42 protein-coding genes and 3 pseudogenes are annotated in these 45,664 nt (G+C 60.1%); 20 read left to right on the plus strand and 25 right to left on the minus strand.

Annotated features, from left to right (window positions below):
* Positions 1 to 176: 176 nt before the first annotated feature.
* Both AC07W0_RS23310 and AC07W0_RS23315 read right to left on the minus strand, forming a co-directional pair.
* Complete coding sequence (locus AC07W0_RS23310) at positions 177 to 1,514, minus strand: lysine N(6)-hydroxylase/L-ornithine N(5)-oxygenase family protein (RefSeq protein WP_046382797.1); 1,338 nt, start codon at positions 1,512 to 1,514, stop codon at positions 177 to 179.
* Between the two features lie 119 nt (positions 1,515 to 1,633).
* Positions 1,634 to 2,116, minus strand: coding sequence for a sigma-70 family RNA polymerase sigma factor (locus tag AC07W0_RS23315; RefSeq protein WP_017847509.1), 483 nt, complete (start codon positions 2,114 to 2,116; stop codon positions 1,634 to 1,636).
* Positions 2,117 to 2,370: 254 nt separating this feature from the next.
* Here AC07W0_RS23315 and AC07W0_RS23320 point away from each other — a divergent pair, with 254 nt between their 5' ends.
* From AC07W0_RS23320 to AC07W0_RS23380, 13 genes are all read left to right on the plus strand, one after another.
* Positions 2,371 to 3,546 carry an efflux RND transporter periplasmic adaptor subunit gene (locus tag AC07W0_RS23320; RefSeq protein WP_102618600.1) on the plus strand — a complete coding sequence of 392 codons (1,176 nt, stop codon included), beginning with the start codon at positions 2,371 to 2,373 and terminating at the stop codon, positions 3,544 to 3,546.
* Positions 3,543 to 5,513, plus strand: a complete 1,971-nt coding sequence (locus AC07W0_RS23325) for a MacB family efflux pump subunit (protein WP_046490563.1) — start codon at positions 3,543 to 3,545, stop codon at positions 5,511 to 5,513. Before AC07W0_RS23320 ends, AC07W0_RS23325 begins: the two co-directional genes overlap by 4 nt.
* Positions 5,506 to 6,921 carry an efflux transporter outer membrane subunit gene (locus AC07W0_RS23330; RefSeq protein WP_102618601.1) on the plus strand — a complete coding sequence of 472 codons (1,416 nt, stop codon included), beginning with the start codon at positions 5,506 to 5,508 and terminating at the stop codon, positions 6,919 to 6,921. Before AC07W0_RS23325 ends, AC07W0_RS23330 begins: the two co-directional genes overlap by 8 nt.
* Before the next feature lie 136 nt (positions 6,922 to 7,057).
* Positions 7,058 to 8,677, plus strand: coding sequence for an alpha/beta fold hydrolase (locus AC07W0_RS23335; RefSeq protein ID WP_017847513.1), 1,620 nt, complete (start codon positions 7,058 to 7,060; stop codon positions 8,675 to 8,677).
* 107 nt (positions 8,678 to 8,784) lie between these two features.
* Positions 8,785 to 9,552: a FadR/GntR family transcriptional regulator gene (locus AC07W0_RS23340; RefSeq protein ID WP_046382795.1), complete on the plus strand. Its 768-nt coding sequence runs from the start codon at positions 8,785 to 8,787 to the stop codon at positions 9,550 to 9,552.
* Positions 9,553 to 9,793: 241 nt separating this feature from the next.
* Entirely contained in the window at positions 9,794 to 10,996 is a 1,203-nt protein-coding gene (locus AC07W0_RS23345) for an ABC transporter substrate-binding protein (protein WP_046382794.1), read from the plus strand.
* Between the two features lie 58 nt (positions 10,997 to 11,054).
* A complete protein-coding gene (locus AC07W0_RS23350; protein WP_102618602.1) occupies positions 11,055 to 11,915 on the plus strand; it encodes a branched-chain amino acid ABC transporter permease in 861 nt (286 codons plus the stop codon).
* 1 nt (position 11,916) lies between these two features.
* Entirely contained in the window at positions 11,917 to 12,927 is a 1,011-nt protein-coding gene (locus tag AC07W0_RS23355; protein ID WP_017847517.1) for a branched-chain amino acid ABC transporter permease, read from the plus strand.
* Positions 12,924 to 13,673, plus strand: a complete 750-nt coding sequence (locus AC07W0_RS23360; protein WP_017847518.1) for an ABC transporter ATP-binding protein — start codon at positions 12,924 to 12,926, stop codon at positions 13,671 to 13,673. Before AC07W0_RS23355 ends, AC07W0_RS23360 begins: the two co-directional genes overlap by 4 nt.
* The gene (locus AC07W0_RS23365) at positions 13,673 to 14,368 is read left to right on the plus strand and encodes an ABC transporter ATP-binding protein (protein ID WP_017847519.1); all 696 of its coding nucleotides are present in this window, start codon (positions 13,673 to 13,675) and stop codon (positions 14,366 to 14,368) included. The genes AC07W0_RS23360 and AC07W0_RS23365 overlap by 1 nt, the downstream gene beginning before the upstream one ends.
* A 13-nt stretch (positions 14,369 to 14,381) precedes the next feature.
* The gene (locus AC07W0_RS23370; RefSeq protein ID WP_102618603.1) at positions 14,382 to 15,650 is read left to right on the plus strand and encodes a Zn-dependent hydrolase; all 1,269 of its coding nucleotides are present in this window, start codon (positions 14,382 to 14,384) and stop codon (positions 15,648 to 15,650) included.
* Positions 15,647 to 17,053, plus strand: a complete 1,407-nt coding sequence (locus AC07W0_RS23375) for an amidase (protein ID WP_102618604.1) — start codon at positions 15,647 to 15,649, stop codon at positions 17,051 to 17,053. The genes AC07W0_RS23370 and AC07W0_RS23375 overlap by 4 nt, the downstream gene beginning before the upstream one ends.
* Before the next feature lie 153 nt (positions 17,054 to 17,206).
* Positions 17,207 to 18,070 (plus strand): LysR family transcriptional regulator, encoded by an 864-nt coding sequence (locus AC07W0_RS23380; RefSeq protein WP_017847522.1) that lies wholly within the window; start codon positions 17,207 to 17,209, stop codon positions 18,068 to 18,070.
* A 176-nt stretch (positions 18,071 to 18,246) separates the two neighbouring features.
* Here the strand turns inward: AC07W0_RS23380 and AC07W0_RS23385 are convergent, their stop codons facing one another.
* The 11 genes and pseudogenes from AC07W0_RS23385 to AC07W0_RS23435 form a co-directional block, all read right to left on the minus strand.
* Positions 18,247 to 19,758, minus strand: coding sequence for a hypothetical protein (locus tag AC07W0_RS23385; protein WP_102618605.1), 1,512 nt, complete (start codon positions 19,756 to 19,758; stop codon positions 18,247 to 18,249).
* A 116-nt stretch (positions 19,759 to 19,874) separates the two neighbouring features.
* The gene (locus AC07W0_RS23390; RefSeq protein WP_102651113.1) at positions 19,875 to 20,252 is read right to left on the minus strand and encodes a hypothetical protein; all 378 of its coding nucleotides are present in this window, start codon (positions 20,250 to 20,252) and stop codon (positions 19,875 to 19,877) included.
* Between the two features lie 247 nt (positions 20,253 to 20,499).
* Positions 20,500 to 20,862, minus strand: coding sequence for a hypothetical protein (locus tag AC07W0_RS23395; RefSeq protein WP_046490578.1), 363 nt, complete (start codon positions 20,860 to 20,862; stop codon positions 20,500 to 20,502).
* A 30-nt stretch (positions 20,863 to 20,892) separates the two neighbouring features.
* Positions 20,893 to 21,104: pseudogene (locus AC07W0_RS23400) on the minus strand (hypothetical protein); the annotation flags it as partial.
* Positions 21,105 to 21,130: 26 nt separating this feature from the next.
* Positions 21,131 to 21,487: a hypothetical protein gene (locus tag AC07W0_RS23405; protein WP_026140096.1), complete on the minus strand. Its 357-nt coding sequence runs from the start codon at positions 21,485 to 21,487 to the stop codon at positions 21,131 to 21,133.
* 20 nt (positions 21,488 to 21,507) lie between these two features.
* Complete coding sequence (locus AC07W0_RS23410) at positions 21,508 to 21,885, minus strand: hypothetical protein (RefSeq protein ID WP_102651114.1); 378 nt, start codon at positions 21,883 to 21,885, stop codon at positions 21,508 to 21,510.
* A 248-nt stretch (positions 21,886 to 22,133) separates the two neighbouring features.
* The gene (locus tag AC07W0_RS23415) at positions 22,134 to 22,496 is read right to left on the minus strand and encodes a hypothetical protein (protein WP_102618812.1); all 363 of its coding nucleotides are present in this window, start codon (positions 22,494 to 22,496) and stop codon (positions 22,134 to 22,136) included.
* 2 nt (positions 22,497 to 22,498) lie between these two features.
* Positions 22,499 to 23,494 carry a hypothetical protein gene (locus tag AC07W0_RS23420; RefSeq protein WP_102618813.1) on the minus strand — a complete coding sequence of 332 codons (996 nt, stop codon included), beginning with the start codon at positions 23,492 to 23,494 and terminating at the stop codon, positions 22,499 to 22,501.
* 136 nt (positions 23,495 to 23,630) lie between these two features.
* Positions 23,631 to 24,695, minus strand: coding sequence for a lipocalin-like domain-containing protein (locus AC07W0_RS23425; protein WP_046382781.1), 1,065 nt, complete (start codon positions 24,693 to 24,695; stop codon positions 23,631 to 23,633).
* Entirely contained in the window at positions 24,685 to 27,147 is a 2,463-nt protein-coding gene (locus AC07W0_RS23430) for an ABC transporter permease (RefSeq protein ID WP_102618814.1), read from the minus strand. The genes AC07W0_RS23425 and AC07W0_RS23430 overlap by 11 nt, the downstream gene beginning before the upstream one ends.
* A gap of 1 nt (position 27,148) precedes the next feature.
* Positions 27,149 to 27,817, minus strand: coding sequence for an ABC transporter ATP-binding protein (locus AC07W0_RS23435; protein WP_046382779.1), 669 nt, complete (start codon positions 27,815 to 27,817; stop codon positions 27,149 to 27,151).
* 279 nt (positions 27,818 to 28,096) lie between these two features.
* Here AC07W0_RS23435 and pmrG point away from each other — a divergent pair, with 279 nt between their 5' ends.
* The 3 genes from pmrG to AC07W0_RS23450 all read left to right on the plus strand — a co-directional run bounded on the left by pmrG (position 28,097) and on the right by AC07W0_RS23450 (position 32,146).
* Positions 28,097 to 28,777, plus strand: coding sequence for a lipopolysaccharide core heptose(II)-phosphate phosphatase PmrG (pmrG, locus tag AC07W0_RS23440; protein ID WP_026140097.1), 681 nt, complete (start codon positions 28,097 to 28,099; stop codon positions 28,775 to 28,777).
* Between the two features lie 186 nt (positions 28,778 to 28,963).
* Positions 28,964 to 30,619 carry a lipid IV(A) 4-amino-4-deoxy-L-arabinosyltransferase gene (gene arnT, locus AC07W0_RS23445; protein WP_017847535.1) on the plus strand — a complete coding sequence of 552 codons (1,656 nt, stop codon included), beginning with the start codon at positions 28,964 to 28,966 and terminating at the stop codon, positions 30,617 to 30,619.
* Between the two features lie 9 nt (positions 30,620 to 30,628).
* The gene (locus tag AC07W0_RS23450; protein ID WP_046490594.1) at positions 30,629 to 32,146 is read left to right on the plus strand and encodes an ArnT family glycosyltransferase; all 1,518 of its coding nucleotides are present in this window, start codon (positions 30,629 to 30,631) and stop codon (positions 32,144 to 32,146) included.
* 23 nt (positions 32,147 to 32,169) lie between these two features.
* Here the strand turns inward: AC07W0_RS23450 and AC07W0_RS23455 are convergent, their stop codons facing one another.
* The 12 genes from AC07W0_RS23455 to AC07W0_RS23510 all read right to left on the minus strand — a co-directional run bounded on the left by AC07W0_RS23455 (position 32,170) and on the right by AC07W0_RS23510 (position 42,589).
* Positions 32,170 to 32,883, minus strand: coding sequence for an AAA family ATPase (locus tag AC07W0_RS23455; RefSeq protein ID WP_017847537.1), 714 nt, complete (start codon positions 32,881 to 32,883; stop codon positions 32,170 to 32,172).
* Positions 32,883 to 33,626 carry a hypothetical protein gene (locus AC07W0_RS23460; protein WP_046490596.1) on the minus strand — a complete coding sequence of 248 codons (744 nt, stop codon included), beginning with the start codon at positions 33,624 to 33,626 and terminating at the stop codon, positions 32,883 to 32,885. The genes AC07W0_RS23455 and AC07W0_RS23460 overlap by 1 nt, the downstream gene beginning before the upstream one ends.
* Positions 33,627 to 33,634: 8 nt before the next feature.
* Positions 33,635 to 34,837: a YcaO-like family protein gene (locus AC07W0_RS23465; RefSeq protein ID WP_173677845.1), complete on the minus strand. Its 1,203-nt coding sequence runs from the start codon at positions 34,835 to 34,837 to the stop codon at positions 33,635 to 33,637.
* Positions 34,824 to 35,630 carry a SagB/ThcOx family dehydrogenase gene (locus AC07W0_RS23470; RefSeq protein WP_046490599.1) on the minus strand — a complete coding sequence of 269 codons (807 nt, stop codon included), beginning with the start codon at positions 35,628 to 35,630 and terminating at the stop codon, positions 34,824 to 34,826. The genes AC07W0_RS23465 and AC07W0_RS23470 overlap by 14 nt, the downstream gene beginning before the upstream one ends.
* On the minus strand, positions 35,627 to 36,487 hold the full coding sequence (locus AC07W0_RS23475) for an McbB family protein (RefSeq protein ID WP_256351057.1): 861 nt from the start codon (positions 36,485 to 36,487) through the stop codon (positions 35,627 to 35,629). Before AC07W0_RS23475 ends, AC07W0_RS23470 begins: the two co-directional genes overlap by 4 nt.
* A 65-nt stretch (positions 36,488 to 36,552) precedes the next feature.
* Complete coding sequence (locus AC07W0_RS23480) at positions 36,553 to 36,756, minus strand: hypothetical protein (protein ID WP_155678151.1); 204 nt, start codon at positions 36,754 to 36,756, stop codon at positions 36,553 to 36,555.
* A gap of 767 nt (positions 36,757 to 37,523) precedes the next feature.
* Entirely contained in the window at positions 37,524 to 38,456 is a 933-nt protein-coding gene (locus tag AC07W0_RS23485; protein WP_102618815.1) for a pyridoxamine 5'-phosphate oxidase family protein, read from the minus strand.
* Between the two features lie 79 nt (positions 38,457 to 38,535).
* On the minus strand, positions 38,536 to 39,420 hold the full coding sequence (locus AC07W0_RS23490) for a LysR substrate-binding domain-containing protein (RefSeq protein WP_046490603.1): 885 nt from the start codon (positions 39,418 to 39,420) through the stop codon (positions 38,536 to 38,538).
* A complete protein-coding gene (locus tag AC07W0_RS23495; RefSeq protein ID WP_102618816.1) occupies positions 39,420 to 40,340 on the minus strand; it encodes a LysR family transcriptional regulator in 921 nt (306 codons plus the stop codon). Before AC07W0_RS23495 ends, AC07W0_RS23490 begins: the two co-directional genes overlap by 1 nt.
* Before the next feature lie 18 nt (positions 40,341 to 40,358).
* Positions 40,359 to 40,991 carry a glutathione S-transferase family protein gene (locus AC07W0_RS23500; protein ID WP_102618817.1) on the minus strand — a complete coding sequence of 211 codons (633 nt, stop codon included), beginning with the start codon at positions 40,989 to 40,991 and terminating at the stop codon, positions 40,359 to 40,361.
* Between the two features lie 132 nt (positions 40,992 to 41,123).
* Complete coding sequence (locus AC07W0_RS23505) at positions 41,124 to 41,915, minus strand: ABC transporter permease (RefSeq protein WP_017847549.1); 792 nt, start codon at positions 41,913 to 41,915, stop codon at positions 41,124 to 41,126.
* Positions 41,912 to 42,589 (minus strand): ABC transporter ATP-binding protein, encoded by a 678-nt coding sequence (locus AC07W0_RS23510; protein ID WP_046490630.1) that lies wholly within the window; start codon positions 42,587 to 42,589, stop codon positions 41,912 to 41,914. Before AC07W0_RS23510 ends, AC07W0_RS23505 begins: the two co-directional genes overlap by 4 nt.
* Positions 42,590 to 42,845: 256 nt before the next feature.
* On the opposite strand from AC07W0_RS23510, the gene AC07W0_RS23515 reads away from it, so the two are divergent.
* From AC07W0_RS23515 to AC07W0_RS23530, 4 genes and pseudogenes are all read left to right on the plus strand, one after another.
* Entirely contained in the window at positions 42,846 to 44,051 is a 1,206-nt protein-coding gene (locus tag AC07W0_RS23515; RefSeq protein ID WP_102618818.1) for a DUF1835 domain-containing protein, read from the plus strand.
* A 188-nt stretch (positions 44,052 to 44,239) separates the two neighbouring features.
* Positions 44,240 to 44,440 (plus strand): annotated as a pseudogene (locus AC07W0_RS23520) (IS5/IS1182 family transposase); the annotation flags it as partial.
* Positions 44,441 to 44,793: 353 nt separating this feature from the next.
* Positions 44,794 to 45,123 (plus strand): hypothetical protein, encoded by a 330-nt coding sequence (locus AC07W0_RS23525; protein ID WP_102618819.1) that lies wholly within the window; start codon positions 44,794 to 44,796, stop codon positions 45,121 to 45,123.
* Between the two features lie 51 nt (positions 45,124 to 45,174).
* Positions 45,175 to 45,664: pseudogene (locus tag AC07W0_RS23530) on the plus strand (transposase); the annotation flags it as partial.

Raw genomic sequence — 45,664 nt, forward strand, 5'->3', positions numbered from 1 at the left:
AGCCGACCACATCCTGGAAGCCGAACGCGGTCAAGAGTGTGGGAGGGGGCTTGCCCCCGATTGCAATCTGTCAGCTACAAATTAGTTGACTGATACACCGCCATCGGGGGCAAGCCCCCTCCCACATTTTCTACCCCGGTACGGCAGATGCCTCCAAAAGTCGCTACAAGCGTTCATCAGCTCGCCGTTGCAAGCAGCAAATCCTGCACCGAACGCCCCTGCCCACGGTGGCGATCATGCGCGTACAACGATGCGGCAATTTCATCCGCCCGGATCGGCAGCACCGACAGCAAGGTATCGCTCAACCCATGGCTGGCCTGGCTGAAACCCTGGATGTAGATGCCGGCCTTGCACCGCTCATCCGTCACGATGCGGTAGTCGCGGCTGACTTCGAAATCGCTCATATAGGCCTGCAGCGGCGCCAGCAACTCGCGGTGCATCTGGCGCTCGTAGCCGGTGGCCAGGATCACCGCGTCGTAATGGCTGACGCTGGTTTCGCCACTGGCGTTATTGCGCAGGGTCAACTCGATGCCCAACGGACCGGCGCTGACGTTCTCGACCACGGTCATGGTGCGGAAGGCCTGGCGCGCGGTGCCGGAGACTTTCTGGCGATAGAAGATGCCATAGATGCGCTCGATCAACTCCAGGTCAACCACCGAATAGTTGGTGTTCTGGTACTCGGCGATCAGCCGCTCACGCTCGGCGCCGACCTGCTGGAACACCAGGTCGGTAAAGGCCGGCGAAAACACTTCGTTGACGAACGGGCTGTCATCCGCCGGTTTCAGCGCCGAGCCGCGGAGGATCATATCGACTTGTACCGCCGGGAAGCCGTCGTTCAAATCGATGAACGCTTCGGCCGCGCTCTGGCCGCCGCCGATCACCGCGATACGCATCGCCTTGCCCTGCACGCAAGGCTGCTGGGCCATGCGCGCCAGGTACTGGGAATGGTGGAACACGCGGGGGTCATCCCTGAACGCCTTGAACACGTCGGGCACGCGCGGCGTGCCGCCGGCGCTGACCACCACCGAACGGGTGGTGCGGACATGCTGTTCACCCAACGCATCGCGGGAAATCACGCGCAGTGCTTCAACCTGCTGCTGATGCAGGATCGGTTCGATGGCCAGCACTTCCTCGCCGTAGCGGCTCTGGGCCTGGAACTGCCCGGCGACCCAGCGCAGGTAGTCGTTGAACTCCATGCGGCACGGATAGAACGTGCCGAGGTTGATGAAATCGACCAGACGGTTGTGGGCTTTCAGGTAGTTGACGAAGGAATACGGGCTGGTGGGGTTGCGCAGGGTCACCAAGTCCTTGAGGAACGAAATCTGCAGTTCGCTCTGGGTCACCAGGGTATTGCCGTGCCAACGGTAGTCGGCCTGCTTGTCGAGAAACAGCACGTCCAGTTTGCCCTGGGTCTTTTCGCGCTCCTGCAGGGCGATGGCCAGCGCCAGGTTCGAAGGGCCGAAACCGATACCGATCAAGTCGTGAACCGCGGGCGAAGCAATTGCCTGTGTCATTCCAGTGTCCTCTGGATAAGCCCCTTGGCGGTGGGGCGGGAATACCTTCACGACCTGCACAACAGGTCATGTGTTGATAGGAAACGAGGACAATGAATTAAAATTTAACCACTTGACGCTCAGGGTGCGTCCCACTCGCGCATCCGCACCCGGCAGTGCTTCATCGCATTGACGATGTGTTTTTCCACCAGGCTGCGGGAAATCCCCAGGCGCTCGGCAATCTGCGCGTGGGACAGGCCGTCGAGCTTGCGCAGCAGGAAGCTGTCGCGGCAGACCGCCGGCAACTCGGCCAAGGCGCGTTCGAGCATCTGCAGGCGCTGAGTGTGATCGTGGGTAGCGTGGGGCGAAGCGTTGGCGAAGCGCTCTTCGGCGTCCAGCACCTCCAGCGGCTCGACCTGACGCAAGGCGTTGCGTCGATGGCCGTCGATCACCAGGTTCAGCGCGGTACGGTACAAAAAGGCGCGGGGCTGGTCGATGGGGGTGTCACTGGCGCGTTCCAGCACCCGCACATAAGCGTCATGCACCACATCTTCGGCCACCTGGCGGTTGCCCAGCTTGGCGTTGAGGAAACACACCAGCTCGCGATAGTAGTTTTCCAACATGACTCCCGACCACCTGACGGCGGTATTAGGTCCTTGAATGCTTAAAAAGACAGCCATGAGTGATGGCAGTTTGGGCAAGTGCAATTTATAGTAATTCTCATCTACTTTTAAAGAAGACTTGCTTCAGCGGGCAATTTTTTTACTCGCCAGCACTGTAACTACTTGTGAAACAGCCTAAATCTTCGGGCCATGCTCTCGTTTAACTGTCAGCCCCCCGCAACTGCGGTCCGAACTTTCCTGGCTGGAACCAACCCATGAAACGCCCTCGACCTGCCCGACACGCCCTGCTGGTTGTGGCGTGCCTGATCCCTGTTATCGGCATCGCCGCCTGGCAATTGCAGCCGCCGGGGCGCGACAACCTGGCCACCGTTACCGTGACCCGCGGCAACATTGAAAACAGCGTCACCGCCCTGGGCACCCTGCAACCGCGACGCTATGTGGATGTGGGCGCCCAGGCGTCCGGGCAGATCCGCAAGATCCATGTCGAAGCCGGCGATCAGGTGCAGGAAGGCCAGTTGCTGGTAGAGATCGACCCCTCAACGCAAAAAGCCAAGCTCGACGCCAGCCGCTACGCCATCGAAAACCTCAAGGCCCAATTGCAGGAGCAGAAAGCCCAGCACGCACTGGCGCGCCAGAAGTACCAGCGCCAGCAGCGCCTGGCCGCCGGCAACGCGACCCGCGAAGAGGACGTGCAAACCGCCAAGTCCGAACTGAGCGCCACCCAGGCGCGGGTCGACATGTTCCAGGCGCAGATTCTCCAGGCCCAGGCCAGCCTGCGCAGGGACGAGGCGGAATTGGGCTATACGCGCATCTATGCGCCGATGACCGGCACCGTGGTGGCGGTGGACGCACGGGTCGGCCAGACCCTCAATGCCCAGCAGCAAACGCCGCTGATCCTGCGCATCGCCAAGTTGTCACCGATGACCGTGTGGGCCGAGGTCTCGGAAGCCGATATCGGCCACGTCAAACCCGGTATGAACGCCTATTTCACCACCCTCAGCGGCGGCAACCGCCGCTGGACCAGCAGCGTGCGGCAGATCCTGCCGATCCCGCCCAAGCCGCTGAACGAAACCCAGGGCAGCGGCAGCCCCAGCAGTTCGAACAAAAGCGGCAGCGGCCGCGTGGTGCTGTACACCGTGCTGCTGGACGTGGACAACAGCGACAACGCCTTGATGGCCGAAATGACCACCCAAGTGTTTTTCGTCGCCGGCCAGGTCAAGGATGCGCTCACCGCGCCGGTCGCCGCCCTGCAAGACAGCACCAGCGCCGACCGGCAGACCGCCCGCGTGGTCGCGGAGAACGGCCGCATCGAAGAGCGCGTCGTGCGCCTCGGCATCAGCGACCGCCTGCGCGTCGAAGTGTTGGAAGGCCTCAGCGAAGGCGATCACCTGCTGATCGGGCCGGGCGACGGCAGCGGGGGATTGAATTGAGCACGCCCCTGATCGAACTCAAGCACATCCGCAAATCCTACGGCGGCGGCGACAGCCCGCAGGTCGACGTATTGCGCGGCGTCGACCTGTCGATCCATGCCGGGGAATTCGTCGCCATCGTCGGCGCCTCGGGTTCCGGCAAATCCACGCTGATGAACATCCTCGGCTGCCTCGACCGCCCCACCGCTGGCGACTACCTGTTCGCCGGCGAAAACGTCGCGCACCTGGACAGCGACGCGCTGGCCTGGCTACGCCGCGAAGCCTTCGGCTTTGTGTTCCAGGGCTACCACTTGATCCCGTCGGCGTCGGCCCAGGAAAACGTCGAAATGCCAGCGATCTACGCCGGCATCAGCGCCGCCGAACGCCACGCCCGCGCCAGGGCCCTGCTCACGCGCCTGGGCCTGGCCGACCGCACTGGCAACCGTCCGCATCAACTGTCCGGCGGCCAGCAGCAACGGGTCTCCATCGCCCGCGCGCTGATGAACGGCGGGCATATCATCCTCGCCGACGAGCCCACCGGCGCCCTCGACAGCCACAGCGGCGCCGAGGTGATGCGCCTGCTCGACGAACTGGCCAGCCAGGGCCACGTGGTGATCCTGATCACCCACGACCGCGACGTGGCGGCGCGGGCCAACCGCATCATCGAAATTCGCGACGGCCTGATCATCAGCGACTCGGCCGACAGCACCCGCCACCGCCCGGCCAGCGCCGACAGCGCGACGCTGCAAGCCGTCGACCTGCGCCAGCGCCTGGCCGAAGGCACCGAGCACAACGGCGCGTGGAAGGCCGAACTGCTCGACGCCGTGCAGGCCGCCTGGCGCGTGATGTGGATCAACCGCTTCCGCACCGCCCTGACCCTGCTCGGGATCATCATCGGCGTGGCCTCGGTGGTGGTGATGCTGGCGGTGGGTGAAGGCAGCAAGCGCCAGGTCATGGCTCAGATGGGCGCATTCGGCTCCAACATCCTCTACCTCAGCGGCTCCTCGCCCAACCCGCGCACGCCGCTGGGCATCGTGACCCTCAACGATGTCGCGGCATTGGCGACGCTGCCGCAGATCAAGCGGATCATGCCGGTCAACGGCAGCGACGCTGGCATCCGCTACGGCAACCTGGATTACCTGGCCTATGTGGGCGGCAACGACGTCAACTTTCCGCAGATCTTCAACTGGCCGGTGGTCGAGGGCAGCTATTTCACCGAAGCCGACGAGCGCGCCGGTGCCACGGTCGCGGTGATCGGCCACCGCATCCGCGAGAAACTGTTCAAGCAGGTCAGCCCGATCGGCCAATACATCCTCATCGAAAACGTGCCTTTCCAGGTGATCGGCGTGCTTGCGGAAAAGGGCTCCAGCTCCGGCAACAAAGACAGCGACGACCGCGTGGCCATTCCCTACACCGCCGCCAGCGTGCGCCTGTTCGGCACGTACAACCCCGAATACGTGGTGATTGCCGCCGCCGATGCGCGCAAGGTGCGCGAAGCCGAACACGCCATCGACCAACTGATGCTGCGCCTGCATAACGGCAAGCGTGACTACCAACTGACCAACAACGCGGCAATGATCCAGGCCGAGGCGCGCACGCAAAACACGCTGTCGCTGATGCTCGGTTCGATCGCCGCGATTTCGCTGCTGGTGGGCGGCATCGGGGTGATGAACATCATGTTGATGACCGTGCGCGAACGCACCCGCGAAATCGGTATCCGCATGGCCACCGGCGCGCGCCAGCGCGACATCCTGCGCCAGTTCCTGACCGAGGCGCTGATGCTCTCGGTGGTTGGCGGCCTGTGCGGTATCGGCCTGGCGCTGCTGGTCGGCGGCGTGCTGATGCTGGCCAAGGTCGCAGTGCAGTTTTCCCTGGTGGCGGTGCTCGGCGCGTTTGGCTGCGCACTGGTCACCGGCGTCGTATTCGGCTTTATGCCGGCCCGTAAAGCTGCCCGGCTCGATCCGGTTAAGGCGTTGACCAGTGAATAAACGATCTCCCGCCTCCCCCGTGTGCGTACTCGGCCTGTGCCTGCTGCTCAATGCCTGTGCCGCCAGCCTGCCCGCCGTCGACAGCGGCGTGGCAGCACCGACCGCCTGGCAGTACGCCGAGCGTGACGCCACCCAACTCAACAACCAGCGCTGGTGGACGCAATTCGGCAGCCCGCAACTGAACCGCCTGATCGAACAGGCGCGCCGTGACAGTTTTGACGTGGCGGCCGCCGTCGCACGGGTGCGCCAGGCCCAAGCCACGGCAGTGATCGCCGGCGCGCCGCTGTTGCCGGAAGTGAAGTTCAACCTGTCCACCAGCCATCAGAAGTTACTGCGCGGCCAGGGCGGGCCGGACCTGGACGCGACGCAAAGCAATGACACGGTCAACAGCTTCGGCGCCAACCTCAGCGCCAGTTATGAAGTGGATTTCTGGGGCGGCCGCGCGGCCGCGCGAGACAGCGCCCTGCACAGCCTGCGGGCCAGCGCGTCGGACCAGGCCACCGTGGAACTGACCCTGCTCAGCAACGTCGCCGACCGCTACGCGCAAACCCTCGCCGCACGCCAGCGCGAGCAGATCGCCGAGTTGAACCTGGCGAATGCACGCAATGTGCTGGAATTGGTGCAGACCCGCTACGACGCCGGTTCCGCCACGGCCCTGGAACTGGCCCAGCAGCAAAGCCTGGTCGCCAGCCAGCAACGGCAATTGCCGCTGATTCAACAACTGGCGCAAGAGTCGCGGATCACCCTCGCCGCCCTCCTCGGCCAGCCGGTCCAGGCGCTGGACCTGGGCACCGAGCCCTTCCAGGCCCTCACCTGGCCGCGCATCGGCCCGGGCGTGCCCAGCCAACTGCTGAGCCGGCGCCCCGACCTGGCCAAGGCCGAAGCCGAACTGGCGGCGGCGCAAGCGGATGTTCGCGTCGCCCGCGCGGCCATGCTGCCTGCGGTGACGCTCGGCGCGACCTTCGGCTCCGACGCCGGCAAAGCCGTGGAGATCCTGCGCAGCCCGTATTACACGCTGACGGGCGGCCTGGTCGCACCGATCTTCAACAACGGCCGTTTAACCGCCGAACGGGACAAGGCCCGCGCGCGCCAGGACGAACTGCTGCAGACCTATCGCGGGGCGATCATCAACGGTTTCGCCGATGTGGAAAAAGCCCTCAGCAACATCACGCGCCTGGACCAGCAGCGCCAATGGCAAACGCAAGAGCTGCAGGCGGCGCAGAACGCCTTGCGCATCGCCGAAAGCCGCTACCAGGCGGGCGCCGAAGACTGGCTGAGCGTGCTGGACAGCCAGCGCACCCTGTACACGGCCCAGGACCTGAATGTGCAACTGCGCTTGTCGCGCCTGCAAGCCAGTATCGCCTTGTACAAAGCCTTGGGCGGCGGCTGGGAATCCGACATCCGATAAACGAAAGTCGCATTTCGTACACTCGCCGTTTTGTCCTCCTACATTTTTCCCCCCACGGTCCTTGGTAAAAAAGTCGTCCCGAATGAGCAGCCACAACAGTGGCTTCTTTTTCTCACACGACAGGCCAGGATCGCTGATGAAACCCCTTCCAGCTGCAAGCGCAATCACCTACCGTTGCCTGGTGCTGGTCGCAGCCCTGGCGCCCACCGGCGCTTACGCTGAAACACCGCGCTCGCCGTTCGGCATCGAATGGTTCCTGGACTGCCCGCAGCCGACGCTCGAACGCCTGGACCCGGAAGTCATCGAACGCACCCAATGCGGCATCGTCACCGCGCCCCTGGACCATGGGGCGCCGGAGCGCGGTCGCATCAGCTTCGACATCACCCGTGTCGGCGCCAAACTGCCGCTGTCACGCCAGGGCGCGATATTCGCCAACCCGGGGGGCCCCGGGCTCGACGCCGGCGGCGCCTTCGCCGTACACCTGGCCACCGTCTGGAAGCACTACGCCCGACAACCCGACTGGGGAGATACTTACCGCCAGTTGGCCGATACCTATGATGTGATCGAAGTCACCCCGCGGGGCCTGGGCCGGCTGCCGGGCTCACGCCTGGAGTGCCGCTCCGACGCGCGGATCGTGCCGCAAGCGGACGTCAGCGAAGACCGCAGCGCGGCCAACCTCGCCGCCGCGCGCCAGAATGCACGGTTGATCGCCCAAGCCTGCGCCAGCCACCCGCTGACGCCTTACATCACCACCGAGCAAACCGCCCGCGACCTGGAATTTGTGCGCAAGCAATTGGGCGAGTTGCAGTTCAACTACCTGGGCAACGCCTACGGCACCTGGCTCGGCGCCTGGTACGGCGGCCTGTTTCCGGCGAACGTGGGGCGCATGGTGCTCGACTCGAACATCAACTGGACCTCAACGTTCGAGCACGCCAGCGTGATCGTCGCCAGCGAAAAGGAGAAGATTTTCGAGCGCTTCGTGGCCCAGGCCGCCGCCCTCGACCCTGGCGTGTATCAGCTGGGCGACACGCCGGCCGCCGTGCGCCGTGTGTTCATGGAACTGCTGCCCAGCGTGCGTACCGCACTGCGTTCCAGCAACCGTTTCTACAGCGACCCCGCCGGCCTGATGGGCGCCCATGTGCTCAGCCGCTGGCTGCGGGACACTCCCGACGGCGACGACCTGGCGCTTGAAACGCGTGCCCGCGCACACCGCTTCAGCCCCGACCCGGTGATCGAAGAGCGCGCCAAATCGATGTTCAGCCTGCTGCTGCAACGCGTGCGCGAACCCTTGCAGGCCAACGTGCCCAAGCCCGGGCCGTTGCGCATGTCGGCCGCCGACTCGGTCAAAACCGCGATCCTGTGCAATGACTCGACCTACTCCAACGAAGACCTCTGGCAGCAGAAAGAAACCGAATCGCTCGCCAAGTACCCGGTCGCCGGCAGCGCCCTCGAGGCGCGCCAATGCACCACCTGGCCACAAAAACACAGCCGGGGCTTGCCGTACAAGGAACTCGCCCGGCTCGACAGTCTGCTGATGGTCCAGGCTGAGTTCGACGACCAAACCCCGTCCACCGGCGCCGCCTGGGCCTTCGAGCGCACCTTCCCGGCGAGCCGCGTACAACTGAAGAACGCCTATGCCCACGGGGTTTCGTTCAGCGGCGTGAGTGCCTGTGTGAACCAGTGGGTGGGCGATTATCTGATGCATGGGAACAAACCGCCGCGCTCGACGGTGTGTACGGACGCCACTGTGCAATGAGTCTCCGTTTGCGACCTTTCCACACCAGAAACGACACCCTGCGTTGACGCTACGGCCCAATCGTTATTAAGTGCTATTTATCCGCATTAATACGATAAATAGACCCCATGCTCACTCGCCCGCTACGACGCAAACGCCAGAAGCTGTCCGACGTGATTGTCGAGTCGGTCAAGCGCTCCATCGTCACCGACGCCTTGAAGCCCGGCGACCGCCTGCCCACCGAGCGCGAGCTGATGGAAAGCTTCCAGTGCTCCAAGGGCTCGGCCCGCGAAGCGCTCAAGGCCCTGGAAGTCGAAGGCCTGGTCAGCACGCGCACCGGCCCGAGTGGCGGGGCCTACCTGAACCAGGCCGGCACCGAACCGGCCAGCCGCGCACTGCGCAACTACCTGCACTTCCAGCACCTGGATGGCGAGCAGGTGTACCAGTTGCGCAAGGTCATCGAAGTGGAACTGGCGGTGTCGGTGCTCGGGCGCCTGAGCGAAGACGACTACCAGGCCCTGCAGGCCAACGTGGATTTTTGCAGCGCGCCGGAAGACAGCGAGGCCGGCCAGCGCGAACAACGCCTGGCGGAACTGGAGTTCCACAACCTGCTCGCCAAGGCCTGCCCCAACCCGCTGCTGAGCTTTACGGCGCAATTTCTCAACGACCTGCTGCGCGACCTGGTGGTGCTGAAAAAAGCCTACAAGCCCAAGCGCAAGCAGTTCGACGCGGCCAACCTCGACTATCACAAGCAACTGTTGAGCGCCTTTCGCGCCGGCGATGAAAGCGCGGTGCGCAGCCTGATGCATGAACACATGTGCGACGCCGAACACCATATGACCGCGCTCGAAGGCCAGGTCAGCCCGCATTTTCTACTGGAGTTCGATCACTCTTAAGAACACCCCAGCTCCAATGTGGGAGGGAGCTTGCTCCCGATGAGGCCGGCACAGTCACCGTTATATCGACTGACACACCGCTATCGGGAGCAAGTCAAATCGTCGCACCGCCCCTCCCACAGTTGACTGCATTCCAACCCGCACACTGCGTTACCCCAATAAAAAAATGCCTGCCCACAGGCCCTGCTCCACCGTATCGCCCTTGCCGCTCCTGCCAATAACTAAACCAGGGAGTCACCCCATGCAGCGTCGTACGTTATTGAAAGCCAGCCTCACCCTCGCCTCCGCCCTCAGCCTGCCGCTGAGCGTGCGCTCGGCATTCGCCGCCGAGCCTTTTACCTTTTACGGCCTCAAGTCCATGTCTGGCGCCTTTGCCAGTTATGGCAAGTTCGCCGACATGGGTTCGCGCCTGGCGGTGGCGCAGCACCCCGAGATTCTTGGGCGCCCGCTGAACTACAAGGTCATCGACACCGAAGGCAACGCGGGCAAGGCGGTGCGCAAGGTACAGGAAGCGATTGCGCAGGACGGCGCGCGGTTCTTCCAGGGCTGCACCCTGTCGTCGTCGGCGCTGGCAGTGGCCAAGGAAGTCGACAAGGCCGGAGGCGTGTTCATGACCCCGGTGGGCGCCGATGAAGTCACCGGCAAAGACTGCAACCACGCGACCTTCCGCTGGTCGGTGCCGACCTACGGCGCGATCCGCGAAACCCTGGTGCCGCTGATCAAGCTGCTGCCGGACGCCAAGCGCTGGTACACCATCACCCCGCAATACGTGTTCGGCGAAGCCTTGCTCGAGGGCGCCAAAAACGTGCTCAAGGAACATGGCCTGGAACACGTCGGCAACAGCTACCACTCGCTGCAGGAGCAGGAATTCTCCGGCTACCTGACCAACGCCATCGCCACCAAGCCCGACGTGCTGGTGCTGCTCAACTTCGGCAGCCAGTCGTCCAACACCCTGCGCCAGGCGGTCAACTTCGGCATCAAGGAGCGCATGAAAGTGCTGCTGGTGTGGTCTGCCGGCCTCGACCAGTTCCAGGAACTGGGCAGCGATGTGCTCGAAGGCGTGTACCTCGGCGCGCAGTACTGGCACCAGGTCGACAGCCCGCTCAACCGCGAACTGGTCAAGCTGACCCAGGCCAAGTACGGCATCAACCCCACTTACCCGCTGGCCGCCGACTACATCAGCACCAAGGTCATGCTGGACACCATCATCGCCACCGGCAGCTTCGACGGGCCGACCGTGGCCAAGGCCATGCAGGGCCTGAGTTTCGAGGGCCCCACCGGCAAGGAGTCGATCCGTGCCGGCGACCACCAGGTGATCAAGGATTACTACCTGCTGATCGGCAAGGCCGCCGCCGACATGGCCGACAAGGACGACCTGGCCAAGGTGCTCAGCGCCGGCCAGTCATTCCCGCCGGTCGAGGCCACGGGCTGCACGCTCGGCTGACCCCCTGACTATTTGCACCGCAGGGCCGCGCGAGCGGCTTCCTGCCGAGGGTTCCTGCATGCTCAATCTTTACCTGTTCCAGATACTCAATGGCCTTGGCCTGGGGATGATCTACTTCCTGATCGCGGTCGGGCTGACGATCATTTTCGGCCTGCTCAACTTCGTCAACTTCGCCCACGGCGCGTTCTTCCTGCTGGGCGCCTACATCTGCTACACCGCCGTGAGCCTCACCGGCAGCTTCTGGCTGGCGCTGCTGCTGGCACCGCTGGTGGTGGCCGCGCTGGCGTGGGTGATCGAGCGCTTGCTGATCCAGCAGATTTATCACTTGCCGCACATGTTCCAGATCCTGGTGACGCTGGGGATCGCGCTGATCATCCAGGAAGCCAGCGTGATGATCTGGGGCCCGGTGGGCAAAAGCGTCGCCGTGCCGGAACTGCTGCGCGGGGTGCTGGTGCTGGGCGATTTCGTCTATCCCTATTACCGCCTGTTCCTCATCGTATTTTCCGGGCTGGTGGGCCTGGGCCTGTGGCTGCTGCTGGAACGCACGCGCTTCGGCGCACTGGTGCGCGCCGGCAGCGAGAGCACCGAAACCGTGTCGCTGCTGGGCACGAATATCTTCCGCCTGTTCTCCATGACCTTTGCCCTCGGCGTCGGCCTGGCCGGCATGGCCGGCGTACTGTTCGCGCCGTTGCGCGGTGCCCAGCCCTTTGTCGGACCGGAAATTCTCGGGATCGCCTTTGTGGTTGTCGTCATCGGCGGCATGGGCTCGTTCAGCGGTGCGCTGGTCGGCGGTTTGCTGGTGGGCGTGGTGCAAAGCCTGATGACCACACTCTGGCCCCAGGGTGCGAGCCTGATGATCTACGGCGCGATGGCCGTGGTGATTCTGGTCCGCCCCTACGGCCTGTTCGGGAGAGCCTGACATGAGCGAGAAAAATCCCCTGCCGTTCGCCAAGACCCAATCCAAAGCGATGTTGCTGTGGGTGCTGGCAGTGCTGATCGGCCTGCCGCTGGTCCTGCCCTCGGCGACCCTGGCCAGCGAGATCCTGATCTTTGCCATGGCCGCCCTGGCCTGCAACCTGTTGCTCGGCTACACCGGGCTGTTGTCGTTCGGCCAAGGCATCTTCTTTGGGGCCGGTGCGTACTGCGCGGCGCTGCTGATGATTCACCTGCAACTGGGTCTGTTCAGCGCGCTGCTCGGCGCCGCCGTGGCCGGCGGCTTTCTGGCGCTGCTGGTGGGTGCCCTGGCGATCCGCCGCACCGGTATCTACTTCGTCATGCTGACGCTCGCGTTCAGCCAGATGGCGTACTTCGTCGCCTACACCCTGAGCGACTGGACCGGCGGCGACAACGGCCTGCTCAGCGTGCCGCGCCCGGAGATCCGCATCGGCGACAGCGTGTTGCTTTCGTTGGCCGACGCCCGTGCGTTCTACGGTTTTGTCGCGGTGCTGTTCCTGCTGATCTTTATCGGCGCACGCCGTGTCATCGCCTCGCCGTTTGGCAGCACGCTGATGGCGATCCGCGAAAACGAAACCCGTGCCTCGGCCATCGGCTATGACACGCGTCACTTCAAGATCCTGGTGTTCGTGCTGTCCGGCGCGGTCACCGGGATCGCCGGGGCGCTGTACGCCATGTTGCTGCACTTTGTGCCGCTGTCGAATATCGACCTGGCGATGTCCGAGAACATCCTGATCATGACCATCGTCGGCGGCACCGGCTCGCTGTTCGGTTCGTTGCTGGGCGCCGGTTCCATCGTGCTGCTGGGGGATTTCCTCTCCGATCTGTGGCCGCGCTGGCTGATGTTGCTGGGGATGATCCTGATCCTGGTGGTGATCTTCATGCGCGGTGGTTTGTGGGGCGGCCTGGCGTCGCTGTTCGAGAAAGTACGCGGCCGCCGCAAGGCCGTCGTCGTCGCCAAGGAGCAAGGGCTATGAGCATCCTGTTGGAAACCAAGAACCTGGAGCTGGCCTATGGCGCGTTCCATGCGGTCAACGGCGTCAACCTGAAGGTCGCGGCCGGCACCATCCACACCATCATCGGCCCCAACGGCGCGGGCAAGACCAGCCTGTTCCACTGCCTGACCGGCGAACGCCAGGCCACCGCCGGGGCGATCCATTTCGACGGCCAGCCACTGATGCGCAAACCGGCCCACGCCCGCGTCGGCCTCGGTATGGCGCGTTCGTTCCAGCTCACCAGCCTGTTCCAGAACCTCAGCGTGCGCGAAAACCTGCGCCTGGCCGCCCAAGGTCGCGACGGTGCGCGCGCCTTGAATTTCTGGCGTCGGGTCGAGAGCAAGCGCGAACACCTGGAGATGGCCGACCAGGTGCTCGAACGCCTGCAACTCACGGCCCGCGCCGCGACCCTGGCCGGCGAGTTGTCCCATGGCCAGCAACGGGTGCTGGAGGTGGGCATGTCGATCTGTTCCAAGCCGAAACTGTTGATGCTCGACGAGCCCACCTCGGGCATGGGCATCGATGACATCCCGATCATGACTCAACTGATCAGCGACCTGGGCCGCGACCACACGGTGCTGCTGATCGAACACAACATGAGCATCGTCATGTCCATCAGCCAGCGCATCACGGTGATGAGCCACGGCCAGATCCTGGTGGAAGGCACGCCGGAGTTCGTGCGCGCCGATGAACGTGTGCGAACGGCTTATCTTGGGGAGGCTGCCTGATGCTGATCGTCGAGAATATCCATTCCTACTATGACAAGAGCCACGTGCTCGAAGGCGTATCGCTGACCGTCAACCCCGGCGAACTGGTGACCCTGCTCGGCCGCAACGGCGCCGGCAAGACCACCACGCTGCGCAGCATCCTCGGCATCATCTGCCCGCGCCAGGGCCAGATCCACTTCAACGGCCAGGCGCTGGTGGGCCAGAAGATTTTTGAAATCGCACGCCAGGGGTTGGCGTTGGTGCCGGAGAACCGCGGGATCTTCCGCCTGCTCACCGTCGAGGAAAACCTGCGCATCGCCGCGCGCAAGAGCAGCCGCTGGCAACTCGAAGACGTCTACGGCATGTTCCCGCGCCTCAAGGAGCGACGCAAAAACGCCGGCCACGCGCTCTCCGGCGGCGAGCAACAGATGCTCGCCATCGCCCGCGCCCTGCTCAACGATCCCAAGCTGCTGATCCTCGACGAACCCACCGAAGGCCTGGCCCCGGTGATCGTCGACGAGTTGGTGAAGATCCTGCGCAAGGTCAAGGACGACGGCCTGCCGGTGCTGCTGGTGGAACAGAACCTGATGGTCTGCGACAAGCTCGCCGATCGCCATTACGTGCTCGAACAGGGCCGCGTGGTGTACGAGGGCAGCGCGCAAGCCTTCCGCGCCGACCCGACGATCAAGAACCGCTACCTGGCCCTGAGTGCCTGACCGGAGTTCGAAGATGAATAGCTTTGCACAACCGCTCCAGAGCAACGCCCCGCTGATCAACCGCGACCGCCTGTGGCAATCGCTGATGGACTTGGCCCGACTCGGCGCCACCGTCAAAGGCGGCGTGTGCCGCCTGGCCCTCACCGACCTCGACCGCCAGGCCCGCGACCTGTTCGTGCAGTGGTGCGAGGCGGCCGGGTGCAGCGTCAGCATCGACGCCATCGGCAATATTTTTGCCCGGCGCCCAGGGCGCAATCCCGCCCTGCCGCCGGTGATGACCGGCAGCCACATCGACACCCAGCCCACCGGCGGCAAGTTCGACGGTTGCTTCGGGGTGATGGCCGGCCTGGAAGTGATCCGCACCCTCAATGATTTGAAGATCGAAACCGAAGCGCCCATCGAGGTGGTGGTATGGACCAATGAAGAAGGCTCGCGCTTCCCGCCGTGCATGATGGGTTCTGGAGTGTTCGCCGGGAAGTTCGACTTGCAGGACACCTTGGACAAGCAGGACGACCAGGGCCTGTCGGTGGGCGCCGAATTGCGGCGCATCGGTTACGCCGGTTCGCGTGCGGTGCTCGGCCATCCGGTCGGTGCGTATTTCGAGGCGCATATTGAACAAGGCCCGGTGCTGGAAGACCGCGCCACCACCATTGGCGTGGTGATGGGCTGCCTGGGCCAGAAGTGGTTCGACCTGACCCTCACCGGCGTCGAAGCCCACGCCGGCCCAACGCCGATGCACCTGCGCAAGGACGCCCTGGTCGGCGCCGCCGAGGTGGTCAGCGCGGTCAACCGCATCGCACATCAACAGCAACCCCACGCCTGCGGCACGGTCGGCTGCCTGAGCCTGCGCCCCGGCTCGCGCAATGTGATTCCGGGCCAGGTCCAGATGACCATCGACCTGCGCCATCTGCATGCCGACAAGCTGCAGGCCATGGTCGATGAAGTGCGCGGCGTGATCGAAGCCAGCGCTGCACGCCACGGCCTGACGTTCGAGTTGACCGCCACCGCCGACTTCCCGCCGCTGGACTTCCACCCGGCCTGCGTCAACGCCGTGCGCGACGCCGCCTACGCCTTGGGCCTGAGCCATATGGACATCGTCAGCGGCGCCGGGCACGACGCGATTTTCGTCGCCGAACTGGGCCCGGCCGGGATGATTTTTGTGCCGTGCGAAGGCGGCATCAGCCACAACGAAATCGAGAACGCCGCACCGGATGATCTGGCGGCAGGTTGCGCAGTGTTGCTGCGCGCCATGGTCAATGCGGCACAGGGGGATCAGGCATGAGTGAGATCGGCCAACTGACGGCGGTGCAACTGCTGCAGCATTTTCGTGACAAGAGCTTGTCGCCGGTGGAAGTCACCGAAGACGCGCTGTTGCGCATCGAGCGCTATAACCCGCTGATCAACGCCTACTGCCATGTCGATGCCGAGGGCGCACTCAACGCCGCACGCGCCTCGCAAGCGCGCTGGTTGAAAGGCGCGCCCTGCGGCGCGCTGGATGGCGTACCGGCGTCGATCAAGGACCTCACGCTGACCCTCGGCATGCCCACGCGCAAGGGCTCGCGCACCACCTCGGCCGAGGGCCAGTGGGACGTGGACGCGCCCTTCCCGGCGTTTATGCGCAAGGCCGGTGCGGTGCTGCTGGGCAAGACCACCACCCCGGAATTCGGCTGGAAAGGCGTCACCGACAACCCGCTGTACGGCATCACCCGCAACCCGTGGGACACGCGCATGACCACCGGCGGTTCCTCCGGCGGCGCGGGCGCGGCGGCTGCGCTGAACCTGGGGGTGTTGCACCAAGGCAGCGATGCCGGCGGCTCGATCCGCATTCCCTGTGCGTTTACCGGCACCTTCGGGATCAAGCCGACCTTCGGCTATGTGCCGCAGTGGCCGGCCAGTTCGATGACGATCCTGTCGCACCTGGGGCCGATGACCCGCACCGTGGAAGACAGCGTCTTGATGCTGCAAACCGTCGCACAACCGGATGCGCGAGACGGCTTGATCGGCGCGCCAAGGACCACGCCCTGGTTGTCGGAGACCGCGGACTTGAAGGGCCTGCGCATTGCCTACAGCCCCACCTTCGGCTACGTCGATGTCGACCCGCAGGTGGCCAAAGTGGTCGCCCGGGCTGTGGCGGGCCTGGTGCAGTTGGGCGCCCATGTCGAACAGATCGACCCGGGTTTCAGCGACCCGCAGGAGGTGTTCAACACCTTATGGGCGGCCGGCGCGGCCCGTCTGACCGGCCCGATGAGCGCGGCGCAAAAACAGCTGCTCGACCCCGGCCTGCTGCGTATCGCGCAACGCGGTGAGGGCCTGAGCCTGGACGATTTCAGCGCGGCCCTGGAAGCACGGGCAGCCCTGGTGGCGCGGATGGCGGCGTTCCATGAGCACTACGATGTGCTGGTGTCGCCGATGATGCCGATCACCGCGTTCGAGGCCGGGCACAACGTGCCGCCAGGCTCCGGAATGCACGAATGGATGGAGTGGACACCGTTCACCTACCCCTTCAACCTGACCCAGCAACCGGCAGCGTCGGTGCCGTGCGGGTTGGCGGCGAATGGCTTGCCGGTGGGGTTGCACGTGGTGGCGGCGCGGTTTGCCGATGAGACGGTGTTGCGGGTTTGCCAGGCATATGCAAAGGCATTCCCTACCGCCCCCCTGCCAGCCCCGATCACCAGACCAGCATAGATCCAACCCAACGCTGGGAGGGGGCTTGCTCCCGATTGCAGTGTGTCAGTTGACTGATCGGGTTCTGGCACACCCCCATCGGGAGCAAGCCCCCTCCCACAGTTCTTGAGCGCATTCCACTACAATAGGCCCCCAATCATCCCCGGGGGCTTCATGGACATCGAACTGGCACGCACTTTCCTCGAGATCACCCGCTGCGGCAGCCTGGCCGCGGCGGCCGAGAAACTGCACGTCACCCAGACCGCCATCACCGCACGCGTGAAGAACCTCGAAAGCCAGCTGGACAGCACGCTGTTTGTGCGCAACCGCGCCGGTGCGCGACTGACCGCCGACGGCGAGGCCTTTGTGGTGTACGCCAACCAGCTGCTGCAAACCTGGGAAGCCGCGCGCCGCGACCTGCCATTGCCCGAGGGCTATCGCAATGTGCTGCATATCGGCGGTGAGGTCAGCCTGTGTAACCCGTTGATGCTCGGCTGGGCCCAGGCCTTGCGCGAACATATCCCAGGCTATGCGCTGCGCACGGAAATCCGTGAGGGCGAATACCTGCTGCGCCAATTGGAACTGGGTGTGCTCGACGCCGCGCTGGTGTTCCAGCCGCAGTACTGGCCAGGTTTGCAGGTGGAGCAGGTGCTGGAAGAAAAGCTGATCCTGGTGCAACTGGTGAGCAAGCCGGGCCCGTATGTGTATATCGACTGGGGCCCGGGGTTTCGCCAGCAGCATGACGCCGCGCTGCCCGACAAGGCCCGCGCCGCGCTGAGTTTCAACCTCGGGCCCTTGGCGCTGCAATACATTCTGGAGAACGGCGGTGCCGGATATTTCCGTACCCGAGTGGTGCAAAGCTACCTCGACAGCGGCGTGATGCAACGCGCGCCCAAGGCGCCGGAGTTCAGCTTCCCGACGTTCCTGGTGTACTCACGGGCGCGGGATTCGGCCGTGTTGCAGCAGGCGCTGGAGTTGCTGCGCGGTGTGGTCAAGGCGGAAAGCGACTGGTCGCAACGCTGGGACCCGCTGATTTGAATGTTCACGCCTGAGCCCGTCCTATTACGGGCTCGCCTATTGGAGCAAAAACTCGCACATTCGCCACCGCCCGGGAGCATGACACGCGTGCCGTTGAAACTGGCGCTGACGCCATAATGCAAAAAGGGCATACAGGCGCTCGGCCTGTATGCCCTGGGTACTACCGGTTTACTGCATCAGCTCTTGGTGCTGCTGAGCAGCGTCTGTTTGCACAAGTGGCCGAAGCTGACGTACTCGACATTGTCACCACCGACACCGATGCCCGGATACTCCAGTACTTCCATGCGCCACACGCCGTAGTTAAAGTCGCTGCGCCAGGTGTTTTTGTAGCCCTGGGCATAATCGACAAAAGTGGTCTGGAAATCACCGGAGCACGTGCCCACGTTGATCGTGCCGCTGGCTTGACCCGAGCTGTCGGTGGCTGCCGAGTAGGCCTTGTAGACGATATTGCCGGTGTCCGGGTTGATATGCTGATCGAGATACACAATCGGATGCAGCCCTACCAGCGGCGCACCGGTGCTGTCCGACAGGCCCATGGTCCAAGTCAGGTCGCGATAGGCTTGGGTGGTCATGTAGCCATAGCCCACATTGGAAGCGGAGAACGGGATGCGCAACACGTTCGCCTCGCCTTTTACATCAGGGCTGTTCACCCGCGGGCTGGAACCCAGCGACAGGTTGTATTTGCCCGTCGCGCTCCACGGTTCGTTCGGGTGCTGGTTCGGACGCACGCGCACCTTGACCACCCCTCCGACGCCAGGGCTCGGGATCGAGGTCGATAGCACATTCGCGCCCACGGTGACCCACTGCGCGCCATCGAAACGCTCCAGTATCCATTTGCCCCGCGCGCTGCCGCTGGCGGCGTCGGCAGTCAATGCGATCCCCACGCTCTGGCCACGTACTGCGGTGAAGTCGAAGTAATCAACGTCATCGAGACTGTCGGCATTGCCACTGATGTAGTTCAGCGTGTCAGGCAGTTTGAAGGCGGTGTCCGGCGTGTCATTGGGTTCGAAGGCGTCGAGGTTGGTATCGACCGCCACACCGAACTGAAAGCCCGACCCCTGGACCGCCGCGTTGGCTTCCATGAACCAGTAGTAATCACCGGCCGGCACCACGCCGCCAAGGCTCTCATCAGCGGTGCCCGGGTTATTGGAGGTGCCCAAGGGCAGCGGATTGCCCTGGCCGTCGTCCTGGAACAAGGTCAACGACATGTCGGTGCCCGCCGTCTGGCTGACCAGCAGAGCGTTGATCCGGGCCTTCTTCGGCAGGTTGAAGTGGTAGCACAGCAGGTCGCCGGTTTGCACGCCGGTGATCGTATAGAGCGCGTTGACATCCAGCGTGGTTTCACAGCCCTGAACCAGCGCCGCCTGCACTGCAGCAGCCTGTTTGGCAGTGGCTTTCTGTACTTGGGTGACGGGGGCCGGCGCGGTGTTGTCTTCCACCACCGAGTCGGCCTTGGCCTTCGCGGCGAATACCGCTTTCTTCGACTGAGCGCCTGCCCGCAGTTGCTGTTTCAGCGCCGTGGGAGCCTTGTTGGCGGCAATTTTTGCACTGGATTTCAACGCCTGTTTGACGCTGGGTTGAAGCGCTTGCGCAGCCAGGTGAGGGTATTGCTCGGCCAGGGCGAAGGCCGAAACGAAGCAGGAGGCCGCCATGGCTGCACCCAGCAGAAGGTTTTTTTTCGATTTCATTTTTTATCCATCCATAGTTAAAAACTGAAGGTCAGGTGACATCCGGTCACCTGGGATGGACTGTAGGATATTACTGTATGTATGTACAGTATTTTTTGAAAAGAATGCAGTGCCTTTCAGATGTTGATGTTGCACCACCTGCGCCAAACCGACCAAACCACCGTTGCGATGGTCCAAATGAACGCAAGGTAATAGGGCCACAACACCCAACGTTTGAGCGCTAAAGGAATAGACGCCAGTTCGGCTTCGGTCACAAGACCGGCTTTCACATGGCGTTTAGAGTCTGCAAGGTATTCAAAAATCAGCATCATGCGATATTGTCTGTCGATCCATTGGTTTCGTCGCCAAAAGCGCTTGTTGTTGCGAACTTCTTCATTTTCACTGAAGTAACTTTCCAACTCGTCGAGTTTTGTATATTCGGCAAATAGCATAAGTCCCAAGACGACAAACATTCCAAAAAACCAAACAATGGTATAGGCGAGAAAAAAATCCATGGTTAAGCCCCCTCTGGCTGGAATATCAAATCACCAATGAAGTTGGCGTCGAAATATAGGCAAGCGAATACTGTCCGGACACAAGCCCTAGGGGGCTCAATCACATTTAGGAAGTTGCCTACACAGAAGAAGATCGGCGCCTACAGAAAAGTGCTAATACCTGGTCATCTCCAGAGCCCTTAAACCTCACCGACCCTTCCAGTACGGAATACTCAGGTTCATCCAGGTGGCGGTGAGGACAGGTGAGCTACCATCGGTACCAAATTTCCCAAACGACTGATGCGATCAGCCAAATAAAAGAAAGACGATACGGCCACAGTGCCCAACGCTTGAGGGATATCGGGATTGAAGCCAGTTCTGCCTCAGTCACATCGCCCCTCTTTACATGCAGTTTGGGCATTCCTAACAATTGATTGATCAGAAGCATGCGCTGAAACCTGTCGATCCGCATATTTCTTCCCCAAAAACGTTTGTTATCGCAAACCAGCTTGTTTTCACTGAAGTAGCTTTCCAACACTTCGAGCTTTTTGCACTCTGCATATAACATCAGCCCCACGCCAACCAGAGCGCCTACACACAGCAAAATACTAAAGACGAGAAAAAAATCCATAGTCAAGCCCCCTCTGGTTGAAAGATAAAATCACCATCGTTCTCTATGATCTTGCCGCCTAGAAACCCCACCTTCAAACTGCACCGGCCCTTGCCAGTACGGAATATCCAGGCCTTCGGGTTGACAGCTTCAGTTATGGACAGCGGCGTTGTGCAGGGTTTGGGTTGACCTTCGCGGTCGTTCCAGGTGCCGGTGAAGTAACCCGTACTGTCCTTTTTCCTTACGCGAAACAGCATCAACTGCTCAGGTGTAGGAAAACGAGCGACCACTAGAGCCAAGTGCACCAATAGCCCCAGCTAATAGCCAAAATCATCGCAAGGCGATATGGCCACACGGCCCAACGCTTAAGTGATAACGGAACGCAGGCCAACGCTTCCTCAGTCACAAGACCTTCTTTCACGTAGCGTTTTGACATTAGCAGGATATCAATCATCAGGCCCATGCGATGAAATCCGCCGAACCGTGGGCTTGGCCCCCAGAGTTGCTTACGTTTACGAACCTCTACGTTTTCACTGAAGTAACTTTCCAGCTCGTCGAGTTTTGTCCATTTGGCAAAAAGCATCAGTCCCAGGACGACGAACGTCCCAATAGACATTACAAGGGTGTAAGCAGGAAAAAACGACATCATTAAACTCCCTCCCTCGTTCAAATTGGAATGTTGCACCACCTGCGCCAAACCGACCAAACAACCGTTGCGATAGCCCAAATGAACGCAAGGTAATAGGGCCACAACACCCAACGTTTGAGCGCTAAAGGAATAGACGCCAGTTCGGCTTCGGTCACAAGACCGGCTTTCACATGACGTTTAGAGTCTGCAAGGTATTCAAAAATCAGCATCATGCGATATTGTCTGTCGATCCACTGGTTTCGTCGCCAAAAGCGCTTGTTGTTGCGAACTTCTTCATTTTCACTGAAGTAACTTTCCAACTCGTCGAGTTTTGTATATTCGGCAAATAGCAGCAGTCCCAAGACGACAGACATCCCAACAAACAACACAATGGAATAAACGAGAAAAAAACCCATGGTTAAGCCCCCTCTGGCTGGAATATCAAATCACCAATGAAGTTGGCGTCGAAATATAGGCAAGCGAATACCGTCCGAACACAATCCCTAGGGGGCTCAATCACATTTAGGAAGTTGCCCACACAAAAGAAGATCGGCGCCTACAGAAAAGTGCTAATATCTGGTCATCTCCAGAGCCCCTTAAACCTCGCCGGCCCTTCCAGTACGGAATACTCAGGTTCATCCAGGTGGCGGTGAAGACAGGTGAGCTACCATCGGTACCAAATGCCCCAAACGACTGATGCAGCCAGCCAAATAAAAGCAAGACGATACGGCCAAAGTGCCCAACGCTTGAGGGATATCGGGATTGAAGCCAGCTCGGCCTCAGTCACATCGCCCCTCTTTACATGCAGTTTGGGCATTCCTAACAATTGATTGATCAAGAGCATGCGCTGAAACCTGTCGATCCGCATATTTCTTCCCCAAAAACGTTTGTTATCGCAAACCAGCTTGTTTTCACTGAAGTAGCTTTCCAACACTTCGAGCTTTTTGCACTCTGCGTATAACATCAGCCCTACGCCAACCAGAGCGCCTACACACAGCAAAATACTAAAGACGAGAAAAAGATCCATAGTCAGGCCCCCTCGGGTTGAAAGATAAAAACACCATCGTTCTCTATGATCTTGCCGCCCAGAAACGCACCGCTATCCCCCCCTGCATTTCCTCCTATATACCCTCCCCCGGCGCCGCCGATAATTCCACACGTCAGTGCTCCGGGGCCTTTAGTTGCAATACCCAAAAAAATCGTACAGGCGCGACGCGTAGCAATAGCACCCGCCGCAGTGAGCCAGGATGCTCCTGCCACCCCGATTACTAGCCTCCCCGTCTCCACATACTTCGCCCGCCGACACTGCGCCTCCCGCCCCACCACACACGCCTCCTTGATCTCCAAACCCGCTGCGCCCACATCCAGCGCCAGCCCAACATAAGTGCCCTTGCCCAACCACTTCGACGTCTGCGAAATCGCCTTCAAGCGCTGTGCATACCCGGCGATCTCGCCTTTATTCAGATAGCTTTTGGTCGAAATCCCCAGCACCTTCTTCAGCGATTGATTGCCGCGCAATCCCGTGCCAAATCGTGCGGCACCGCGCAGTTGCGTGCCCAGCAGCGCCAGCAGCACTTGGCGCTGGCGGATAAACGCCTGGCGATCCAACCCGCCGGCTTTCAGGCGTTGATGCAGACGTTCGATTTCCTCCAACGTATTCACGACTTCATCCAGGTGCCGAGACCACGCCGATGTCGCACTGCCGATACCTATCGAGCCATACGTCAGAAGGCTCTGCAGCAGGTCGTAGTTATCGATCATCGTCTGTGCAGCCGCAGCGTCCAGCTCCAGGTTGCGATCAATTTCCTCGGCATAACGCACCCACCAGGATTCATTCCAGGAACAACTGACGCTCTCCGTGTCTGGAACAATCACCATCCGCCCCGGTATCACCCACCCACGGCGCAGGTGATGATTCAACACATCAAAATGGTCAGAGTGCTGGCGGCTCATGCCGTGGCCCATCAGCCAGGTTTTCAAACTGCTGTAGCTGATTGGCTTGTCGTTGATGTATCCCCGCGCCATGCCTTACATCCTTGATGCGATGAAGTTGGCGTCGAAATATAAGCAAGCAAACACCGCCCCGGCACAAGTCCGAGGGGGCTAAATCACATTTGGGAAGTTGCCTACGCAGAAGAGGATCAGCACCTACAGAAAAGTGCTAATACCCGGTCATCTCCAGATACCCAACCCCACCCTCAAACTGCACCGGTCCTTCCCAGTACGGAATATTCAGGTTCATCCAGGCCTTCGGGTTGACGGCATCGGTGGTGATATCCAACTGCTTGCCGGGAATTTTCAGCGACCAGCGTGTGGGGATACGTCGCCCGTCGATGTCAGTGGTGGCCAGTGGCGTAAGCTGGATATCGGCGTTGTGCAGGGTTTGGGTATGGCCCTCGCGGTCGATCCAGGTGCCGGTGAGATAACCCGTGCCGTCCTTTTGCCTAACGCGAAACAGCATCAACTGCTCGCCACGGTCCAGGTGCAGGGAAAACCAGTCCCAGCCGGTCTGGCCGGCGGCCAGGGGTTGGCTGCTCCACTCGCGGTCGAGCCAGGCCGGGCCCGTGACTTGGTAGACCTTGCCGTCGAGACTGACGCTGCCGTTGGCGGTGAAAAACGGCTGGCTGTAGTAGTACGAGGCCTGGCCCTGGTCGGACTTGCGGCTGTAGCCGTTGTCGCCTTGCAGCACCAACGGGCGACTGGACGTCAGTTGCAAGTCGTAGGCGAATTGCGGACCGCTGGCCTTGAGCTGCATGTCCGCCAAAGGGCCGGCGGCGCCTGGGCGGGTGGCGAAGCTCCAGTCATCGATCCACGCGCTGAACGGCGCGGCCCGGGCCCCGGCCTGGCCGACGCCGCCACGGGCGTAGCGCTCGGCGGCGTAGTGCCGGGTGGCCGAGGTGACGGCGGCGTGGCCGAGCCAGATCGTTGAGTCGTGCCAGCCCGGTTGCGTCGGCCCGGCCTTGAGGGCATTGCGAAACAAGGTCCATTGCACGCCGAACACATGGCCCTGGGCGTCTTGCAGGTTGGCGGTGACGTACCACCACTCGATGCGAAAACCGGCGTGAGGGCCGTGGTCCTCAGGAAAAGCGAAGACCTTGCCGGGCACCACCTGGGCAAAATCCGCCGCATCACTGCCCAGGCCGGCGAAACTTTCCTCGGGCGCGGGGGCTTTGTCACAGCCGCTCACCAGCACCAGAGCGAGGCACAGCAGCGCCTTAATCTTCATGGGCAAACGTCCTCAACAAATCCGCCGGGCGACTGCGGTACAACTGCCACAACGGCCATGCCGACGCCAGCAACGTGGCCAGCAACGCCAGACCCAGCAGTCGCGCCAGCTGCCAGGGAAAAATATGCAACGGCAGGCGCCAGCCAAATGCCTGCACATTGATCACTGCATCCAGGCACCACGCCAACAGCAACCCCAAGGGCAACGCCAGCAGCAGCGTCAGCACCGCGAGCAGCCAGGTCTGTCCCAGGTTGAGCAGCATCAATTGCCGGCGCGTCACGCCCAATGCCCACAGCGGGGCGAGTTGGCCGAGGCGGCTTTGGCTCTGGGTCAGCAGGCTGATGAACAGCGCCACGCCCGCCACGCCCAGCGTCAGGCTGTTCAAGGCGGCGGTGGCGGCAAAGGTGCGCTCGAACACTTGGCTCGACCAACCCTTGAGGGTCTGTTGGTCAACGATACGGCTGTCGTCCAGGGTGAACTCGCGCTGCACCTCACGCACCAGCGGCGCCACGTTTTGCGGCAGTACGCGCAGGTTGAAGCGCGCTGGCGACAGCGTCGGCCAATGCGCCAACAGGTGCTGCGCATTGACCAGCACGTGGCCCTTGGGGTTGCCATAGTCGGCGTAGATCCCCACCACCTGCGGCGACCACACACCCTCGGGCGTGGGGATGTTGACGGCGTCGCCCACTTGCACATTCAAGCGCCGCGCCAGTTGCTCGCTGAGCATCAGCGTGTCACTGCGCAGCAACTGGTCCCACGGCGCGCTCACGGCTTCGAGCAACGGCCAGTGCTGGCGATAGGTCGGCGCGTCGACCACGCCAAACACATCCGCCGGCCAGCCCTGTAATTGCACGGCGACCTGCCAGGTGGGCAGCACCGCCTGCACCAGCGGTTGTTGCGTGAGCCAGGTATTCAAGCGTTCGGACTGGGCCGGGGTGCTTGGGTTGAGGTACAGCTCGGCGGTGAGGCGTTGTTCCAGCCAATTGCTGAAGGTCAGGCGAAAACCCGAGGTCATTGAGCCCGCGCCGATGTTGGCCGCCAGCGCCAACAGCAACGCCATCAGCGCCAGGCTCAAGGCCGGCAACTGTTGGCGGCAGTCGGCGAGAAACCACTGCCCGAGCACCGAGCGGCTGCGTCCCAGCAGCGCTTTCAACAGCGCATTGAGCAGCACCGGCAGCCCCAACGCGGCACCGAGCAGCAAGGCCGCCATCAGCACAAATCCGGCAGCCAGGCTGTTACCCCACCATAGCGCCAACAACGCGATCAGCAACGCCGCACTCGCCACCCGGCCCTGACGCCGCAACCAGCGCCCATGGGCCTCATGCCAGGCCTGAGGGTTGGCCAACGCCAGCAACGGCAAGCGCGCCGCGCGCCACACACTGCCGGCCCCGGCGAGCAACGCCCCGAGCAGGCTCAGGCCCAACCCGGCGAGCCACCACCACGGGCTGAGGCTCAACTGCCCTGGCACTTCAGCGCCGTACAGGCCGCGCAGGCTGGCGGCCACATCCGGCAGCAAGACACTGGCGAGCACATAGCCGCTGGCGACACCGAGCACACCGCCAAGCAGGGCCAGGGCGCCCAGTTCCATGCCCAGGCCGAGGAGCAACATCCGCCCGCTGACCCCGCAGGCACGCAAGGTGCGCAGCAGCCCGCGCCGCTGTTCCAGGGCGAGGCCGATGGCGGCATGGACGATAAACAGCCCGACCACAAAGGATAAAAAACCCAGCGCATCCAGGTTCAGGTGAAAGCTTTCGGTGAGGCGCGCGAGATTATTGTCCTGCGCCTGTTTGAGTTGCAGTCCGGCCGGCGGCGTGAGATGGGTGGCGGCGAACGATGTGTCGAGCAACAACCGCGACAGGCGCCCCGGCATGTCCAGCAACGGTTGGGCAAAACCGATGTCGGTCAGCAACAGGCCGGGGGCCATGTCCGCTTGAACCTGCAACGGCGGCAAGGCTTGCCCGCTGGCCGTCAGCGGCCGTTCACCGGCCTGCAACCCCAGCGCCTGCAAGGTGTGTGGAGCGATCCAGGTGCGCCCCGGCGGGTTGAAGAACGCGACCATTTGCGCCTGGCTCAAGCGCTGCCCCGCCACCGCGCCGCTGCCGGGCAGCGACACCGGATCGATGCCCATCAATTGCAGGCGCCGGTCCTCATGCCCCTTGAGCTGCACCCGCCCTTGCACCACCGGCGACACCGGCCAGCCGGCGCGACGCAACTGGGCAAACAGCGCCTGGGGGAAGCTGGCACCGTCGGGCATGCTGAGGCTGGCCTGGGGTTCGCCGCCGATCAACTGACTGGCTCGGGCGTAGCTGTCCCGCGCCTGGCTGTTGAGCGCTTGCACCCCGGTCAGCAGCGCGGTGGCCAGCCACAGCCCAGTCAGCACACTGAAAAACTGCACGGGGTGGCGCCGCCAGTGGCTGAGCAACGCGCGTAAAGTCCAATAGAGCACCGCCATCTCAGCCGACGTCCGCAGGCAGCACGTGGCCGCGGTGCAACACCACCTGCCGGTCGAGCCGTGCGGCAATGCGCGGGCTGTGAGTGACCATCAACAAGCTGGTGGGAGTGTCGCGCAACAGGTCCAGCAGCAGTTGCAGCACCTCATCGCTGGTAGCCTCATCCAGATTGCCCGTCGGTTCATCCGCCAGCAGCAAGCCGGGTCGAGACGCCAGCGCCCGCCCCACTGCCACCCGTTGCTGCTGGCCGCCGGAGAGTTGTTCCGGGTAGCGCTTGAGCAGATCCCCCAGGCCCAGACGCTCGACCAACTGCGCTTGCCAACGCGGATCAAAGCGCCCCGCCAGGCGCGCCTGGAACGCCAGGTTGTCGTCGACGCGCAAGCTGCCGATCAGGTTGAACTGCTGGAACACCAGGCCGATCTCAGTGCGCCGCCAATCGGCCAACTGCCGCTCGCTCATCTGATCCAGACGCTGCTCACCCACGCGGATACTGCCGCCGTCGACACGATCCAAGCCGGCCACCAGGTGCAACAGCGTGCTTTTCCCGCTGCCGGACTCGCCCATCAGCGCCAGGCTGCCACCCTGCGCCAAGTGCAGATCAACCCCGGCCAATACCGTCAGCGGGCCCTGCGCAGTGACGTAGCATTTATGGACACCTTGCACTTGCAACATGGGAACGCTCGCTCGCCAATGGACAGCAATCGAGGATAACGGCTGACCGCCCTCGCCACGCAAATTTTTCACATACATTTCACCGGTTACCTACCGACCACCGAATAAAGTGCCGAACAAGCGTCAATAACGCTCAACTTATTAGTTGTCGGCACACATAACTTTTAACGCTCCGGTTTTCAGCAAAAAGACAGCAACTGTATGACAGGCTCTTGCTCCACTACGGGCCCAGTCAAACGGTTGTGCCTGACTAATAAAAAGCTGCCTGACATCCCCACGGTGAATAGTGTGGTTAACCTGACCCTGACCAAACCGCGTTCCTATCAAGCTCGGGCAAAACGCCTGAAAAAACTCTGGCTGGGCACGACAGCGCTCGCCCTGTTCGGCACATTGCTGACAGGTTTGCTGGCCTGGCCTGTATCGCCACCGGACCTGAGCACGGCCAATCGCCTGCTGACCTCAGGTCTGCTGGCTAATTGGCGCGATGGCAATCTGGTGGTGCTGGTCCGCCATGAAGAACGCTGTGACCGTTCCTCCAATCCTTGCTTCGGCCCCGCCGATGGCCTGACGATCAACGGCACCCAACAGGCCGTCGAAATCGGCAAAGCCTTTAAAATACTGGGCATGGAGGGTACAGACGTGTTCAGCAGCCCGACCACCCGCACCGCCCAGACCTCGCTGTTCATGTTTGGCAAGACCGAACTGTCGCCAAGCCCGCTATCGATCTGCGGCGATGCCATGGGTGAGGAAATTCTCAGCCACAAGCAACCCGGGCACAACTTTTTGCTGATTACCCACAGCGCCTGCATCAGCGACATCGAACGGGACCTCGGCTTCCCCCACGCCAAATCCACCGAATACGGCAGCGCGTTATTCGTCAAGGTGCTGGGCAACGGCAAGCTCAAGGCCGTGGGCATTATAAACAGCGGAGACTGGCCAGAGGCGCTCAAGCAACTTTAGACACTTTTACCTACACAAGAGGCAGATGTTCAGCCAAACGACAGCCAACTTCTGGCATGTTTAACTGCGCCTGTTAGTTAAGGACGTCATGAATACTTTCAGCCCATTAGTGAACACTGTGACCTTTTATCGCACTTTTTCCTTATATCCTTTTCCTGCACTTAAACGTCAAGGAGCGACGTTCGCATGACCCGATTCAAACCCCTTCCCTTACTGCTACTGGCCTTCGTCGCGTTTTATCTCCTGCCCCTGGGCCTGCACGGTCTATGGATACCCGATGAAACCCGCTACGCCCAGATCAGCCAGGAAATGCTCATGAGCGGCAATTGGACCGCACCGCATTTCATGGGCGTGCGTTATTTTGAAAAACCCGCCGCCGGCTACTGGCTGATCGCCCTCGGTCAGGCGGTGTTTGGCCAGAACCTGTTCGGTGTGCGGATCGCCTCGGCGTTGACCGGCGGCCTGAGCGTGCTGCTGGCCTACCTGATCGCCCGCCGCCTGTGGAACGACCCGCGCAAAAGCTTCGCCTGCGCCCTGCTCTACTTGAGCTTCGGCCTGGTGGCGGGGCAAGCCGGCTACTCCAATCTTGATCCGCAGTTCACCTTCTGGGTCAACCTCAGCCTGGTAGCGCTGTGGTTTGCCCTCGACAGCCGCACCCCGCGAGCCCGACTCGGCGCTTGGGCCGTGCTGGGGCTGGCCTGCGCGATGGGCTTCATGACCAAGGGCTTCCTCGCGTGGCTGCTGCCGGTACTGATTGCCGTGCCTTATATGCTCTGGCAGCGGCGCCTGGGTGAGTTGCTGCGGTACGGCCCGCTGGCGATCGTCGTGGCAGTCCTGGTGTGCCTGCCGTGGGTGTGGGCGGTCCATGTGCAGGAGCCTGACTACTGGAATTTCTTCTTCTGGCACGAGCACATCCGCCGTTTTGCTTCGGGCACTGCACAACATGCGCGGCCGTGGTGGTTCTTCCTGCCGATCATGGTCGTCTCGTGCCTGCCCTGGGCGGGGTTGCTACCGACCACGCTGCACCAGACCTGGAAAGAAAAGCGCCAACCGGCGACGGCCTTTCTCGCCCTGTGGATGCTGCTGCCGCTGGGTTTCTTCAGCCTGAGCAGCGGCAAGCTGCCGACCTACATCATGCCGTGCCTGTTACCGCTGGCGTTGTTGATGGGGCATGCCTTGATTGATGCGATACAGCAGGGCAAAACCCGCGCGATCTGCATCAACGGCCTGCTCAACTTCGTGCTTGGCATGGCCGCGATGGTGACGTTGATCTGTCTGCAGATCGGCGACCCGCTGTACGGCAACAGCCACGCGGAGATGTTCAGCCTGTCGTTGACCTTCATTGTGCTGCTGGGCTGGGTGCTGACCAACCTGCTGCAAGCCTTTCGCCCGCTGACACTCTGGGCGACGCCGGCCCTGGGCATCGGTTTGCTGGTGCTACTCCTGCCAGCGGGCATGCCGGCGCGGATATCGAATAACGAAATGCCCGATCAGTTCGTGCTTGAACACCTGGAAGAATTGCAGCAAACCCAAGCACTGCTGAGCAACGAGTTAGGCTCGGCATCCGCACTGGCCTGGCGCCTGAACCGGTCGGATGTCGCGTTTTATGACACCGAAGGCGAGCTGCAATATGGCCTGCAATACCCAGATACCATACAGCGCAAGGTCGGGCTGGATGACGTCCAGTCGTGGCTGGCCGAAGCCCGCCGCCAAGGCGCGGTCGGGGTGCTGATGCGCGTCAGGAGCACCAGCGAACACCTTGAGGAAGGGCAACTGCCACCCGGCGGCAAGCGCTATCGCAAGGGCGACCTGGTGCTCACCCTTTATCCAAAACTCCCTTAGGAACCGTCCATGAGTGTCTGGAAAACCGAACGTGGCGCCCTGCTGCTATTGCTGGGCGTGTCGGCCCTGCTCCTGCTGCTGGGCCTGGGCAGTCGCGACCTATGGGGGCCCGAAACCCGTTGGGCGAACATCGTCGTGCAGATGCTGCAAAGCGGTGACTACTTCGATCCGTACCTCAAAGGCACGCCGTATTACGACAAGCCTTTGCCCTCCTACTGGCTGATCAGCGGGTTTGCCAACCTGATGGGCGGCCTGGGGCCGTGGTCGCTGCGCCTGTCGTCGGTGATTGCCGGATGGTTGAGCATCTGGCTGGTGTACCTGATCGGCGAGCGCCTGTTTCGCAAAGGCACCGGGCTGATTGCCGGGTGGATGCTCGCCACCACCTTCTACTTTCTGTTCTGGGCGCGCGTGGCCACGGCGGATGTGCTCACGGTGTGCGGTGTGCTGGCGGCGGTGTGGTGGTACTGGCGAGGGCCGGATGACACACGGCTGTGGCGCTACACGGTGTTTTTCCTGCTGTTGGCCGCGACCTCGCTGTTCAAGGGTTTGATCGGTTTTGTGCTGCCGGGCCTGGTGCTGCTGCCGCATCTGCTCAGCGAGCACCGCTACAAACGTCACCTCAACCTGCGCCTGGTGCTGGCCCTGTTGATTGCCGCCGGGTGCTATGCCATCCCCTTCGTGCTGTCGCACTTCTACGGAGCGCCGACCTACGGCGAAAGCGGCCTGGCCCTGGTATTCCGCGAAAACGTCGTGCGTTTCTTCGACCCCTTCGACCACATGGGGCCGATCTACACCTATCTGATCTACCTGCCCGCCTACACCCTGCCCTGGGCACCGTGCTGGTTGCTCGGCCTGTGGCTGGCCGTGCGGCATTGGCGCCAGACCCCGCCCAACGTGCGCTGGCTGGTATGGGGCCTGGGCCTGCTGTTCGTGTTCTTCACCGCCAGCGGCAGCCGCCGCAGTTACTACGTGCTGCCGCTGGTCCCGTTCGCCCAGTTGCTGGGAGCCTGGTGGCTGAGCGAACGGCTGGCGAAAAAAACCGCCAGCTGGCCGCGCTGGCAGAAAGGCTTTGGCATTGCCGCCGCACTGATGCTGTTGGTGCTCGGCGTGGTGTACCCGTGGACCAACGGCAACGGCGGCGTGACGCGTCTCGTCGAGGACGTGCAAGCTCAAGCCGAGAAGACCGCGCCATGGAACCAATGGCAAATGGTGCTGGTGGAAGTCGATAACAAACTGCCGATGTACCTGCAAAACGGCGGTCAGCCGTTCTACTACGTCGCCGAAACCCAGGACTTCCCCCGCCAGGGCGACAGCGCTGCGTTCATGACCTGGCTGGAACACACCAGCGGCCGCCGCTTCGATCCGCAACACACGATTATCATCGCGCAGTACTCCAAGGACGATCCCACGCCCCTGGCCTACCTGGGCGCGGATCATCAGGTGATCACCACCCAGCCTGACAATGGCGAGCGGCTGTTTCACCAGCGTGCGGGGGGGAGCGTGGCGTTTATCCCGATGAGGAAATAACCGGGCTTCACGAGTGCCTGCCTTTAACCTTTTGGCAGGCTCGCCGCATGAATAAATGCCTCATCCAAACTGGATGCACCATATGCGTTCATGAAACCCTGCGCATCAGTGAAGCGATTGAAACGCTGCTGACTCAGCATGTAAAAGTCATCGCAGTGAGCAACGATCTCATCGACGTTATGCGATGAAACTAAAACAGCGACACCTTCTGCAGCAGCCCCCTCCAGGCATTTCCAGATGTGATAACGAAACTCAGGGTCGACACCTGCGGTGGGCTCATCCAGTATCACCAGATCTGCGTTAACGGAAAGTAGGGATAATGTAAAAAACCATCGCTTTTCTCCGTAACTGCAAAGGGAGGATTTTTTCTTCCATATTTCACAATAGCGTTCAGCTATCCCCGGACTCCATTTCTCAATTTTTTCCAGCGCGTGCTTTTGTGTGACTTTTGTATCGGAGCAAAATAGCATCATCATCTTAAAAACATCAAACATACGCAGCACCGGCGGCGTAGCAATGATTTGCGATAGATAAAGCAGCCTTGAGAACGAATTAGATATCTCACCGGAGTTTATTTTTTTCAGACGACACACCGCATCAAAAAAAGTCGTTTTACCAGAACCATTAGGTCCTAACAGGCCTGAGATCGATCCAGCCTCGATCGTCAATGACGCGTTTTCAAACACGACATGACGCGCGTACTTGATACCAAGTGATTTTACGACAAGCCGCTTCATCAATAACGACTCCAAACTGGGTTAATGCGCAAAAAACGTAAGGTTGTCAAAAATGAAAGAATAAAAAAACACATAACCGCTATAACAAGGAGTAAACATTCGGCGACACCGACCAATATAATCCGATTAGCCCACCACATCGGGTTGAGAAACCTAATCACTTCAAATAGCGGGTGAGACGAATTCATACCGACAATTCCGAGTGCCAGCATCAGGAAAGACAATATAGAGAACAGCGTGTTGGCATTTTGAAAGCCTATCGGAATCAACGTCAACAGAAGCGAGGGAATGGAAAACAGGAGAAAGCATATATAGAACCTTGCAAGAACAGTAAGAAACTCAGCCACCTCCATCACACCAAAGTAATTTCGCGTAAACACATAAAAAGCTGAGCAATAGACAATTGACATAACAGAATAGGCAAAAAATTGCCCGACAAGAAAGACAGCCTTTGTACGCCAGGTATATACGAAAGACCTTAGAAAGCCACTCTCTCTTCTCCCCACTATATAAAAAGCCAAGCCAAAGAGAGCAACACTCGACGATACGAACGCATAAAACCACGAGGTACTATCCAGATAACTTTTAGGCACTTCGCCACCACCCGCCCTAGCATAGTTTATCAAATAGAAAGTTACCGCAGGAGATATAACGATCCAAAACAGGGCGACGGGCTCCTTTAACTGCTCTTTAATAAATAGTCCCGCCAACAAAAACGGCTTATACAAAGGGTAGTATTTCATCACTCACCTCAGGGAAACGGCACCATTTTCTCCAAGCGTGACGGCAGTATCGCGCCAGCAAATTCCTTGGAGTACTTATTGCTCAGATTTATATTTTGTGAATTGTTCATATGAAGAAAAAGATCAGGCGAAACGTATTTACTAAAAACACAGCCAACACCATTAACCATCGAACGCCTTACATAAAAATAACCTAAAACACCCTGTTCATTTAACGCAGACAAAAAACCGGGCAACGTAAACTCCACCGGCGATACCGACCTCTTTCCGTCAGCAACAACCTGAACATCAATAATTTCCTGATACGTTTTATATAAATTACATTCTAAAAAATATCGTAAATAGTAGTCCTCAATCCGTTTCTCATCAGAATCAACAGACTTAAACAAATCCATAAATCGATAAGTTTGCCAAAGCTCCAGTATTGATTTTTCAAGCGCATCACTAAGCGTCGCCGAATAGGACATTCCTGCGCAATAATTCACATGATGATTTTCCTTGCTTTGGCCATACACAACCAATATGCAAACACCCGGAAATCTAGCATCAGAAATATCAAACACCGAGATCTCACCCGCAGAAATAAGAGCATGATATAAGTGCCTGATTTTTTTGCACGACAATAGCTCTAACGCTCGATCAGTGGACACTACGGAGCGACATTTTTTCGTCAACCAAAACCTTACAAGGAATTGCCGCTCAAGATACTCCTTCACGGCGCCTAAAAAAGCTAAATTGGGGCACCAATGGAAACTGCACCCACAGGTATCTCTCAGCGGATAAATAAAATTATCATCATCAAGACCATATGAAGAAAGAGAAATACAGACTGTGGGAATCAAGCACATAGAGAAATCTAGAGCTCTCACAACCTTACTTAAAGTAAATTTATGCTCTTCAACCTCCCTAATAGAAACTTTTCTAGATGCCGTCTGAATAAACGCACGGGCAAAGCTATTAACTTCTGCGCCCGTCAATGACTCACTGAGAAAACCATACTTACTCGAAAGAATTTCTCTATAAAAATGACGACGTTCAAAATATTCACCTAAGGCAGTTTTGATTGAATTCGAACCTCCCCCCACGCCGGACCCATTTACCGATAGCGCATCAGATACTTCTACAGAGTGTGGTAACGCGAGCAATCCTGCGGGCTGAAACAGCAATGAACCAGGCAGGTCTGGCTTCTGCATTAAATTAATAACTTTCATGCTGCCTGCCTATAAAATGAACACACATAGGAAAGAACAGGGCTGGATTCAACCCTAGCACCTTACAAAGCATAGAATCTGTATACGCAGACCAGAGTCGGCATGCCAGTCCCAGAGATTTAGCTTGGAGTTCCACCAGCATGTAAATTGAGCCAATTTCCATCAGCGCCATTCGGTAGCCACGATACCGGTACTTGAACAAGTTCTTCGGCATATAGGCAACGTAAATCAGAGCCAAACTGGGGCTGCCAATATCATTGGGCGGAGTCAGGATGGCCGCTTTGAGTTTTTCAAGATCAGTCTCAACCTGCATCACTTCAAACCTTCTAGACTTTGGAAGTAAATGCAGAATCTTTCCCGCACCCGGCCAGGTACTACATTCATTAGAAAGAGAACAAAGAAAAACTTCGGCCGGGTAAAGCGCCCCACCACTTGGATAGCCCCTCTTGTAAGATTCCGTATTCATTGATAGCAATGGACTAACCAACTTTTCGACGTCTGCAAACTCCAACTCTCCTGGCACAAATCTCTCACAAGACTCATTTCGGCATAGCAGCCCTTTCCTGTGTTCATCGGAGAGCTTTAGTTCAACCGTCAAATCCATGTCAGGATAGAGAACCAATTCGTTCCCTGTTAATTGTGCAAGATGCCCCTCATCCAGAAAATGCAAGCTGGTGTGATGTTGAAATGCCTTATGGAGAGTAAAATTACCCTTACTATGAAATTCAAGTACCTCTTCATAGACCGACGCATCTATAAACCTGAGATAATAATCATGCGGGACTTTTTTCATATTTCCGCCCCCAAACAATCACACATATACCAGTGCGAGTTCGGCTCTTCAAAAATCCTACCATCACTTAACTGGAGGTATGTCGCATACAGAATATTATCCTGATACTTGCGCACCATGCCAACATCAGTAAAAAACTTAACGTTCCTGACTATAGCACCGATCACAATCAATTCTTGATAAAGACTTAATGCCTTGAAAGGCACACTGACATGCTTTCCTTTACAAAATGCCAGAACGCTTGCCCAGTTATTTTTAGAATGCGTAACAGACTCATTATTGACCAGCCTGTCAACGGTGCAAAAATGGCAAGGATTTCCGATTTCTGCAATATATGGCTGTCCTATACAAAAAAAACCACCCATCGGCCAACAAACGCTAATAGCACTTTGTGGCGAAGCTTTCGCCAAATCAAAATGCAGCTTCTTTATAGAATCATATTCATAACCATAACATATCAACACCACAAAACATCTGCCGCCTCTAACGGACTCAACGACGTCGTTTGAAAACTCTTTGAACTCTAAAACCCCAGAAAACTCCTGCCTAAAAACATCCTCAAAAAAGCCTTTCCTTCCCAAAGAGTGCACAACCACTGTCTTTTCAAAATATAATTCCTCAACAGCGCCAAAAGGAATGATCCCCTTCAAAAATTCAAACGCACTGTTTGCCTCCAGACCATTTTCAGAAAGTACCTCGTCCACATCGTCCTTGGTCATAACACTCGACAGTTTAAGCTGCCGAAGTGCTTTCAGCAGCGGTTGCGAGTGCACCTTTGAAACACCCATATCAGAGATAATTAAGCTTTCCGTTTCAAAATTCAAAATTTCATAGTTAGGTATGGTTATATTCATCATGCATTCCCCTGTAGAGGTTTTCTAGCCTCCGCCGGAAAACCTCGTTAAGTGGGTGACGGTTAAATTTACTCACTCGTCGGTTGTTGCTCGGTTATTGAATTGTGACCACACCCACCACTACCGCCGTTGCATCCACCGCCGCCTCCACATCCACCGCTTCCGCCGCACCCACCCTGGCTTCCTGATGCGCCGGCGTTACCTGCATACGGATTGAACCCGTACTCATTATCAAAACTAAAAAACAGCTCTCCAAACTCTTCACTTTTCATCTCAATTCTCCTGAGTCCACACAGATACTATCTTTGCCCACTTATAAACAAGTGACGATAGCAATCTAGCTTTCCTGGAAAAAAATGCAATTTTTGCATACTTCATAATGTAGGAAAATTTACCAACGACTTTAGGAAAGCTCCTTCATAAAAATCAGAAAACAAATAACTCTACGTAAGATAAAAAATCGCTACCCACGCTGAACAGGAACACTTAACCCTCGCAGAATTAATACCTTACGAAGCCTCAACCTGCACATATAACTTTTATTTTAATCCAGGACGAGCGTGTAGGACGCAGAACACATTCAAAGAATTTTATAAGAGAATCCGACATACGGTCTAACTTCAACTATTCGCCATATGTTCTTAGAGGAAAGGTCTGCGCGTTTTTTGCTGATCGAACCGGGATTCGGGCGGCGGAATAGTGATGCTCATCGGCGCTTTCCATTATGTTGCAGGGAAAACTCGGTGGTGGTGTCGATACTCTGGGACAAGGGCAGCAAAAACAGCGTCGCCGTACTCAGCAGAATTCCCGGGAAAGATGGCAAATCGCGCTGGCTATTGAAGCGGATCAACACCGAATAATCCCCTGCCTTGCCCCGGCCGGTTTCGACACTGTGAAACACCCCGGTTTCGCGTAACCGGTTACGAATTTACGCGGCATTCAGCGAGTCGTCGACCATGACATGGATCGGCTTGAGGTAGTCCTGACCGTCGGGCAACGTCCGCTCGGGCAGGGTATTGGTGGTCGCACAGCCAGTGCCCTACCAACGCCCCGTCGCCAAGCTGTACGGCGAAAACTCCGCAAACCGCCACCTCAACGCCAACGCCGCCGGGCGGCGCACCACCTGTTCCACCGTGACCGTCCACAACCGCTGCGCACCCTCGAACCGCGCCACCTCGGGGCCGTTGAGGATCAACGAAGTGCGCCCGGCCAGGTGCATCACGTCGCCCGATGCAAAGTCGATGAACAACAACCCCGCCACCGGGTTGGCGTGCAGGTTGCCCAGGGTGTTGAAGAACAGGTTGCCGGCAAAGTCGGGGATGGTCAGCACGTCGCCCTCCACACGCACGAAGCCGCGGTTGCCGCCGCGATGGGAGACGTCCACCGAGCGTTCGCCGTCGATGTCCACATAACTGGCGACGAAGAACGTGTCGGCGTTGCGGATCATTGCGCGCGCGGCGTCATCCAGGCGGTTGCTGCGCTCGGCCACGCCCCCGGGTTGACGGGCGATCCCATCGACAGGGCGCAGTTGGATGTATTTGGGGCAATTGCCGAAGGTCTGGACCACATCGACCGCAAACCCCTCGGCATCCAGCGCGCCAACCCGACCATTCAGGCGATTGCGGCGGCGCGTGTCGAGGTCGATGCCGAGCAAGCCGACGGCGGCCCCTGGCTGCAGGGCCGAGCGCGCCGGGTCGCCGCTGCCAGGCAGGCTGTCGATCTGCAAGGTGTACGGGTCGGGTGAATGGGCAAACCCCGGCGCGCCTTCGATCATCGTCGCCCAGGGCATGCCGTGCGCGTCCACCACGCCGAGCATCAGGTACGGCAACAGCGGATAGAACCCCCGGTGTTGCTCGGGCAGATGATCGCGGATCACCTTGGCGCCAATCATGTCCATACGCTCGGCGGCGCCGGCGCTGGCTTGCATCTGCCGTTCGCCGGCGTGCCAGGGGGAGTGTTCGATCAGGTTCATGGCGATCACCTCGTGTCAGATAGCCAGATGCTGCGCCCCGCCACGCGGCGAGAGAATACCCACGTTCGGCAATCGAGCATTACGCCAACTGAAATGCCGGATGCTCGCGCAACGCCGCCACGCAGTGATCGACAAAACTGCGCACGCGCATCGGCGCCTGGCGGCCTTCGCGGTAGACCACGTTGACCGGCAACGGCGCCAGTTCGTGGGCGGGCAGGACGCGGCGCAATTGCGCGCTGACCAGGTGCTCGTGAACCGGGTAGCTCAGGCACCGGATGATCCCCGCGCCATGCACGGCCGCATTGATCGCACCTTGCACCGAGGTGCAGCGCAGGCGTGTACGCGCCTTGAGGTGGGTATGGGGGAAATCCCAGTGGACCTGATCGGCGCTGGCGATCAGGCGATGCTGCTTGAGCTCGTGCGGGTGCGCGGGTTCGCCGTGGGCCGCAAGGTAATCGGGGCTGGCGCAGAGGACCTGCCGCACCTGGCCGACTGGCCGCGCGATCAGCGACGAGTTGGGCAACGCACCGACCAGGATCGCCACGTCCAGCCCCTCTTCGTGCAGGTTCGGGTAATAGTCGTGGTAGCGGGCTGTCAGGAACACATCGGGATGGCGATCCATATAACCGGCCAGGATCGGCGCCATCACATACCGGCTGAACAGAAACGGCAGGAACACCCGCAGATTGCCCTGGGCCTGCACATGTGAGCCGTTGGCCGAGGCTTCGGCGGCGTCCACGGCCGCCAGCAGGCGGACACAGTCGGCGAGGTAGGCACGGCCGGCTTCGGTGAGACGGACACCCCGCGTGCTGCGTTGCAGCAACGCCACCTGCAGACGTGCTTCCAAACGCGCCAACGCGCGCACCAGCGTCGCGCCGGACACCCGGGCGCTGCGCGCCGCCGCCGCCAGGCTCGGTTGCCCGGCCAGCGCGGCAAACAGCTGCATATCGCGATAGCGCTCCATCAGTTCGGCCGCTGCGGCGCCGGGTTCAGGCCACGGTCCTGCGCGAAATGCTGGGTGAGGAAGTCGACGAAGGTCTGCACCTTCGCCGGTACGCGGGCGCCCTTCTGGAACACCACCTGGATCGGCAGCGGCGCGGGCTCGAACGCGTCGAGGACAATCTCCAGTTCACCGGCCGCCACCGCCGCCGCCACCTGATAGGACAGCACCCGGGTCATGCCCCAGCCGATGCGCGCCAGGTTGATCGCGGCGTTGTTCGCCGTGACCACCAGGCGCGGCTCGATGGGCACCGTCAGTTCCTGCTCGCCGTCGACGAATTGCCATGCGCTGATCAATTGGCTGGCCGACGACGTAGCGATTTTGGCCTCACGCAACTGCGTGGGATGTTGCGGCCGCCCGTGCCGGTCGAGATAGCCGGGCGACGCACACACCACTCGCCGCACTTCACCGACCTGGATCGCCTGTTGCCCCGGCTCCTGCAGATGGCCGATACGCACGGCCACGTCGACACCTTCGTCGGTCATGTTCACCACGCGATCGACCAGCAAAGCGTTGATGTTCACCAGAGGAAAACGATCGAGGTACGCCCCCAGCAACGGCGCCACATACAGCTCGCCAAACAGCACCGGGGCGGTCACGGTCAGTTGGCCGCAGGGGATGGAATAACTGCCCGCCGCCGCTTCCTCGGCTTCATTCAGCTCGGCGAGGATGCGTCGACAATCTTCCAGGTAGCGCTGGCCGGCTTCGGTCAGGTGCAGGCTGCGAGTGGTGCGCGCCAGCAGTTGGGTGCCGATGCGCTGTTCCATCGCGGCAATCGCCCGGGTCACGCTGGGCGGCGAGGTTTTCAGGCGGCGTGCGGCGGCGGCGAAGCTCTCCTCCTCGGCCACCGCGAGGAACACCTGCATTTCATGAAAGCGGTCCATCGGTGTCCCTCTTGAAGGTTACTGTGATTGCAGGCCCACCGCCGTGCGTGGCATGCCGACAAACCCCGGCAAGGCTTCGATACTGGCCAGCCAGGCGCGTACTTGAGGGTAGTCGGCCAGCGACACATTGCCTTCCGGCGCGTGAGCCACGTAGGTGTAGAAAGCGATGTCGGCAATGCTCGGCTGCTCACCGACCAGGAAGCGGCTTTGGCCCAACTGCTGCTCTACCAATTGCAACAAGGCGTGGGAGCGGCTGATGGCGGCGACGGTATCGACATCCGCGCCAAACACCACCGCCAGCCGCGCGGTCGCCGGCCCGGCGTGGAGCTGACCGGCGGCGGCCGACAGCCAGCGCTGCACACGCGCCTGCCCCAGCGGGTCGCTCGGCAGCCATTGGCCGTTGCCGTACTTGCTCGCCAGGTACAGCAGAATCGCGTTGGAATCGGCGAGTACGGTGCCGTTGTCATCGATCGCCGGCACTTGGCCGAACGAGTTGATCGTGTCGACGAATTCAGCGGTTTTGTGCGCGCCTTGCTTGAGGTCGACCAGGATGAATTCGCTGGGCAGGCTCAACAGCGACAGCATCAGCTCGACCCGATGGGAATGGCCGGACAGGGGGAAACCATAGAGTTTGATCGCAGGCTGGGACATGAAAGGCTCCAAAGAAGTGGGGGTCTTGACGCCAGGCATGTTCCGCCGTGGCGCCTATCGATGGAATCACCAGGATTTACAATCGAGCATTTCACGCGGTGAAACAATCACCGACAGTCCATCGCTTGGCCGTCAGCGCTCTTGCAGCCGATCGCGCAAAAACCGATGGCTCCTGGAAAACAGGCGCCGGTAGGTGAGCAGCACCGCGCCGACCGTGCCCAACGCCGACGAAGCGGCGATCAGAAACATGATCACGATCTGGTAGCGCACCGCATCCACCGGGCTCTCGCCCGCCAGCACCTGGCCGGTCATCATGCCGGGCAGGCTGACGATGCCGACCACGGCCATCTGGTTCAGCGTCGGGATCATCCCGGCGCGCACCGCCTGGCGGATCGCTTCCTGCGCCGCTTCCCAGCGTGAGCCGCCGAGGGCGAGGATCATCTCGATGGTGTTGCGGCCCGAGGTCAGTTCCTGGGTCATGCGCTCGATGCCCAGGGACACGCCGGTCAGGGTATTGCCGAGGATCATGCCGAGGATCGGGATCGCGTACTGCGGCTCGTACCATGGGTGGATGCGAATCACCGCAAACAAGCCCACCGCCGTGACCAGCCATGAACTACCCCACACCGAGACGATGCTGTCGATCCGTTGCCCACGGTAAGTGCGCCGCCCGCGCCCCGCCGCCGACAGGCCGGCAATCAGGGTCATCGCGCACATCAGCGGCAGCACCACGTACCAATAGGCGAACGCGAACACCCAGCCCAGCAGATAACCGATCGCCAGCAGTTGCACCACGGTACGCACGGCAGCCCACAGCAACTGGCGCTCCAGGCCAAGGCGCAACGCCAGCGACAGCGCGCCGTTGATCAGGATCAGCGCGGCAGCGATGGCCATGTCCAGCGCGGTCAGGTTTTGGTAGTTCATGCTTGGGTGGCTCCGCTCAGCACACCGGCGCTCATGTGCAGGTGGATGTCACTCATGCGTTGGGCCTGTTCCAGGTCGTGGGACACCCAGACATACGCGCGGGTGGGGTCATCGGCGAACCAGGCATCGATCAGCGCTTCGACATCACGCGAGGACGCGGGGTCGAGGGCAGCGGTGGGTTCATCCAGCAACAGCACCTCGGGGTTGAGCTGCAGGGTGCGAATCAACGCCACCACCTGGGACTCGCCGCCCGACAGGTCACTGGCATTTTTTGCCAGGAAGTCCGGCGACTTGCCGGCATGCTGCAGCAGCGCGGTGACGGTCGCCAGCTCGAAATGACGTTTACGCAGGCTCTTGAGGCTGAACGGGAAACGCAGGTTGTCCAGCACGGTGCCGTCGATCAGCGCCGGGCGTTGGGACAGGTAGCAGATGCGGCTGCGGTACTCGGGAATGTCTGCGTTAGCGATCGGCCGATGATTCCACAGGACCTGCCCCGATGTGGGCGCGTCCAGCAACGCCAGTGCGCGCAGGAACACGCTCTTGCCGGAACCGGACGCGCCGGTGATCGACACGCGGTCGGCGCGGTGCAGGGCGAAGTCAGTGGGCTGGAGCAAGACCGCCTGGCGACGCTCATCCCGGCGCGCCAGGGCGCGGGTTTCGATCAGTGCGCTCACGGACGCGAGGCTCCTCATGTTTCGGTCAGGCGCAATGGTGAAGCAGGCGCGCAGGCTTTTCATAGCAAAAGTTCAAGCGATGGCGACCGGTCCCGTGGCGGGCGCCTTGCAATCACCCCCTGCCCTGCCTATATTTGCCGCCTGGCGCTCTCTACGCCACCCTCCGCGGAAAGGGCTGCGCCCAAGACAGTGAAACACTCACTCATTTCTACGACTCCCAACCTTAAAGCGGAAAAGGTGTGTGCAAGGAGCTCGTATGTCGCAACGCCGCGTATCCTCGACCACTGATGGCCGTCTCAACCTTGAGCAGCAGCGCAAGCGCGCCAAGGAACTGTTGCCGCGCCTGAAAAGCGAAAACCCAGACGCCACCTTGTCCCAGGCGCAATGGCAGATCGCCAAGCAGCTGGGTTTCAGCAGTTGGCCGCAGCTCAAGGCCCATGTCGACGCCATCGACTTCGCCGCCCGCCATCCCGATTTCGCCGCCAGCGATGAAGCCCGCACCAGCCATTGGCGCTGTGGCAACGACATTGCCCACAGCCTGCAATTGGCGGGGTTCAAGGGGCACTTCCAGATGCTCACCGACCCGCTGTGCATGGGCCCGGTTCGCGACCTGCCCCGCGAGGCATTCCGCGCCATGCGCAGCACGTTCATCAGTCACGCCTTTGCCCTGGGCGAAGCGGATGTGGCGCGCCGTGTCGCCGACGAATACAACCAACTGGAAACCTTGGCCAGCGCCGAACACAGCGTGCTGTGGTGCGAGGCGGATGCGTATGACCAACTGTTCCTGATCCGCGCCCTGGCCGCTCTTGACCAGGCACCGCGCAAGCTGGAACTGATCGAAGTGGACCGCATCCCGGGGGTAGAACGGTTTATCGGCATTGGCCAATTGGCCCCCGACGTACTGGCGTGGTTATGGCCGCAGCGGCGCCTGATCGACGACGAGGCGGTGCAGTTGGCCAAACAGGCGTGGTCGGCGTATTGCGCCAGTTCCCCGGTGCAGTGGGCGGAACTGGCCCACGGGACGCACACGGCGCTGCCCTTTCTTGCACGCGCTTTACTGCGCCAGTTGCAGGAGTTGCCCGGCAGTCAGGATGGTTTGTCACTGACCGAACGCCTGTCCCTGGCCTACATCGCCGAAGCGGGGCCGGTAGCGTTCGGGCGCGTGTATGCCGAGTTGATGGCCAAGCGCGAACCGCTGCCGTTCCTCGGCGACATGATGTTCCATGCACTGCTGCGGCCGTTGATCGACGGCGAGCATCCTTTGTTGACGGAAACCGAGGCCCATCTTGAATGGCCTCGGCGGGTGCTGGCGCTGACAGCGCTGGGGCACACCGTGCTGGGCGGCGATGCTTATTGGCTGGACCACGCCAGCCATGAACGCTGGGTCGGCGGTGTTTGCCTGAGGCCCGGCCAATCGCATTGGGCCCTTGATGAACAGCTGTCGCCGGTATGGCGGCCTTGATTCGCGGGGTGGGGGATTTCGTCCGGGCCGGACATAATATCTGTGAGGCCCAGTGCAAGGTGCTTTCAAGGTAATCACCACCGTTGATGACGACGAAGACTGGCGTCAAAAAGCGTTAAGGAAACTCTAAAAAAACTCCCAGATTTGGTGAAATACCCGCCTCGCACAAATCGAACGGTTGAGCCCCGATGAAACAGATGTCCTTCGCCGATGCCGGGTATGCCGACAAACGTAGGCAGACCCGCCATGAGCGCTTCCTGATCGAGATGGATCAGGTCGTGCCCTGGAAGGGCTTGATTGCCCTGATCGAGCCGCATTATCCGAAAGGCGAAGGCGGTCGTCCGGCGTATCCGTTGCTGGCCATGTTACGGGTTCACTTGATGCAGAACTAATGCGGACTGATCGCCCTGAAATACAGCGATCAGAGGAAAAAACCATGAATTAAAGACAGGAAAGGTCTGTTTTCGACCGACTCAGCATTTTTTGAACCTCAAGCAGCGAGGACATCAAAAATCGATGAGTACTTCAGACCTTCCCTAAGGGCTGCTGGGCTTACGTTGATGACATTGCGCCTGATCATGGCCCTGCATTCGTAAAATGCCAGAGCATCGACCAATAGAGAAACTAATACCGAAGATAGCATTACTCCATTGCAGCCGATGCTGTCTTCCAATAAAAATTTGCGCTTGTTAAATCATCCTAAGGAGCAGGAAAACAAGTCTCTTGTTAGTACTGAGCGCATATGACAGACACACCCATTTACCCGCTGCTTATTGAACAGAACCGCTCTGAAAATTACAGGGAAACACCAAAACTAGAGGCGACCCTCAAAAAGAATCTTATGAAGAAAACGCCTATCCGCACAGCACTCATATACTCTAACGCCGTACTTTTCATTTCGTTAGGAATCGCAGCGCTGCTCCTTGACGAAAACGGAACAGTGATTGCTGGCGAACAAACATTTGAAAATCCTATAGAAGCCATTATAACCAGCTCGCGAAAGTCGACCCTAAGTATAAATCAATCTTATAAAACTCACGATGCTTTACAGGAACTCTCTGTAGTGGTCTAATGAAACCGGACACCCATTTAGGCGAGAATGCTCGCCAGAACGAGGTGTCAGATGACCAAACAACGCCGTACCTTTTCCCCTGAATTCAAACGCGAGGCTGCCGACCTCGTTCTCAAGCAGGATTACAGCTTCATTGAGGCCAGCCGCTCGCTTGGTGTCGGGGAGTCGGCTTTGCGCCGATGGGTCGACCAGGTGCAACAAGAACGCACGGGCGTCACCCCGCAGAGCAAAGCGCTGACCCCGGAGCAGCAGAAAATCCAAGAGCTGGAAGCCCGAATTGCTCGCCTTGAGCGGGAAAAATCGATCTTAAAAAAGGCTACCGCGCTCTTGATGTCGGAAGATCTCGAGCGTTCGCGCTGATTGACCAGTTGAGCATCCACGAGCCGGTTGATTGGCTGTGCAAGGTGTTTGAAGTGACCCGCTCGTGCTACTACGCTCGGCGTCTCAGGCGCCGCACACCGGAAGTAGAACGCCTTCGATTGCGCAGTCGGGTGAACGAGTTGTTCACCCAAGGCCGCAGTGCTCCCGGTAGCCGTAGCAT

The organism is Pseudomonas sp. GW704-F2, assembly GCF_059423025.1.

What these genes read in the sequence shown, in the direction of transcription:
- AC07W0_RS23310 (WP_046382797.1), bottom strand. Translation starts at nt 1,514, where the DNA reads ATGACACAGGCAATTGCTTCGCCCGCGGTTCACGACTTGATCGGTATC.
- AC07W0_RS23315 (WP_017847509.1), bottom strand. Translation starts at nt 2,116, where the DNA reads ATGTTGGAAAACTACTATCGCGAGCTGGTGTGTTTCCTCAACGCCAAG.
- AC07W0_RS23320 (WP_102618600.1), top strand. Translation starts at nt 2,371, where the DNA reads ATGAAACGCCCTCGACCTGCCCGACACGCCCTGCTGGTTGTGGCGTGC.
- AC07W0_RS23335 (WP_017847513.1), top strand. Translation starts at nt 7,058, where the DNA reads ATGAAACCCCTTCCAGCTGCAAGCGCAATCACCTACCGTTGCCTGGTG.
- AC07W0_RS23340 (WP_046382795.1), top strand. Translation starts at nt 8,785, where the DNA reads ATGCTCACTCGCCCGCTACGACGCAAACGCCAGAAGCTGTCCGACGTG.
- AC07W0_RS23345 (WP_046382794.1), top strand. Translation starts at nt 9,794, where the DNA reads ATGCAGCGTCGTACGTTATTGAAAGCCAGCCTCACCCTCGCCTCCGCC.
- AC07W0_RS23350 (WP_102618602.1), top strand. Translation starts at nt 11,055, where the DNA reads ATGCTCAATCTTTACCTGTTCCAGATACTCAATGGCCTTGGCCTGGGG.
- AC07W0_RS23355 (WP_017847517.1), top strand. Translation starts at nt 11,917, where the DNA reads ATGAGCGAGAAAAATCCCCTGCCGTTCGCCAAGACCCAATCCAAAGCG.
- AC07W0_RS23360 (WP_017847518.1), top strand. Translation starts at nt 12,924, where the DNA reads ATGAGCATCCTGTTGGAAACCAAGAACCTGGAGCTGGCCTATGGCGCG.
- AC07W0_RS23365 (WP_017847519.1), top strand. Translation starts at nt 13,673, where the DNA reads ATGCTGATCGTCGAGAATATCCATTCCTACTATGACAAGAGCCACGTG.
- AC07W0_RS23370 (WP_102618603.1), top strand. Translation starts at nt 14,382, where the DNA reads ATGAATAGCTTTGCACAACCGCTCCAGAGCAACGCCCCGCTGATCAAC.
- AC07W0_RS23375 (WP_102618604.1), top strand. Translation starts at nt 15,647, where the DNA reads ATGAGTGAGATCGGCCAACTGACGGCGGTGCAACTGCTGCAGCATTTT.
- AC07W0_RS23380 (WP_017847522.1), top strand. Translation starts at nt 17,207, where the DNA reads ATGGACATCGAACTGGCACGCACTTTCCTCGAGATCACCCGCTGCGGC.
- AC07W0_RS23385 (WP_102618605.1), bottom strand. Translation starts at nt 19,758, where the DNA reads ATGAAATCGAAAAAAAACCTTCTGCTGGGTGCAGCCATGGCGGCCTCC.
- AC07W0_RS23390 (WP_102651113.1), bottom strand. Translation starts at nt 20,252, where the DNA reads ATGGATTTTTTTCTCGCCTATACCATTGTTTGGTTTTTTGGAATGTTT.
- AC07W0_RS23395 (WP_046490578.1), bottom strand. Translation starts at nt 20,862, where the DNA reads ATGGATTTTTTTCTCGTCTTTAGTATTTTGCTGTGTGTAGGCGCTCTG.
- AC07W0_RS23405 (WP_026140096.1), bottom strand. Translation starts at nt 21,487, where the DNA reads ATGTCGTTTTTTCCTGCTTACACCCTTGTAATGTCTATTGGGACGTTC.
- AC07W0_RS23410 (WP_102651114.1), bottom strand. Translation starts at nt 21,885, where the DNA reads ATGGGTTTTTTTCTCGTTTATTCCATTGTGTTGTTTGTTGGGATGTCT.
- AC07W0_RS23415 (WP_102618812.1), bottom strand. Translation starts at nt 22,496, where the DNA reads ATGGATCTTTTTCTCGTCTTTAGTATTTTGCTGTGTGTAGGCGCTCTG.
- AC07W0_RS23420 (WP_102618813.1), bottom strand. Translation starts at nt 23,494, where the DNA reads ATGGCGCGGGGATACATCAACGACAAGCCAATCAGCTACAGCAGTTTG.
- AC07W0_RS23425 (WP_046382781.1), bottom strand. Translation starts at nt 24,695, where the DNA reads ATGAAGATTAAGGCGCTGCTGTGCCTCGCTCTGGTGCTGGTGAGCGGC.
- AC07W0_RS23430 (WP_102618814.1), bottom strand. Translation starts at nt 27,147, where the DNA reads ATGGCGGTGCTCTATTGGACTTTACGCGCGTTGCTCAGCCACTGGCGG.
- AC07W0_RS23435 (WP_046382779.1), bottom strand. Translation starts at nt 27,817, where the DNA reads ATGTTGCAAGTGCAAGGTGTCCATAAATGCTACGTCACTGCGCAGGGC.
- arnT (WP_017847535.1), top strand. Translation starts at nt 28,964, where the DNA reads ATGACCCGATTCAAACCCCTTCCCTTACTGCTACTGGCCTTCGTCGCG.
- AC07W0_RS23450 (WP_046490594.1), top strand. Translation starts at nt 30,629, where the DNA reads ATGAGTGTCTGGAAAACCGAACGTGGCGCCCTGCTGCTATTGCTGGGC.
- AC07W0_RS23455 (WP_017847537.1), bottom strand. Translation starts at nt 32,883, where the DNA reads ATGAAGCGGCTTGTCGTAAAATCACTTGGTATCAAGTACGCGCGTCAT.
- AC07W0_RS23460 (WP_046490596.1), bottom strand. Translation starts at nt 33,626, where the DNA reads ATGAAATACTACCCTTTGTATAAGCCGTTTTTGTTGGCGGGACTATTT.
- AC07W0_RS23465 (WP_173677845.1), bottom strand. Translation starts at nt 34,837, where the DNA reads ATGAAAGTTATTAATTTAATGCAGAAGCCAGACCTGCCTGGTTCATTG.
- AC07W0_RS23470 (WP_046490599.1), bottom strand. Translation starts at nt 35,630, where the DNA reads ATGAAAAAAGTCCCGCATGATTATTATCTCAGGTTTATAGATGCGTCG.
- AC07W0_RS23475 (WP_256351057.1), bottom strand. Translation starts at nt 36,487, where the DNA reads ATGATGAATATAACCATACCTAACTATGAAATTTTGAATTTTGAAACG.
- AC07W0_RS23480 (WP_155678151.1), bottom strand. Translation starts at nt 36,756, where the DNA reads ATGAAAAGTGAAGAGTTTGGAGAGCTGTTTTTTAGTTTTGATAATGAG.
- AC07W0_RS23485 (WP_102618815.1), bottom strand. Translation starts at nt 38,456, where the DNA reads ATGAACCTGATCGAACACTCCCCCTGGCACGCCGGCGAACGGCAGATG.
- AC07W0_RS23490 (WP_046490603.1), bottom strand. Translation starts at nt 39,420, where the DNA reads ATGGAGCGCTATCGCGATATGCAGCTGTTTGCCGCGCTGGCCGGGCAA.
- AC07W0_RS23495 (WP_102618816.1), bottom strand. Translation starts at nt 40,340, where the DNA reads ATGGACCGCTTTCATGAAATGCAGGTGTTCCTCGCGGTGGCCGAGGAG.
- AC07W0_RS23500 (WP_102618817.1), bottom strand. Translation starts at nt 40,991, where the DNA reads ATGTCCCAGCCTGCGATCAAACTCTATGGTTTCCCCCTGTCCGGCCAT.
- AC07W0_RS23505 (WP_017847549.1), bottom strand. Translation starts at nt 41,915, where the DNA reads ATGAACTACCAAAACCTGACCGCGCTGGACATGGCCATCGCTGCCGCG.
- AC07W0_RS23515 (WP_102618818.1), top strand. Translation starts at nt 42,846, where the DNA reads ATGTCGCAACGCCGCGTATCCTCGACCACTGATGGCCGTCTCAACCTT.
- AC07W0_RS23525 (WP_102618819.1), top strand. Translation starts at nt 44,794, where the DNA reads ATGACAGACACACCCATTTACCCGCTGCTTATTGAACAGAACCGCTCT.